The following is a 57671-nucleotide window of genomic DNA, read 5'->3' as shown; positions in this document are numbered from 1 at the left end:
GGAGAAAGGCTTGAACAAGCGCTGGATGGGCGCTTTGTTCGCGGTCTTGATCACCCTGTCGTTCGGTCTCGTCTTCAACGCCGTACAGTCCAACACGATTTCCATCGCTTTCAATAACTCGTTCGGCACCGACCGGTTAACGTTAGGGATTGTCATCACGGTCGTCTTCGCAGCGATTATTTTCGGAGGCGTAAAGCGCATTGCCAAAATGTCCGAGTATATCGTGATCGTTCTGGCGATATTATACATTGGCGTCGCTTTGTTCATCGTCTTGACCAACATTACGAAGATGCCCGAGGTTCTTGCGCTTATTGTGAAAAACGCGTTCGGCCTCGAGCAGATCGCCGGCGGCACGATCGGCGCCGCACTGATGAACGGGGTAAAGCGCGGTCTGTTTTCGAACGAAGCGGGGATGGGGAGCGCCCCGAATGCGGCGGCGACCGCAACGACAAGCCATCCGGTCAAGCAGGGGCTGATTCAAGCGTTCGGGGTACTTACGGATACGTTGATCATCTGTACAAGCACGGCCTTTATCATTTTGCTGTCCGACGCCTACAAGCAGCCGGGACTTAGCGGGATTGAGCTTACCCAGGCTGCGCTGAGCTCTCATATCGGCGCATGGGCGTCGGCTTGCCTGGCCGTTATGATTTTCCTGTTTGCGTTCAGTACGCTGATCGGCAACTATTACTACGGGGAAACGAACATCGAATTTTTGCACACGAACAAAATCTGGCTGCAGCTTTACAGAGTCAGCGTGCTGGCGATGGTCATCTTCGGCTCGGTGGCGAAGGTGCAGCTCGTGTGGGATTTGGCCGATTTATTCATGGGCCTGATGGTTGTCGTGAATCTGATAGCGATCTTAATGCTGTCCAAAAAAGCTTTTGACGCATTGAAGGACTATATGAAGCAGAAAAAGGAAGGGTATGATCCGGTATTTTATAAAGACAGCATCGAAGGGGTGGCCGACGTCGAATGCTGGGAAAACCGCCCGCCGGTTTCCAGGACACCTAAAGTTCAAGCTTCGGGCATGTCTGTTAGTCATCAAACGCAGCGGTTTGAAAACCTATAACAATGCCATTGGCTCGATAAATCGAATAGACCGGATAAGAGACACGTACCGTCTGAGCACGGGGCGTGTCTTTTTTTGATTCCGGCGGCGGATCGTTGACAATTTCCAGTCAGTGGTATACTGTATATATTAATATATACAGTTATACACCTTGGGAGGAGTGGATATTGCATGATTGCTGACTTTCTGAAAGAATGGTCTTATCTTGCCGTCTTTGTTCTTGCGGCGCTGCCTTGGGTGGAATCGGCCTTTGTCGTGGTGCTCGGTATCGCCATGCTCGACTTAAACCCGGTTGCCACAACGATTATGGCCTTTCTCGGGAATTGGGTTACCGTGCTGCTCGTCATCTTCTTGTTCGACCGCTGGAACGCATGGCGTAACAAACGCAGCGGCGGGGGCGAAAGCAAACGAAGCCAGCGGGCCTACCGTCTGTTTGTCCGATACGGGCTGCCCGGCCTTGCCTTTCTCGGTCCCATTCTGATCGGGACGGAGATTGCGGCGGGCTTCGCCATGCTGTTCAAAGCGCCGCGCGGCCCCGTGTTGTTCTGGATGACGTGCTCGTTGGCATTCTGGACGATCCTTTTCGCCGCTGCCGCCGCTTACGGCGTCGATCTCTTCGGGCTGACCCGAATGAATCAATAATTTGGAGCGTGAGTGGAATTGCGTGATGCTTGCCGGATCGCATGGAATGAGTTAAAACATAGATATATTGCGCTGCTGGCCAACGTGCTGTTCTCGGCCTTGATCGGGTTCTTTCTGGCGCACGATATGGTGCGTACGTTAGCGGGCGGCAGTATGCAGCCGGGCGTTTCTTTTCCCGTGGATTTATGGTTAATTGCCGTTGTTCCTACGCTCGGCGCGCTTGCCTTTTCCAGAGAATATATCTCTTTCAGCTACTTAGTGTCGGAGGAACCGTTTTTGAAGCGGCTGCGCTTTTTCCGCATGTGGGCCATTCCGCTCAAAGTCGTAGCCTGGAGCCGGATGCTCTATATGACGATGTGTCTTGGAATATCCCTGCTCGTCTTGGTTTCCGTCTTCGTAACGGTCAGCGGCCCCGCTCTGCTTGGCGTGCTGTCCGTGGCGGAGTATGCCGCCTTTGTGTTTGTCTGGGTCGGCTATGCCTTTGCGGTCGGCAGCATCAACCCGTATCTGGAATTCGGAACGACCGGCAAAGCGATTCTTATCGGCTCCTTCCCGGCGGTGCTGTTGATCGTTGCAGGAGTCCTCATGTTCTACTTGCATTTCAAACAGCCGGTTTATTTATGGGTGTTTGAATTGGCACGGGGAAATCCGCCAGCTGCCATGATCTTGTCCGTACTTATCGCCGTGCTTGGCGTGTTGGGGTTCCACCGGGCCTTGGTGTACCGGCTTGCGCGTAAGGATCTTCCCTAGGGCTGGTCCGCCCGCACAGTGGCCGCGTGATCACCGGACTTCTCAGAAAGGAGGCGGCAGCGATCCAGCTACCGATACACATCTCGGAACACAGCCGGGAGCCGATCTATCATCAAATTGAACAGCAGCTGATATCGTTCATCGTGAGCGGCCAGCTCAAACCGGGCACGCCGCTTCCTTCGATCCGGTCGCTCGCCAGCGACCTGGCCTGCAGCGTCATTACGGTGAACCGGGCATATCAAAATCTGGAGCAGCGGAAATTTATTCAAACCGTGCAAGGAAAAGGAACGTTCGTAGCGGAGGTGCAGGAGGGCGAGAAGAAGCAAGTCGCGGACGCCAGTCTGCACCATGCGTTCCGTGCGGCAATTGAAATGAGCTTCCGGCTCCGGCACGATCCGGAGCAAACGCGGCAAACGTTCGAGCAGATTTTGGCCGAAATGTTGAAGGAAAGGAGGCGAGACGGATGACTTCCCCAAGTGCTCTCCGGCTGGAGCGCTTCACGAAACAACGCGACGACTTTCGGCTGGGACCGATCGATGTCGCTCTGGAGCATGGCCTGACGTATGCGTTAGTGGGCCCGAACGGCTCGGGCAAAACGACGCTGCTCAAGTGCCTCATGAATCTGATGAAGCCGACCTCCGGTACGCTGGAAATTTTCGGCCAAACGTATTCGCAGGAGGAGCAGGCCATCAAGACGCAGGTCGCTTTTGTCCCCGATCCGCTGGACGGCTGCGAGCCCTTTACGCTGCGGCAGATGGGGGATTTTATCAGCAGCTGGTACGCAACGTGGGACGATGACGATTTCGCCAGGCGCGCGGCGGCTTTTCGTATTCCGCTCGATAAGAGGTACGGCAAGATGTCGCAGGGGGACCGGAAGAAGGCGGCGCTAACGCTCGCGCTGAGTACGCATGCGCCTCTGCTGCTCCTCGATGAGCCGACGAACGGGCTGGATATCGCCAGCCGCAATCGTCTGAAGGAGATGCTCGTCGAGGATGCGGAGATTATGGATCGGACCGTCGTACTGTCCACCCATTCGGTCGAAGATATCCGGCAGTTCGCGGATTGTATTCTTTTGCTGAGAAACGGCGCTTTGGAAGGCCCTTACGAAAAAGATGCCTTGATCGCATCGTGGCGTCGGCTTTGGTTATCCGGAGAACCGCTGCCCCGTCTGGCGGATATCCCTGGCGCGGTCGATTGGAGCGAAAGCCCGTTTCCGCAGCTGGTTACCTGCGACCGTACGGCAACCTTGACTTTCCTGTCCGATAACGGAATCCAAGTTACGAAGGAGCAGCCGCTCCCGCTGGACGAATTGCTGGACCGGCTGCTGGAGAAGGGCGCGCGTTAGGTGAATCATACGCGAATCCCGTTTTTTCTATTGACATTCCCGGGGTTCGGGGGTATGATTTCGATTAAAGCATAGTAATTTTATGGGAATAGTTAAAAAATCTACCGGACTACCGGAGACACGTACCGCCCGCTGGGTGGAAAGTGTCTTTTTTTATTTACGGACGTCCGGCGAAGGGGGCGCACCGGTTGGTTCAGAAGGACGAATGGCTGCAGGCGGAAGGAGACTGCTTTCCGGGCAAAACGTATGCCGAGGTCGTGCTTGAGCCCGCCTATGAGCAGGCCAAGGCGGAACTGCTGGAGCCGATGCTTGAGGTCAATAAGGCGCATCTGCTGATGCTTCGGGAGCAGGGGCTGATCCGCCAGGAGGAAGCGGAGCGCATCGCCGCCGCGCTCGAAGCCGTCGACCTGACGAAGCTTCGGGGAGGCGCATATACGGGGCAGTTCGAGGATTTGTTTTTTCAAGTGGAGCATGAGCTGCTGCAGCACGCAGGCGAGGCGGCGGGCAATCTGCATCTGGCCCGCAGCCGCAACGACATGGGCATCGCGATCTACCGGCTGACGCTGCGAAAGAAGCTGCTCGAAGCGATCGCGTCGGCGCTGCGGCTCCACGACCGGCTGCTGCGCTTCGCGGCCGAGCATACGGACACGGTGATGATCGGCTACACGCATACGCAGCAGGCGCAGCCGACGACCATGGCCCACTACGCGGCCGCCGTCTCGGATTCGCTCGGCCGGGATATCCGCCGCCTGCAAGCGGCTTACGCCAACTGCAACCGCAGCAGCATGGGCGCCGCAGCGCTGACGACGTCCGGCTTCCCGATCAGCCGGGAACGGATGGCCGAGCTGCTCGCCTTCGACGGCCTGATTGAGAATGCTTACGATGCGGTCAGCGGCGCCGATTATATCGGCGAAATCGCGACCGCCGTGCAGCTCGCCGCGCTCAATCTGGGGCGCTTCGTGCAGGAGCTGCTGCTCTGGAGCACGCAGGAATTCGCGGTGCTCCGCGTGGCCGCGCCTTACGTGCAGATCAGCTCGATCATGCCGCAGAAGCGCAACCCCGTCTCGATCGAGCATATACGCTCGCTCTTGTCCGGCTGCGCGGGCAGCGCGCAGACCGTGCTGACGATGATGCATAATACGCCGTTCGGCGATATCGTCGATACGGAGGACGACATGCAGCCGTATGCCTGGAAAAGCTTGCATACGCTGGAATCGGTGTACCGGCTGCTCGGCTGCGTGATCGCGACGCTCCGGATCAACAAGGAAGGGCTGCGCGCCCGGGCCGAGGGCAGCTTCGCGACCGTGACCGAGCTGGCCGATACGCTCGTGCGGACGGAGCGGCTTTCGTTCCGTACGGCGCACGACATCGTCAGCCGCGTGGTGAAGGAAGCGGTCCGCCTTGGCCGGTCCGCCGGCCAGCTCACGCTGGAGCTGCTGAACGATGCGGCCCGCGGGACGATCGGCCGCCCGCTTGCGCTCACGGAGGAAGAGCTGCGCCGCGCCCTTAGCCCGCAGCACTTCGTGAATATCCGCAAGCTGCCCGGAGGTCCGAGCCCGGACGAAGTGTGGCGGGCGCTGGCGGGGCAAAGGCAGCGTCAGGAGCGGGACGAAGCGTGGCTGCTGGAGAAGCGGGACGCGATCGAACGCGCGCGGCGTCAGGTAAATCATACGGTGGCCGAGTGGGCGGAGCGGCGCACCTCCCGCCCGAACCTGCCTATCCATTGACCGGACCGCCGGAGATGAAGCCTTTTTGCTTTCCGAAGCAGCAGGCGTTCATCTCCTTTTTTTTGTATCGCTTGCTAACCTAAAGACAGAAGGTGGAACCTCGATGTTATTCAAGGAAGGCTTTCAAGTATTCGACATTCATGCCCATTTGCCTTATCCGCTGCCGTTTATGTCCGGCAATCCGGCAATCCGAAGCCAGAATGCGCTGCGCTCCGAGCGGATGCGCCTGACGTGGGATTTCCCGGAGCCTCCGGCGGAAGAGGATCAGGATGCCGCCCGGCCGCTCATCGACCGTTGGGCGGCCGAATTGGACCGCTATGGCATCGGCGGAATCAATTTCCTGACCGCCTGGAGCAACGATGATCTGGCCGAGCAGATCGGCAAATACCCCGGCCGGTTTACCGGCTTCGCGCACCATTCCATCGAGGAGCCGAATGCGGCGGAAGAGCTGCAAAGAGCCGTGGACACGCTCGGCCTGAAAGGCTACAAGCTGTTCGGCCCGCTCGTGGAAATTCCGTTTCACGATCCGAAGCTGACGCCGGTGTGGCGGTTTCTCGCCGAGCGGAAGCTGCCGGTGCTCATTCATTTCGGGCTGCTTGGCCATACCGGCGGCATCGCCTCGCACCTCAACATCAATCCGCTGGCGATCTTTAACGTGGCCCGGGAATACCCGGATATTCCGTTCATCATCCCGCATTTCGGCGCGGGTTACTTTCAAGAGCTGCTGCACTTGTGCTGGAGCTGCCCGAATATATTCATCGATACGTCCGGGTCGAACCAATGGATGCGCTGGACGCCCTACGAGCTGAACCTCGATATGCTGTTCCGCAAATGCTACGAGCTGATCGGTCCCGAGCGGATTATTTTCGGCACGGATTCCAGCAGCTTCCCGCGTGGGTTCGTCTACCGCTACTTGCAGGACCAGGTGCGCTCCTGCCGCGAGCTGCGGATGAACGAGACGGAGCTCGAGAACATTTTCGGCAATAACGCAAGAAGACTGTTGAACTTAATATAGACCAAAGGGGACTGGAAAATCATGAAGAGCACTCATCGTCGGCGTTATCGTTATACGCCTTGGAGCGCTGCCGCGCTTGCGCTTGGCTTAACCGTGGGGCTGTCCGCCTGCGGCGGCTCCGGGGGAGCCAAGACGCCGGCAGAAGACGGGCAATCGGGGCAGGGCGCTCAGAAGACGGCGGAATCCGGCCAAGAGGAGAAAGTCACCATCGAGTACTGGCAGTACCAGTACCCGGCGAAGGTCGAGCTGATCGCCGCGCTCATCGACGAGTTCCAGAAGAAGCATCCGAACATTACCGTCAAGCAGACGAACTTCCCGTACGACCAGTACAACGAGAAAGTGGCGGCCCTCGTGCCCGCGGGGAAGGGGCCGGATATGATTAACCTGTACTACGGCTGGCTGCCGAAATACGTCTCGTCGGGCTATTTGCAGCCGCTGCCGGAGAGCGCCTTCTCCGAGGAGCAGATCAAGAAGGAGTTTTTCCCGTTCGTCGATACGGCCAAGCTGAACGGCAAATATTACGCGATTCCGACCGCCGTGCGCACGCTCGCCTTGTTTTACAACAAGGACTTGTTCACCAAAGCAGGGCTCGATCCGGGCAAGCCGCCGGCCACTTGGACCGAGCTGGTCGACACCGCGAGGAAGCTGACGCAGCAGGACAAGAACGGGCAGTACGTCGTCGAAGGGCTGGCCTGGCAGCCGAACGCGCAGCTTCATCATTGGTACCGCGACGCGCTCGTGTATCAGGCAGGGGGCAAAGATATCAGCGACGACCGGCGTAAAATTTTGTGGGCGGATTCTCCGGCCGGGCTGGAGGCGTTCAAGTATTTAATCGACCTGTCGCTGGTACATAAGGTCGGCACCAAGGATTTCTATAACGACGACATTACCGCCTTCAAGAAGGGCGTGGCCGCGATGAATATCGACGGATCGTTCCAGCTCGGCGGAATCAAGAAGGATGCGCCCGACCTCAAGTATGCGATTGCGCCGCTTCCTTCGTACAAGGACAAAGCGACGCAGGTATCCTTCTGGGCCAACTCCATTACGAAGGGCGTGAAAGGCAAAAAGCTGGAGGCGGCGACCGAGTTCCTGAAGTTTCTGACCAGTAAGGAAGTGCAGGAGCAGTGGGTGGAGAAGGTCGGGGAGCTTCCGGCGAAGAAGGAGGTCGCGTTGCAGGACAAATACGCGAAGGACGAGAAGCTCGGTCCGTTCATCCAGCAGCTGCCCTATGCGCATGCGCACTTCTTCGTGGACGAGAAGCTGGAGCGCGACTACTTCGTGGAGGCGGTCGATCAAGTGACGCTGAAGCAGGTGCCGGTCGAGAAGGCGTACGACGAGCTCGTGAAGAAGACGCAGAAGCTGTTCGACGATTATTGGGCGAAGCAGGATAAAAAATAAGGCGGCGTGCGCGCTGCGAGAAAGACGAGGAGGGAACAACCTATGGAGCGTGCCGAAGCGCTGCCGGCCGCCAGGAGCCGGGCTCCTCAGAAACGGGGGCTCGGCGTGAAAAAGCAGCGGTATGTGTTCGTGTACACCTGCCTGCTGCTGCCGCTGCTTTTTTTCGTCTGTATCCGCATTTTGCCGATCCTGTATTCGTTTAACGTCGGCTTCCGGGAATGGGATATGCTGTCCGAGGAGAAGCCGTTTGTCGGGCTCGGCAATTACGCCGCCTTGTTTCAGGATGATGTGTTCCTGCAGGCGCTGAAAAATACGCTGATCTACGTGCTGGCCGGCGTGCCGGGGCAGATCGCCGCCGGACTGGCTGTAGCGCTGCTGCTGCAGCGCATCGGCCGGCTGCGCGGCCTGTTCCGCACGATTTATTTTATCCCGTACGTCACCAGCGTGGTGGCAGTCAGCTGGGTGTTCCGCTGGATGCTGATGAAGAACGGCGTCGTCAACGGCATCCTGCTCTCGCTCGGGCTCGATCCGCAGCTGTTCCTGGGCTCGCCGTCCCAGGCGATCTATCTGGTCACCGCCGCCATGATCTGGCAGGGCGTCGGGTTTCAGATGCTGATCTTCCTGACGGGGCTGGAGGGCATCCCGCGGCTGTACTACGATGCGGCCGCCATCGACGGCGCGGGAGCGTGGCGGCGGTTCACGCATATCACGCTGCCGCTGCTCAACCCGGTGATCGTATTTTCCGTTGTCATCGGCAGCATCGATTATTTGCAATCGTTCACGCAGGTGCTCAATATGACGTCCGGCGGACCGCTCAACTCGACCGTTTCGCTCGTGCTGTACATTTACAATCTCGCGTTCAAGCACTTCAACATGGGGCAGGCGGCGGCCGCTACCGTCGTGCTCTTCGCGCTGATCCTGGTCCTGTCGCTGCTGCAGCTTAAGGTGCTGAGCAAGAAGATCGAATATTAAGGGGGAACGGCCGATGAGCCAAGCCAACCAAAGCCGGCCGCTGTCCGGACCGGCGTTCCGTCCTTCCCGGCTTCCGCAGCTTGGAAGCTATGCGCTGCTTACCGCGGGCACGCTCGCGATGGTATTTCCATTTTTATGGATGATTGCCACCTCCCTCAAGACGCCGCAGCACGTCTTCTCGCTCAGCCTTGTGCCGGATCGCGCGACGCTGGCCAATTATGCGGAATTGTTCGCCACGACGCCGTTTACGGACTGGGTGTACAACAGCTTCATGATCGCGGTGATTATGACGGCAAGCGTATGCTTGTTCGATACGGTCGCGGGGTACGTGCTGGCGAAATTTACGTTTGCCGGGAAACGGCTTATTTTTATTGCCATTCTCAGCACGCTGATGGTGCCTACGGAGATGCTGATCATTCCGTGGTATCTGCTGTCCGCCAAGCTCGGCTGGGTCGATACGTACGTCGGCGTCTTATTTCCGGGGCTCGTCAGCGCCTTCGGCATTTTCCTGATGAAGCAGTTCATGGAGTCGGTGCCCTCGGACCTGCTCGACGCGGCGCGGATTGACGGCATGAACGAATGGGGCATCATGCTGCGCATCGCTGTGCCTCTGGTGAGCCCCGCGCTTGCGACGCTGGCGATCTTGTCGTTTCTCGGCAGCTGGAACGCGTTCATCTGGCCGCTCATCGTGACGCAGACGGAGACGCATTTCACGATTCCGGTCGGCGTGGCGTTCTTCTCCAGCGAGCTGAAGGACACGAGCGGCTGGGTGCTGATCATGACGGGAGCGACCGTCTCCGTGCTGCCGCTGATTCTGCTGTTTATGATCTTTCAGAAGCAGATCGTCCGCGGCATCGCGCTTACCGGGCTCAAATAGGCGGCAGTTCACAGAAACTTCCGCATCGAAGCCGACAGCTCGCTGACGACTCGGCCGATCTCCTCGGGAGACAAATGAAATTCCTGCAGCGTCCACTCGATCAGCATCATGTGCAGGAGGGCCGAGAACGATTTTTGCCCGTACAGGCGGTAAATTTCGGACGGTGTATCGCCCCCGCGGCGGCTTCCGCCGATAAACAGGTCATCGTGGCAATCGCAGATGCTGCGGAAAATAAGCTGCCGGATTTTGCGGTCCCGGCCCTTGATGTTCAGGATCAGCGACGGGGGAATGCTGTCCCTCCAGGTGCGGAACAGCAGCACGAACATCGCTTCCGTGTACGGCTGCCCGCCGTCGGTATGTTTCCATACGCCGCTCATCAGCCGGGTCAAGTAATTCAATAAAATTTCGTCTTTGTCCTGAAAGTTCCGGTACACGGTTTGACGCGCAAGTCCTGCTTTATCTGCAATCTCCGTGATGGAGATGAGAGAGTAGGGCTTTTTTTCCATTAACTGAAACAGCGCGGTCTGAATCCATTCCTGCGACCGTAAGGAGAGCTTGCCTGCAGCCTCGCCCAAGTGTGACACTTCCTTTCATCTGTCCATTTTCGCCCCCAGGGAGCGTCAAGGTTATTGCATAACCGGACAATATCGTTTAATGTTACAAGTGTAACATAAGTGACAATTGTAACGCTTGTTGGTTTATCGGCTTGGTCCCGGCGAACGGGAGCTTTTTTAGAATCTTAATTGATAATAATAATCATTATCAAATTAACAGCTTGTTGATTGCGGAAAGGGGAAGTTATCGTTGTTGTTCAAGGGATTTGGGGGATTCAGGTTGAAAAAGATTTCCGTGCTAGCCATTGTCTTGGTTCTCTCTTTGGTCGCTGCGGCTTGCGGCGGCGGAGGGAGCGGAAAGCCGGAGGCGGGGCAGCAGCCTGCGCAGGAACCGGCGTCCCGGACGATTAAGCATGCCATGGGGGAGACGAAAATCACAGGCACCCCGCAGCGGGTCGTCGTTCTGACGAATCAGGGCACCGAATCGCTGCTGGCGCTCGGCATTAAGCCGGTAGCCGCTGTGAAATCCTGGATCGGCGACCCGTGGTTCGAGCATATTAAGGAGCAGATGGCCGACGTGAAGATGATCGGCGACGAGACGCAGCCGAATGTCGAGGTCATTGCGACGCTGAAGCCGGATTTGATTCTCGGGACGAAGGTGCGCCAGGAGAAAATTTACCAGCAGCTGTCCGCTATCGCCCCTACGGTTTTTACGGAAAATTTGGGCGACAGCATGATCGACAACTTCAAGCTGTATGCCGCGGCGCTGAATAAAGAAGCCGAAGGCAAGGCCGTGCTGGACGATTACAACAAAGCGGTCGAGCAGACCAAAGCGCACTTGGGCGACAAGACGAACATGCGCGTATCACTTGCCCGCTTCCAGCCCGGCAAGGTGCGCGTCTATTACAAGAATAACTTCGCCGGAATCATTTTGAGCCAGCTCGGCTTTGCCCGTCCAGACGCCCAGAACAAGGACGATTTCTCCGCGGACATTACGCAGGAGCAAATGACCGTGCTCGACGGAGACGTGATGTTCTATTTCGTCTCGGACCGTCAGGGGGACACCGGGGCCAAGAAAACGGCCGAGGAATGGCTGGGCAGCCCGCTCGCTCAAAACATGACCGTCGTCAAAACGAAGCGGGCCTTCGTCGTCAACGAGCCGATCTGGAACACGTCCGGCGGCATTATCGCGGCCAAGCTGCTGCTGGAAGACATTCGCCAAAGGTTCGACAGCCTGTAGAAGATTAAAAACTACATGCTTTATCGTACTAAAGCCAAACTTGCCAAAAATCAGGCATCCGTTATTTTCCTGTTCATTAGCTCGGCGTTCGTGCCGACCGAATTAATGCCGTCGGGAATTCGCGCCTTTGCCGAAAATCAGCCGGTGGGGAGAGGGAATCCATCCGCTGATAAGTTGCTTTTTTTGGTAGGGTTCGATCCCCCTCGGCTCCATAAATGCAAAAAGTCGACCTTTAGGTCGGCTTTTTTGTCTTATGTGGCAACTAATGAGTACTTAAGTTGGCAAAGAAGGGAATGATGGTTATCGGTTGTCGCAAAACTGTTGGCCATCGCCTCGTTGAACATTTGGCTGTACTGGACAGTACTGGCATTTTTTTTGGATCCCGATATTTTTTTGAGTTAATTTCTGTTAACATTGAAATCCAAGGATAAATAACTTCCTTCTGAAATTATACCAATCCGGGAGGTAATTATGGTATATACTGCTCTACTCCGCGGGATCAATGTCGGAGGAAACAACAAAGTGGATATGAAGATACTAAAAAAATCATTCGAGCAAGCCGGAATGAAAAACGTCGTAACTTATATCAATTCGGGCAATATCATTTTTACAACCGCCGGCCACTCCAAAGATGAGCTGGCGCATATTCTCGAAGAAGCTATTTTGGATACCTTCGGATTGCATATCAAGGTGCTGGTGCTTAGTTTAGAGGACATGAAAAAAGTAATGTCCTCGCTTCCCGAATCATGGACAAACGATGATAAAATGAGGAGCGACGTTCTTTTTTTATGGGAAGATATCAATGACGAGTCCGTTCTCGATAAGCTGACCTTCAAACCGGAGATCGAAACGGTGAAGTATGCTCCAGGTGCGATTCTATGGGCGATTGACAAAATAAACGTGACTAAAGGCAGCATGACAAAGTTGGTTGGTACCAAATTGTATCAACAGATGACGATAAGGAATGTAAATACGACACGTAAAATATATGAGCTTATGCTGGCAGCAGAAAAACAATGGATTGGATGAATGCGGACATTATCATATGAAAGAGAAATCCCTTTTTGGCAGCGATGAGATCAAGGGCGGCGCAGCGGCAATCCAGGACGTAATTTTCCAGTCCAAGGCTGCCGCTGCATGCCTGTAGTGCTGAGATTCCTGTTCCTTCATCACTTTTTCAACACGGTTCCTCGCTTCTTTTTCCTCCACCCCCAAGATGGTTAACCGAAATAATTGATTTATAAAATTGTATTGAAAGGCAATCTATTTTGCTTTTAAAAAAATATGATAACCGGTTGACATATAATATGACAACCGGTTATCATAAGGGTGAATAGGATTTGAATACGCATTCAAAAACGATAAGTAAGGGGGATAAGATTTTGAAAATGACGAAGAGCATCACATTGGGAATTTGTTCTGCTTTATTGCTTTCTTCATTGGCGGCCTGCTCCAAAAACGATGCTTCCAGCCCTTCGGCGGAAACGACCAAACAGACCAAAGACGTAAAGATCACTTTCTTTAACACTTCAGCCGAAGTAAACAATGTATTTGAGGACTTGTTTAAATCTTATCATGAGCTGAATCCCAATGTGACCATAGAATTGATTCCAACGCCAATCGGCGGAGGGCAGCTGGAAAAATTTCAATCCTTAATAGCTTCCGGCAAGCCGGCCACGATCGCAAATCTTGACCCGGCAACCGTTTTACAATTTAAAGACAATTTTCTGGACCTAGCGTCGGAGAAAGCGAAATACGAAAAGCTAACGAAGCAAGGGGCGGTTGATGGAGCTCTGTTGGACGGAAAATTCCTTGGCATTCCATGGACAGCTCAAGGATACGGCTTGCTATATAACAAAAGAGTTGTAGAGGAGGCGATCGGGGGAACCTTTGATCCGGCCTCTGTGAAAACCCGCAATGACTTGGAAGCGTTGTTTAAGAAAATTGAAGCCTCCGGCAAGGCTCCGGTGATGATTCACGGAGCGGATTGGTCTCTGGGCGCTCACTATCTGGGATTGGTCTATTCATTGCAATCGAAAAACGTGGATGAGAACCGCAAATTCGTAGAGAGTCTGAAAAAGGGCGATATTCAATTGGCGAATAATCCTCAATTTAGCGGTTTGATGGATACCTTCGACTTGTTGAAAAAATATAATGCGAGAAAAAATGACCCGCTTGTTGCAGACTATATGAAAGACAGCGGGGATTTCGCAAAAGGCAACACGGCGTTCTACTTTATGGGAGATTGGACCTGGGCTGTCATCGGAACGCTTGAAGGACGAGACAAAGAGTTTGGAATGATTCCGGTGCCGATTAGCAATAATCCGACTGACTACGGCAATACGCAAGTAGCTTACAGCGAACCGAAGTTATTGGCCATTGATAAATCAGGGTCCACTTCCGAGCAGCAAAATGCCGCCAAAGCGTTCATCGAATGGATGGTGACAAGCGAGCAGGGGCAATCGGCGATCGTTAATAAAATGGGTCTCTCCATGCCTTACAAGGAGGTAAAGGCAAAAGGCACGAATGTGATATCCGATGCCGTAACCAAATATGTAGATCAAGGACAAGTTATTAATATCGGAGTGATCAATTATCTTCCGACAGACTGGTGGTCCAAGACGGGGGCGTCTATGCAAAAATACTTGGTAGGAAAGGTCGATCGCAAGGGACTCTCGGATGAAGTTCAAATGTATTGGAAATCATATTCCGGTAAATAGGGACTTGACTCGCTGAGATGTAAAAGATGGGTGAATAGGCTCCGCCTTTACCCATCTTTTACTTAAAGGCAGTTAAAATACTGGTTGTAAAGGGTGCAGCATCATGAAGAAAAACATATTTATAAGGAATGCAGGAATGTTTTTGCTTTTCGGGGCTCCTTCAATTTTTGCGTTTGGTGCTGTTGTCTTGATCCCGTTTCTGGTTGGATTATATTTGACGTTTACGAATTGGGACGTACGAATGACCAGCAGTACATTCATTGGTCTGGCTAATTACTCAAAGGTGTTTCATGACAACGTATTTCTCACCCAATTGTGGTTTACCGTCAAATATGCATTATGTACCGTATTGATCTCCAACATCGCGGCTTTCTTCATCGCGCTGGCGCTAACTAGAGGAGTGAAAGGAGAGAAATGGCTTCGAACGGGATTTTTTACACCCAATTTAATTGGCGGAATCGTACTGGGTTATTTATGGCAGACTCTATTCTCACAAGTATTGCCGTATCTGGGCAATAAATACGGATGGGCCTTGTTTCAATCATCTTGGTTGACCGATACGGATACCGCCTTTTGGGCGCTTGTCATTGCAACGGCTTGGCAATTGGTTGGTTATCTGATGCTCATTTATATAGCCGGATTCTCGGGTGTTCCTAATGACGTATTGGAAGCCGCCAGTATGGATGGGGCGAACAACTCTACGATACTTCGGAGAATCATTTTGCCGCTTTCGATTCCGGCAATCGTCATAAGCGTATTCATTTCCATTTCGCGCTCATTTTTAGCTTATGATATAAATCTGGCTTTAACTAAAGGCGGACCGTTCCATTCGACCGAGATGGCCTCGTATCATATCGTTCAAAAGGCATTTCTATCTAATCAATTTGGAACGGGTCAGGCCGAAGCGGTTGTCTTATTTGCTGTGATAGCCTTGCTTGCGCTTACTCAATCTTACCTGCTGAAGAAACTGGAGGTCGAATCATGATCCATACTCGACAATCAACCTCACAAATCAAATCAGCGTTGCTGTATATCCTTTTATTTGTATTTTTAACTCCCTTTTTATTGGTCGTCATGAATTCTTTCAAAAAAACGCAGCAGTTTGTGGAAAATCCTTTGTCTCCCCCTAAAGCCCTGCTTTTCGGAAACTATATCAGCGCGTATAAAAACATGGACTTTATGCAAGGATTTTTGAATTCTTTCGTTATTACGGCGGTTGCCGTTTTCATCATTCTTATTTTCTCGTCGATGACAGGGTATTTGTTCGTTCGTTTCAAATGGAAGCTAAACGCAATACTATTCTTTATCATGCTGGCATCCATGGCGCTTCCGTTCCAGGTCATCATGATCCCGCTGGTCATGCTATACGGAAAGCTGGACCTGTTGAATATGAAAGCAACTTTGCTGTTTATGTATCTGGGGTTTGGCGTGCCGTTCGGCGTATTTACGTTCCATGGGTTCATCAAAGGGATTCCTTACGAATTGGAAGAGTCGGCTTTTATAGAGGGGAGCTCGAGGCTGCGAACGTTTTTCCAGATTATCTTGCCGCTGCTGAGACCGGTTTTCGTAACGCTTGTAGTTCTGGATGTGCTCTGGATCTGGAATGATTACTTGTTGCCCAGCTTGGTTTTGCTGTCGCCGGAACAGAGAACGCTGCCTCTCTCCACGTTTTCTTTTTTCTCGTCTTACTCTGTTGATTACGGTCCTTTGATGGCAGGATTGGTTATGACGATTATACCGGTGCTGATTTTATATCTTTTTCTTCAAAAACAGATCGTCAAAGGAATTACGGAAGGGGCCCTGAAATAAAAATCCCATACATCTTCGAGGCTGAAAATATGTTCAAAAAAGTGTATAATTTCCTTAAAAAAAAGTAAGGTGTGCATTTATGCCTAAAATCGAAGATGTAGCAGCAAAAGCAGGGGTTTCGGTAACCACGGTCTCCCGCGTGCTCAATAACCGGGGATATATCAGTCAAGCGACACGGGATAAGGTAAGTCAGGCAATGAAGGAGCTGAATTATCAACCAAATGAAATGGCTCGTTCCTTGTTTAGAAAAAAATCGAATATGATCGGTCTGATTATTCCTACAGTATCTCATCCTTTTTTTAGCGAGCTGGTTTATCATCTTGAGTATTATGCTGATCAAAACGGGTATAAGGTGCTGCTATGCAACTCCAATCGCGATATTTCGAAAGAACGGAAGTATATCGACATGTTGAAAAAGAATCAAGTGGACGCGATTGTTATGGGCAGCAATGTGCTGGATGTCAAACACTATCTTAATTTAAATTTGCCGATCATATCGTTTGATCGTACAGTCGCCAATAATATTCCGATTGTTACTTCGGATAATTATATGGGAGGCAAACTCGCATCTCGGTTGTTGATCGACAAAGGCTGTCGCAAGCTGGCGTATATTTATGGGGGAATAGGCGGGCCGCATCACGCCGCATTGCTGGCAAGCAAGAGATTTCAAGGCTTTATGGACGAACTTCAAGATACCGGGATCGAACAAGTTAGCTTGGAGCTGGAGTTAACCGATTTAGGCGATAAGCGGAATGTGGATGAGCTAGTACGATTTTTTCAAGAGCATCCGGATGCGGACGGAGTATTTGCCACCAGCGACGCCATAGCTGCCTTGGTCATTCAAGCTTGTCATCAATTAAAGAAAACGATCCCGCAAGCAATGAAAATTGTCGGATATGACGACGTGGGAATTGCAACCTTGGTATCGCCCCGCCTGACAACCATAAGGCAACCTATTCGGGAAATGAGCGAATGCGCCATCGAATTGATTGTAAAGCAGCTCGAAGGGGAAAAGGTTTCGATGATAAATTCGTTTCCAGTGACACTTATGCAGCGGGATACGACGTGAACTTTTGAATAGGGACTTAATGACGGATGAACAAAATAACGGGCGCATGGCTGCAGAACAAGAGCCGGCATCCGATTGCACTCTTGATGTCAACCGGTTGACACAAAATTTGGTGTCATGCTGTCCCAAAATTTTAACATCGAGGATCGAAATGGGGGAGTGAACCATGCTCCGGGAATCGATTGGAAATGAACCTACAATCCGGCTTATAACCAGGGCAGATGATTGCGGCAGCTCTCATTCGGCCAATGTAGGCATCGCAGAAGCTTTAAAAGCCGGATTTTTAAAAAATGTTTCTTTAATGGCTCCTTGCCGGTTTATAGAAGAAGCCGCAGAAATGCTGATCGGACATGAAGATGTTTGCTTTGGCTTACATGCGACTTTGAACGCGGAATGGGATCAAGTAAAGTGGGGACCTGTTCTGCCGACTTCCCAAGTCTCTACCTTAGTCGACGGGAACGGAATGTTTACGCCTTCTCCGCAAGTATTTGAGGTGCAAAAGCCTGATTTGGACGAGATCATGCTTGAGATTCAGGCGCAACTGGACAAGCTTAGACGGTTGGGGTTCCGAATCACTTATGTCGATACCCACATGTTTCCAGAGTACCATGTGCCCGGTATGGAGGAGCGGATGGCGGAATGGGCGGATAAAGAAGGATTGTTATACTGGAGTCGTTTTTGCTCTTCTTTACGGAGGGCAGAAGAAACGGATCATCTAATTGATGATATCGTTTCGCGCCTTAGAGCCGCTGATAAGGGACAATATTTATATGTTGGTCATCCGGCGATCGATACCTGTGAAATGAGAATGCTGGGAAACAAACATATTTCCGGAGGGGAGCTTGCCGCCAGCAGGGTGTTGGAGGCGAGGCTTTTCACCGATCCGCAAATCCTGCAGCTATGCAAGGAGAAAGGAATCGTGCCCATTCGATACGATGAAGCATCCGTAGTAACGGAGAAGCTGCCCCCGCTTGATGAATGGTTTTTCTAGTGGGCTAGCACAGAACCAAAACAGCGACTGTCGGATACAAGGAGGAACTTTGATGGTCGTAACGATAAAAGATATCGCGGAAAAAGTAGGGGTTTCGGTTACGACAATTTCCCGGGTGTTAAACAACCGGGGATATTTAAGCGACGACCTGAAGAAAAAAGTATACGAAGCCATGGAAGAGATGAACTACCAGCCTAACGAGTTGGCACGTTCATTGTCGCGCAAGAAATCGAATGTGATAGGTCTCATAATTCCAGACATCTCCCATCCATTTTTTGGTCAAATGACAAAGCATATCGAATTTTACGCTTACAAGCACGGCTATAAGCTGATGCTCTGCAACTCTTTGCTTAATAAAAAAAAGGAGAAAGAGTATATCGACTTACTAAGAGCCAGCCAAGTGGATGGAATCATTATGGGCAGCCATACGATGAGTGTGAAAGAATATATGTCGATCAAGCTTCCTTTAGTGACCCTGGATCGTCAAATATCCAAATCCATTCCATGTATTTCGTCAGACAATTATAGCGGAGGAATACTGGCCACCAAACTCCTTCTTCGCAAAAAATGCAGAAAAATCGCTTATCTAAGCGGAAACTTGCGGCTAAACCTCTTGGCCAAACAGCGGCATGACGCATTCATTGAACAAGTGAGCGGCGAAGACATCGGGTTTGTGGTCAAGCAAACGGATTTGAACGGTTTTAAGTATAAGGAATACGAAAATTTGGTTCGGCAATTATTTGAAGAACATCCCGATATTGACGGCGTATTTGCGAGCAGCGATATTCTGGCGTTGCAGGTCATCAAGGAATGTCGGAGACTCGGCAAGGCGGTACCCGATCAAGTTAAAGTCGTAGGCTATGACGGGATTCAAATTGGCGGTACGGATGATTTGTCGACAGTAGAGCAGCCGATCAAGAAGATGGGGGAATTGGCGGTCAAATACCTGCTTCGGCAAATTGCGGGCGAAGAGATACCTCTTGAAACGATTCTTCCGGTTAAATTGTTGGAAAAGGGAACAACATGAGTTCTTTTCTAAAGAAGTCGACGGTGTTGCCCGCAATTAAATTAACGTAGCCGCAGGAGGAAGTTATCGTGTTTGAATTTAAGCAGGTCTTGGATTTTGAAGATAGACAGAATGATGTATTGATGGTTGGGGAACTTCTAATCGATCTGATTTCCGCAGATTACGAAGATGCTTTTGAAGGGGCTGCGTACCATAAGTTTTTTGGCGGATCGCCCGCGAACATCGCGATGAACGTCAAAAAATTAGGGGGCCGTTCGCAGGTCGCAGCAGCCGTAGGAGAAGATAGATTAGGCAGGTTTCTGATCAATCAATTACGCATAGCGGGGATTGAGCCGGAATTCGTTGAAACCGTTGAAAATTCAACTAGTCTGGTCCTTCTTAATCAGAGCAGGTCAACTCCGGATCCGGTCTTTTATCGAAGTGCGGACTATCAAATTTCTTATACTTCAAAGCTTGAAGAAGCTTTGCTCCGGTCAAAGATCTTGCATTTTTCTTGCTGGCCTATTTCCATGCTTCCGGCGCGCGATACGATCGAAAAAATGCTTGACCTTGCCGCGAAGCAAAAAGTACTCATCGGTTTTGACCCTAACTATCATCCGGTATTATGGCAAAAGGGCGAAGATGGCGCAGCCTATGTAAAATCCGTCATCGGTAAGGTCGACATCATTAAGCCGTCAGGCGACGATGCGGAAAGATTATTCGGCAAGGATACGCCCTATAATCACATTAAGAAGTTTTTGAGTCTTGGCGCCAAGCTGGTGATCCTGACCTTGGGAAAGTACGGCGCTATGGTATCTAACGGAAGAGAGACCGTTACCTTCAAGACCTTGGCCACGGAGGTAGCGGATACGACAGGAGCGGGAGATGCGTTCTGGTCCGGATTTTATGCGGCGCTGGTGAAAGGATATCCCATTCATGAAGCCCTCTCTCTCGGGTTTGCCGTTAGCGCTTATAAATTGAAATATACCGGCGCGGTGGTGGAGTTGCCTGAACTCGAGATGATAAAAGACTTATACGGACTGTAGGAGGTTCCATATGAGCGTCAAAAATTAAGTGCAGCCGATTGCGTATGAGAAAAAGGATGAACCGATCATTTTGCAGTGTGATTACGCTTGGGGAAATTTCATCATAATGGAGGTATAAACATTGGACTTCATAAGCAGAGTGGCTCCGGAATTAAAGCATGGGGTAGAGCTTTTACCGCCTCTTCATTTGCCCGATGATCTGGCTATGGAGCGGCAGCGCCCTTTGCCTTCTACAAAAAGCTCGAAATCCGTTCAAATAACAGAACGTTATATATCCGGCGGAGATTCAAAGGAAATGCTGGTTAAGATTTACGAACCGATCCGGAGAGAGGATCAAAAGCTGCCTGCTTTTCTTTGGATCCATGGCGGGGGATATGTGTTGGGTCACCCAAGTTCCGATGACGTTCTCTGCGAATGTTTTGTAAAAGCGGCTAACTGCGTCGTTATTTCGCCCGATTATCGCCTTGCCCCCGAGCATCCGTTTCCGGCGGCAATTGAAGACTGCTACGCCGCATTGGTATGGATAACAAGCAGCGCGGAGGAAATGAATATCGATTTGTCGCGCATTGCGATTGGCGGGGCAAGTGCGGGAGGGGGATTGACGGCGGCATTGGCACTAATGGCTCGTGATAAAGGCGGACCGGCCATTTGTTTTCAAATGCCGTTATACCCGATGATTGACGATCGTAACGTTACGCCCTCAAGCCACGAAATTACGCATCAGACGGTTTGGAACAGGGCCAATAACCTGGCGGCCTGGAAGATGTATCTTGGCGAGCATGCCCATGAAGATATTTCTCCGTATGCGGCGCCAAGCCGTGCGAAGAGTCTGGCTAGCCTGCCTCCGGTCTATACTTGTGTAGGGCAGCTTGATCCGTTCCGCGATGAGACGATCGACTATGTTGCGCGTCTTGCACAGGCTGGCATTGATGTCGAATTTCAGCTTTATCCCGGATGCTATCACGGCTTCGAACACGTTGTTCCGGATGCGGAGATCAGTCAACGCGCCAGAAACGGATATTTGGATGCTCTGGCAAGGGCTTTTAAGCGTTGATTCTTAGGGAGAGCGGCAGCGCTATTTTGGGCTTATTTTAACGAGAGAAGGGATTAGAAATGAAGGTTCAACAAGTGATTGATGCCATTTTGACGGATTCTTGCGGTGATTTTCGATTGTCCAAAACCGGGGACAGGATTATGAGCGGCAGTCCTGACATGGAGGTCACCGGAATTGTAACGACGTTTATGGCAACGGCTGATGTCATTAAACAGGCTATTTCTTGCGGGGCCAATATGATTATTACCCATGAGCCTACCTACTATACGGGAGAGGATGAAACGGACTGGCTTCAGGACGACCCTGTATATGCAGCTAAGAAAAAATTAATAGATGAGCATCAGATCGTGATCTGGCGGTTTCATGATTATATGCATATGGGGAAAACAGACAGAATCTATGACGGCCTTTTAAAAGAAATTGGCTGGGAAAACAATATGCTTGACGGAAATCCTCACACCTACCAAATTGAGGAGGTCAGTTTGGCGGAACTGGCGGGCTTTTTTAAGCGCAAGCTGTCTATGGATGTGATCCAAATCATCGGCAAACCCGAAATGAAATGTTCAAGAGTCGGCATTTTAGTGGGCGGGGGCAGCTTGGGCCTGGGAAGGGAACAAATGCCGATGGAATTGATGCGAAATATGAATTTGGATGTTATGGTTTGCGGCGAAATTATGGAATGGACGCTCTGCGCCTACATTAACGACGCCCAGATGCTTGGACTCAACAAAGCCATGATCGTTGTAGGCCATGAGCGAAGCGAAGAATGGGGCATGAAATTTATGGCGGAATGGCTGCAGCCTCTGGTCGACGGGATTCCGGTCACCTTTATTGATGCAAGAGAGCCGTTTACTTATTTATAAGGGGGAAAAGACTTTGAAAATCAAAGAGCAAATCAAGCTGGGAGTTTGTACGGCTTTGCTGCTTTCCACGCTGGCTGCCTGTTCCAATGAGGATGCATCGTCGGGAGGGGCCCAATCGGAGAAGGGTGTCAAGATTACTTTTTACACGGTTGATCAAAATAACGCTTTTACCGAAATGGTGAAGGCGTACCAGCAAGTACGCCCGGAAGTAAAAATTGAATTATTGAATGCACAGGCAGGAACCGATTATATACAAAAGTATGAAGCGCTTCAGGCTTCAAGCAATCCGCCTACGGCGGCCATGCTGGAACAGCAAACGGTATTAAAGTTCAAAGACGCATTACTGGATTTAGAGCCGGAGAAAGCAAAATACGAAGCGTTGACGCTGCCGGGCACGATTGAGCGAAATTTATTTGAAGGTAAATTTTTGGGCGTGCCGTGGACTACGCAGGGTTACGGCTTATTGTACAACAAACGGGTAGTGGAGGAAGCGATCGGAGGGACTTTTGATCCGGCTTCGGTGAAAACCCGCAATGATTTGGAAGCTCTGTTCAAGAAAGTGGAAGCTGCCGGCAAGGCGCCGGTGATGATTCATGGATCGGACTGGTCTTTAGGCTCCCATTACTTGTCGTTAGCCTACGGCCTGCAATCCAAAAAAGTTGAAGACAATCGTATTTTTTTAGAGGGCTTGAAAAAAGGAAGTGCGGATTTATCCGGCAACCCCCAAATCAATGGCTTGTTGGATACCTTCGACTTGCTTAAAAAGTATAATCTTCGAAAGAATGATCCGATTGTTGCCGATTTTAATAAAGATACGATAGATTTTGCCAAAGGAAACGCGGCATTCTACTTTATGGGAGATTGGGCTTGGTCTGTAATGGATCCTGTCGAAGGCCGGGACAAAGAATTTGGAATCATGCCGGTTCCAATCGACAACAACCCGGATGACTATGGGAACCAAGAGATCCCGGTATTAGAACCGTTTCTGTACACCATCGATAAAACAAGATCAACTCCGGAGCAGCAGCAAGCGGCTAAACAATTTTTCGAGTGGATGGTCACAAGCGAGCAGGGACAAAGCGCCATTATTTCTAAAATGGGATTAATCATGCCTTATAAAGATTTAAAGGTAAAGGGGGCCAATGCAATTTCTCCTTCAATAAGTAATTATGTTAAAGAAGGCAAGGTTATTAATCTCGGAATGTTCAAATTCCTTCCCGGGGATCATTACGCTAAGCTGGGCGCCTCCATGCAGAAATATTTAATTAACAAAATTGATCGTAAAGGCTTCATTAAAGAGATGGAGAGCTATTGGAAGTCGCAGGCCAGTAATTAAAGTTGCGGGCTGAAAAATAGAATCATGGGCGGCCGAGATTGTATCCATGATCGTGAGTATGCTGCTGTATCCAAGGATGTAGAAATTACTGGCCGGCATGCATCAGAGCGATCGTTATATTATTCCATTTGTCTGTTCGGTCGAATCGCGGCGAAATTGCAGACGCGCCAGATTCAGGTTCTGGTAGTGTAACAGCCATGGAAGTTCGAGTCCTTCTCAACCGCACCATATTATAAAAAATCAGCTCATCAATTGCCTTGTGCGATTTATGAGCTTTTTTCTATAATCAGGATATTGCTCATGTAGTTTCAAGCGTGGGGAATACCTAGAGGCTCCGAAAAATAAATCATTTAGCCTCTTAAACCGGGAAAAAACTGGACATACTGTTTTTCGTAGGAACCCGGTGGAGATAAAAAATATAATCGAAAATTTTTTTGGTCAGAAGGACTTGGCTTCTCGCCGTCCGACACCTTTACGCCGATCCCGTAAGGATCTGATTGGCATTAAAAGATTAGCTGCATGCCGTTCCGCTTACCGAAAACCGTCTGCGCTGCGGCATGCGGATTTTTGCTTTTCGCGCCTCAGCCGTCTTGTATTGCCGATTGATCGTGGTATATAGTAGAACATGCAATACAGTTGGGAACGAAGGAGCAAGCCATGGCAACCATACACGATGTCGCAAAGAAAGCCGGCGTATCAGTTACGACAGTTTCCCGCGTACTGAATAACCGGGGATATATCAGTGAAGAGACGCGGCGCAAAGTCTACCGTTGCATGGAGGAATTGAATTACCAACCGAACGACATCGCTCGCTCTCTACTGCGCAAGCAATCTAATTTGATCGGACTGATCATCCCGAACGTTTCGCATCCTTTTTTTGCCGAGCTGGCGAATCATATCGAATACCACGCATACCAGAGAGGAAGCAAAATCCTGCTGTGCAACTCACAGCTCGATCCGGTCAAGGAGCAGGACTATATCGACATGCTCAAGCGGAACCGGGTGGACGGGATTATCATGGGCAGCCATACGCTGGAAGTCGACGTCTACCGAAATCTGGGCGGAAAAATCGTCACCTTCGACCGCCAGATCGACGTGAGCATTCCCTACATTTCTTCCGATAATTACATGGGTGGACAGCTTGCGACCCGCCTGCTCATCCGCAAGGGCTGCCGGAAAATAGCACATATTTGCGGCAACCTGAAGCTGAATATGCTGTCGAACAGACGCACGTCCGCCTTTATCGACGAAGTGCAGCAGCACAATATCGAGCATATAATCGTGCAAACGGACATGAACGTATTCGACCAGAAGCAATATGAGCGGATCATTAGGCGACTGTTCGAGGAGCATCCGGACATAGACGGCATTTTCGCAACGAGCGACATTATCGCCACTTTTGCTGTGAAAATCTGTCACAAGCTCAAGCGAAGAGTTCCCGAGGATGTCCGCATCGTTGGATACGACGATGTCAATGCGGCGAGCTGGCTCGTCCCAGCGCTCACCACCGTGCGGCAACCGCTGGAAGAGATGGCCCGATCGGCGGTAGATATGATCTGCAGGCAGGAAGAAGAACGAAACCGTGAGCAAGCATGTGTCTTACCGGTGGAGTTGGTGGAGAGGGAAACGACGTAATAACCTCTGTGGAGCACACCTCGAACTATCGCTCCTTCTTTGGTTCATTGGAAGATTAATGTCCGAAAATAATAAATTATTAGACCTCCATGCCGCGTTAGCGCGGTATGGATGCCTAATGATTTTTCTGCTAGCTTATCAACCATTATCGACATTATATATCAAAGGTTTGACATGACAATCCTTTGACATATATAATGTCGAGGAAAGCGATCTTATCTGTCTGAGCAGAGAATTCACTCATGAGGAAACAACTGGTATCCACTGCACTTTCTCTTTCGGTATTGCTCACGGCCAGCTTGTAGCAACAACAGCACGTACGACGAAACAACACATGCAACGCAGAAGTCCGCAGAAAGCACTTCCGTGAGCAAAGATGTGAAGATAATACTACTCAACACCAAAGGCGAAATTCAGACACGGCTCAAGGAAGCGGCCAAGACGTTCCATCAAGACCATCCGGACATTTCAGCTGAAATCTTGGAAAACGGTACCAGGTATCTGTTTGAGAGGGCTTCAGCAGATGTTTTTCAAGTTCATATTGCCGGTTTCGATGCCGACAACGGTGACCATCTCCATCTTGAACGTGCTATGTATTTGGAATGATTTTCTTCTGCCGTTCCTCGTTCGGACTAAGAAGACGTCGCGGACACTTCCGCTGTCCACGTGTTAGTTCTTCGGGACTTTCACGGTGAATTACGTTCCGCTGATGGCGAGTCTGCTTTTGAATGTTCTACCGATCGCCATAGTCTTTTTAATTGCACAGAAATACATGATTCAAGGTATCATGCAGGATCGGTAAAATGACGAAGGAGGTAATTCTAATGGCCCATTTTGGGTTGGACGAACGCATAATGCTGCCGAACCGGCGAAACGATATTTTGACGGTCGGGGAGCTTCTGGTCGACATGATCTCCACGGATTACGACGCGGATCATGAAAGTTTCCAATACCAAAAATTTTTCGGAGGGTCGCCCTCCAATATCGCGTTGAACGCGAGAAAACTGGGTGTTCGTACGCTTGTTGCAGCCTCGGTGGGCGAAGATGGATTCGGGAAGTTTCTGATCGATCGATTGCGGAATGCCGGTATTGGCACCGATTGTGTGCAAGCGGTTGACGTCTCTACAAGTCTTGTGGTCGTCAACAAGAGCCAATCGACGCCGATCCCCATTTTCTATCGCGGAGCGGATTACCATCTGGGGTATAACGCACAGCTGGAGGAAGCCTTGTTCAACTCCAACATCGTTCACTTCTCGTGCTGGCCCATCTCCAGATTACCAGCCCGCCATACGATCGAACGCGTGGTGGAATCGGCAAAAAAGCATGGGGCAATAATCGGCTTCGACCCCAACTACCATCCGATGATCTGGCAGCGGGGAGAAGATGGCGTTGCGTATGTCAAGGCTATGATCGCCAAGGCGGATATCGTCAAGCCTTCCGAAGACGACGCGGAAAGATTGTTCGGCCAAGACACCCCTGCCCGTCAAATCGAGAAATTTCTCAAGCTCGGTGCCAAGCTGGTCATTTTAACCTTGGGCAAGGACGGCGCAATCGTATCGAACGGGAAAGAAACGATTTCTTTTGGAACGCGGGCAACCGAAGTCGTGGATACAACGGGGGCGGGAGACGCGTTCTGGTCCGGTTTTTATGCCGCTGTGGTTAAAGGGTATACGATTAGGGAATCGCTGTCCCTCGGCTTCGCGGTCAGCGCCTATAAACTAAGATTTACCGGCGCGATCGTTGATTTGCCGGAACTTGAAGCAATCAAGGACATGTATGGTGTACAGGAGGAATGGATATGACCGTTAAAAACCAAGTACAGTTGATCACGTATCCCGATTCCATGGGAGGAGACTTAAAGGCGCTTCGGCATGTGCTTTATACGTACTTTCGCGACGTTTTCAAAGGAGGGGTTCACATCCTTCCGCCGTTTCCTTCATCAGGCGATCGGGGATTCGCCCCGTTGACCTATTTGGAAATCGAGCCGAGTTTCGGTACCTGGGACGATATCCGGGCAATCGGAGAAGAGTTCGACGTCTTGGTCGATTTGATGGTGAACCACATCTCCAAGCAGTCCGTCTACTTCCAGGATTTCCTGCGTAAAGGAAGGCGCTCCGAATACGCGGATCTGTTTATTACGCTGGATAAGCTTTGGGAAAACGGGAAACCGGTTCAAGCGGATATCGACAAAATGTTCCTAAGGCGTCCCTTGCCCTATTCTACATTTACAATCGATGAAACCGGCGGGGAAGAAAAGATATGGACGACGTTCGGCAAGACGGACCCTTCCGAGCAGATCGATCTGGATATTCGCTCGGAGATGACGAAGAGGCTACTAGCCGAATTCTTCATGAATTTCAAGAAGAATAATGTCAAGATCGTCAGGCTGGACGCGGTCGGTTACGTGATCAAGAAGCTGGGAACTAGCTGTTTCTTCGTTGAGCCGGACATTTATAAGTTTCTGGACTGGGTCATGGAGCTTGCCAAAGCTTGCGAAATCGAGCTGCTTCCCGAAGTGCATTCGCATTACTCGATTCAATATAAGCTGGCCGAATACGGCTGTTGGATCTACGATTTTATTTTACCTTACCGGATTTTGGATACGCTTATAAACAAGAACAGCGAGGCGTTGATCGATTATCTGAAGACCCGTCCGCACAAGCAGTTCACGATGCTGGACTGCCACGACGGAATCCCCGTAAAACCGGATTTGGACGATTTGATCAATACGAAAGAAGCCAGGAGATTGGTGGATGTTTGTGTCGAGCGAGGCTCGAATCTCAGCCTCATCCTCTCGGACGAGCATAAAGCCCCGGACGGCTTCGATGTGCATCAGATTCGATGCTCCTATTACTCGGTCCTCGGTTGCGACGACGACGCTTACTTGGCGGCCAGGGCCATTCAATTTTTTGCACCCGGCGTTCCTCAGGTTTACTACGTGGGCTTGTTGGCCGGAGAGAACGATTACGAGAGGGTCAAGCAAACGGGAGAAGGCCGCGAGATCAACCGTCACAACTATACTCTGGACGAGATTGAGCAGTCGCTTCGCAAAGATGTCGTCCAACGACTGCTGAAGCTGATTCGCTTCCGGAACGATTATGATGCGTTTAACGGCGAATTCAGTGTGGAAGATAGTGTGCAGAGCGAAATTCGCTTATGCTGGCGAAAAGGGGATCGAAGCTGCCATTTGCACGTCGATATGAAGACGAATAAGTCCGTCATCGAATATGTCGATGACGACGGGAAGCTCGCTCAATATTGGGTATAGTGGGTAGATTGCCCACATTGGTGCCGCATCAGGGACATGAGTGACTTAAAGGGTATACGGTTTCCAATCAAACATAATGAGGTTGCCATGGGCAGCCTCATTATGTTTTTGGGCGCTAAGCTCTGTTTGGGATATCTATGAGTCGTTCAATCGATGAACTGATGGCTCGGCTCAGAGCGCTAGGACGGCGAAGTTTTACCCCCCTGCTGGAAGAGATATGCCGGATAGGCGAACTGGAACTACATCGCACAAGCCATCTTGTCGTCTGCGGTGAACAGCAGGTGCAACTATCGCCCAAGGAGTTCCAACCCTGGATTTGTTGCTTTGCGAAAAAATGACTGTTGAAATGAACACAGGAGGACTTTCATGATTTACCTTGCATTTTTCATATTTATTGTTACGTTGGTTCTCGTGATCTGGCAGCCGAAGGGATTAAAGATCGGTTGGTCGGCTATGGGTGGATCAATACTTTCCCTTATTTTTGGTATCGTAAGCATTGAAGATGTAAGAGACGTCACACTAATCGTATGGAATGCGACATTGACATTCGTTGCGATTATTCTGATCTCACTTATTTTAGATGAAATTGGTTTTTTTGAATGGGCTGCGCTACATGTAGCGCGAATCGCTCGAGGCAATGGCACATTGATGTTCGTTTACGTCATCCTGCTTGGAGCTGCCGTGGCTGCATTTTTTGCGAACGATGGTGCAGCACTGATTCTAACCCCGATTGTTTTAGCGATGGTCCGCGCTTTAAAGTTCGATGAACGTATGGTCCTGCCATTTATCATGGCAAGCGGTTTTATCGCAGATACCACATCCCTTCCTCTTGTGGTTAGTAATTTGGTGAATATTGTTTCTGCTGACTATTTTGATATCGGGTTTGTCGAGTACGCAAGTCGAATGATTATACCCAATTTCTTTGCATTAGGAGCCAGTATCTTCGTCCTTTATTTGTTTTTTCACAAAAGCATACCGAAGCAATATGACGTGATGCAATTAAAACAACCTCACCAAGTAATCAAGGATAGTAAGCTGTTCAGATTATCCTGGGGGGTTCTCACTGTACTGTTTATTGCATATTTGCTTAGCGAGTTTATTCAGGTCCCCGTCTCAATTGTTGCAGGAGTTGTGGCAATAATTTTGATTTTAGCCGCAAGACGTAGTTCAGCTATTCAAACAAAACGGATCATAAAAGAAGCTCCGTGGACAATCGTCGTGTTTTCCATCGGAATGTATGTCGTCGTTTACGGATTAAGAAATGTTGGATTAACGGATGCTCTAAGTAAGGTCACTCAAGCCGTCGCAGACAGTGGTTTATTTGCAGCAACTGTGGGGACCGGTTTTATTGCGGCTATTTTATCGTCCATTATGAATAACATGCCGACCGTCATGATTAACGCTCTAGCCATAAAAGGGACGGAAACAGAAGGAATCATACGTGAGGCGCTGATCTATGCCAATGTCGTCGGTTCCGATTTGGGGCCAAAGATCACGCCAATTGGCTCCTTGGCAACCTTGCTTTGGCTTCATGTGTTATCTACCAAAAACGTCAAGATCAGTTGGGGCAATTATTTAAAAATCGGCATAATCCTGACTGTGCCAACGCTGTTCATCGCCCTTACAGGTCTTTATTTCTGGTTGTATGTTATTCAGACTCTCCACATAAATGTATGGTTATGCATCATAGCATTTATCTTTCTGCTTACAGTAGTCGCAATGATCGTAAAAACTGTATTCTGGACGAAGTTTCCATGGATGAAGTTGCGAGGTTAAATTGTGAAAAATGAAGGCATTGAAGTGGTTATGGCACAAAACTCACCCCTCCCTAAATCCTTGTAACAACAAGGATTGATATTTGCCACTTGAATCCCTTCACCGCAGCCACGATCCCGAGGTACAGAAGCAGCTGGCCGATACTTTTAGCAGCGCGGATGGTTGGGAACCAAGCGGCAGCTTCAGGCGAGGAAGGCGACCGAAGATAGATCTGCCAAATTCATATGCCTGCTGGTCCAAAGGCCGTGTTAGCCGGCCACGATGGACCTGTTTTTCCCCGATTTCTTAGCCTGATACAGCGCATGATCGGCCCGCTGAAACAGGATTTCTGCAGATTCGGCATGTGTTGGGTAATGGGCGATCCCCGAAGAGACCGTTATCGGGATTCCAAGGGGATTCTCCACGGTTTCAATGGCTGTGCGCACCCGCTCCGCCGTACTCCAAGCGTCCGATACGGTAGTGAGCGGAAGAAGCGCGACGAATTCTTCCCCGCCATAACGGCAGCATATGTCGTTGGAGCGTACGGATGAAGTGAGGACCCGGGCCAAATGCTTCAATACCTCGTCACCGGCCTGATGACCGTAGGTATCGTTGATGGACTTGAATCGGTCGATATCTATCACGATCAGGGCGAAGGGCTGCCGCATTTCCGTCCATTGTCTCATGATGGACCCAAACGTTCTGCGGTTCGTTAACCCCGTTAAAGAATCGGTCATGGCGGCATGAGTCAGTTGCTCAGTTTGCTTTTGCAAATCACTTAGTGCTATGGAAATCGTCCGGGTCAGCAAATCCGCTTCCCAATTCCAGTGACGCTTGATGTCCGGAAGAACGATTTTATCGCTCCCGCCGAGTCTGCCGACCAGATTAGCCAAAGCTACGAACGGACCGGCTAAGCGACGGGCAACCCATATGGCCGTGATCATCAATACGACAAATGGAGCCAGAGTATAAACAAGAATTGTACGAATATTGCGGTTCAATTGCCCGTACACCACACTGACGGGAGACTGAACGACAACTCCCCAGCCGTTTTCCTGGACGAGGGCATAGCCGGCAAGAAAGGCGGCTCCTTGCGCGTTGACAACCTGATCATACCCGCTTTGGCCTTGAAGAACTTTCTGGACGGCCTGATTGGCGGTGCTATCGGTGCCGATTCGGGATTTGTCCGGATGGAACAATACATGACCGTTGGAGCTCACGATGTAAAAGTACGAGCCGTCGCTATTGCGGTTATGCATGCCGAACATCATATTCAAAACGTTATCTTCCTGCAGATAAAGACTGCCGCCGATAAAACCGCGATAATCTCCGTCCTTGTCGAAAAGCGGTTCACTCATAAAAATGATAAGACGTCCGGTAGCCGAGGTGTAGGGCTTGGATATATAAGGCTTTCTTGATGCCAACGCTTCTTTAGTCGCTTCCATAGCGATGTACGTTCCGGCCGTGCCGACGGAGGGCGGATCCACACTGCGGACGAGGCCCGTTTCGTCCACGACGGCGATGGAGTTGAAAAAGTGGCTGCCGAGACGCAGCGATTCAAGCTGCTTCTGCATTTCTTGTACGTCCGATAGATCGCCAGCCGCGATACGGGCGCCTGTATAGGCCAGGCCAGACCGCATCGATTTGAATAAGGAATCGATGGAACGGCTCATTTTGGTCGCGGCCGAATAATTCAACGCAAAGGTCGTTTCGAATAACGACTGCTTGTTGGATTGATAAGACGCGAGAAGCAGAATCGTTAAGGTAAGCGCCACGGAAAGGGAGACCAACCCGGTCAAAAGGGTGGCAAGATTGATTTTTTTCTTTTTGGTGAAACGGCTCCCGAGCAGTCCGGACATGGTATTCCCCTCCTTTATCTCAACGGATGATTCCCCTTAATTTTCGACATCGTTCAGATTATTCCTTTTCCAAGGATCGATTCTTGGGATTGCTTTTTTATTTTGTCTATTTCGATTAGACCTCGTGTTAAAAATATCGCCATAGGAAACTCGTGTGAGGAGATTTGTCAAAAGCGAAGCCATGCAAATTTCGCCCTGACAACGGCCATTGGCGCCGAAATCAAAGTATATCCGTTTCATGGAGACTATTTTCGCATGGGGCTTGGCGCGAGTACGTTTTTGTTCTTCCTGCTGCTTATGCGCGACTTGCCTTACCTCTAGATCGGAAGAAACGGTCTTCGTTGTTTCTGATACAGGATGCGGTATTCGGGAAGCACACCGCAGCAAATTATTTTTCAACCGGGATTTACGACAAAATATAACGACGAAAACGGGGGAACCGCAGCCGGGAGCGGACTATCGCACGTGCGCGAGATCGTCCATTCGCTGGATGGAGAGATCGCAATCGGCTCTTCCGAAGAAGGCATCGGCACGACCTTTATCGTGCGGCTTCGACCTGCAAAATAAGAAGTGTTTCCACGGTCGTGTAGATTTTTATATTTTTTAGTAGTCGAGATGTTATTTTCAAAGTGTGCTTGGTTTATTGGAAACTATTGGATACCTGCCGTTTCCGGCCGAAGGAGTGAAAGCGTTATCGAGGCAAACGAATCCATCGTGACCGGAAGGGGAGATCGCTCGCCGATTGAAAAACGTTTAATTAACGCGTGACGGGGTTGGTTAATATGGATATGACGAGCGTATGCGATAGAACTACGGAGTTGAATGATTGGGTGGAGCGGTATCGGTCTTATGCCGCCCTCGGGAGCTGTGCCGATTACATTCCCGCTTTGCGGAAGGCTGATCCGTCCCAATTAGGCATTTGCATGATTGGGGCAGACGGCACGATCGTAAAAGCAGGAGAGACCGAGTCGCCCTTTACGATCCAAAGCATTTCCAAAGTCATCGGATTTATGGCTGCTTGCTTGAGCTACGGCATCGAGGCCGTGCTGGAATATGTAGACGTCGAGCCTACCGGAGACGCTTTCAACTCGATGATTCGATTGGAGCTTCACAAGCCGGGCAGGCCTTTTAATCCCATGATTAATGCCGGAGCCATTACCATAGCCTCCATGCTGCCGGGATCGACCGCAGAATCCAAGCTTGAGGTGATAACGGCTTTGCTGGAAGCTTTAACGGGAAAAAGCCTGACTTGCAACCAAGAGGTGTTTCAGTCCGAATGGCAAACGGCGCATCGCAATCGAGCGCTGGCGTATTGCCTCAAGGAAATGAATTGTCTGCAATCCGACGTGGAAGTAGCGCTGGAGGTTTATTTGAAACAATGCTCAGTTGAAGTAACCGTGGAAGATTTGGCCAGAATCGGGATGATCCTCGGGTGCGACGGTTACGATCCTTTGCGGAAGGAGCAATTGGTAGCGAAGGATATCGTTCGCATCACGAAAGCTTTGATGCTGACATGCGGAATGTACAACGCTTCGGGGAAATTTGCGGCTTTTGTCGGGGTACCGGCCAAAAGCGGCGTTTCCGGAGGAATGATGGCAGCGGTCCCGCCTCGCGCGAAATCGAGAGAGCTCCCTTTTCCCGACGGATGCGGGATCGGCATCTATGGCCCCGCCATCGATAAGTATGGCAACAGTACGGCGGGTCATATGCTTTTAAAGCATATCGCCCAAGCGTGGGATTTAAGCGTCTGTTAACCGACCATAGGAGGCTGTGCCTTCGTGAGCGACACTGACATTGGAGAGGCGAAGTCATGAGGTTTTTCATTGTAGACGATGACCCTGCGGTGCGTCTCATGCTGGCGCAAATGATTGAAGATGAGGGTCTCGGGCAAGTCGTGGGCGAAGCGGAAGACGGAGCAACGATCGATGCGCAATCGATCATCATGAATCAAGTGGATATTCTTTTTGTCGATTTCCTCATGCCGAACCGGGACGGAATCGAGACGGTTCGCGCCATGTTGCCCGTGTTTTTGGGAAAGATCATTATGCTTTCCGAGGTTGGCTCGAAAGAAATCGTCAGCCGTACTTACTCGTTAGGCATCGAATATTACGTCCTGAAGCCGATAAACCGGCTTGAGCTTGTAGCGATCGTTAAAAAAGTAATGGAAAGCATGCTGCTTGAAGCGTCGATTCAAACGATCCGACAATGGATAGATGATCTTTCTCCGTATCATATAAGCGAAAATGAGACTCAGCAGTCAGGGGAGACATCTATCCTTACTTGCGGCCATTATCTGTTATCGGAACTGGGCATTATGGGGGAAAGTGGAACCCGAGACTTGTTGGATATGCTGGAGTATTTATTCGAATGGGAATCCGATCGCATGTTAAAGGATGAATTTCCGGCTTTAAAGGACGTCTTTTGGCAAATCGCGTTGAAAAAACTCGGGGACCGATCCGTTCACTCCGCGCTCATTCAAAAAGAAATCAATGCGGCTGAACAGCGTGTGCGGAGAGCGATATCTCATGCGTTAAGTCATCTCGCATCCTTAGGCATCGCGGATTATACCAATCCCAAGTTTGAAAATTATGCCATGAAATTTTTCGATTTTATAGAAGTCCGAAAAAGAATGATCGAACTTGAAGAAGATCGAAGGTCCAACGTAACCTATAAAATCAATACGAAAAAATTCGTTCAAGTCTTGTATTTGGAAGCGAAGCAAATGATGGCGACATTGAACTGACTCCCAAAGAATACCCGATGTCGACAAGACCGTTCTGAACGAGCAGGTGATCAAGCCCTTAATGCGGGAACGGGGGCTTTACCATGATCCCATATAAGCTTGGACCGATCTGGACGATATTTCCGGCTCCGGCTATATTGAACAGCTCATCGAGGATTATAAGTACTCTCCGTTTCCGCAGATGCAAAACACAGAACGTCCCGATCGGGTAGCGGGCGCTTTATTGCAGGGCCGTATCGCCTTGTTGGTAGACGGGACTCCCTTTGCCTTGAAAGAGTTGCTAAACCGGAAGGTCTCCGACAGAGAGATCTTTTTTGTGTGCGGAATGGTAAGTGAAATCAGTTTCGGTGTATATTGATCGGTACGGAGGAGACACTGGCGAACGATTGTTGACTTCATGGTCAAGAATTGATATCATGGCGCTATGAGCAGACCAAGAGAATTTGATGTCGATCGTGCACTGCACCAGTCTATGGAAGTGTTCTGGACAAAAGGCTTTAAGTCGACTTCCTTTGAGGATTTGACCCGTACGACGCGGGTTAAGAAGCAAAGCTTGTATTGCGTATTTGAGGATAAGCGGGACTTGTTTTTAAAGGCGTTGGCGCTGTATCGCGAACAGAGTATATCCGTGCTGGAAGAACTGGCCTCTCGGGAGGAAGTGTCCCCCTTGAAAAAGCTGGAGGCCATACGCCATGCTAAGCTGTGTCAAGGCAACGAAACCATTCGTAGAGGATGTCTCATCGTAAATTCCGCGCTGGAATTCGGAACCGACGACGAGGAAGTAACCCGCGAAATAGAGATGATGTTTGCCCAAGTCGAACAAATACTTGAGAAGATTATCCGCAGCGGTCAGGAGCAGCGGCTCATTACGACCCGCCATACCAGTAAAGAGCTTGCCGCTTATCTGAATAACGCTCTTCTCGGCGCGAAAATTATGGAGAGATCAGGTGCTTCCCGGACGCAGATCGATGCGGTCTTGCGTACGTCCTTTGCGATGCTCGAACCTTGATCTTTTTTTTACGAAGTTATTGACTGCGTAGTCAATAAAGGATTTGGTTGGTAAGGAATGGATGATATAAGGGAGATTGGGAGAGATTAAAGGAGGTGGTTATCCGGGATTATCCAAGTAAATGAATGAAAATCCGAATTCAAGCTGTTGACTATAACTCTTTAAACGCTAATGACAACATGTGGGATTATTTACATAAGTCAATCCAATCTAATTAAATTTGGAGGTTATTATGAGTTATTCTCAATCTGTTCAGGCCTTGTTCGAACCGTTCACAAGCGGAACTATGAGTCTGCCTAATCGTATCGTGATGGCGCCGATGACCCGGCAGTTTTCCCCGGACGGCGTGCCGGGTTCGGATGTGGCCGCTTATTACCGCCGCAGAGCCGAAAACGGTGTCGGACTTATCGTGACGGAAGGTACATTGGTCCATCATCCGGATGCGTCCAATCAACCCAACGTACCGCATTTCTATGGCGAAGCCGCATTAAACGGTTGGGCAAACGTAGTGACTGAGGTCCACGAGGCGGGCGGACGGATCATACCGCAGATTTGGCATATGGGAGCACGAGGCCATGTAGGCGATTATTCGGAATCGGACATCGCCGCAATCGTCCAAGCCTTCGCACAGGCGGCATCCGAAGCCAAGCGGCTTGGCTTCGACGGCATCGAGCTCCACGGTGCGCATGGATATTTGATCGACCAATTCTTCTGGGAGAAAACCAATACGCGAACCGACAGCTATGGCGGCGACATGCTTGCGCGTACCCGCTTTGCAGTGGAGGTTATCGAAGCCTGCCGCCGTGCCGTCGGACCGGAATTCCCGATCGTGCTGCGTTTCTCGCAATGGAAAGCGAGTGACTATACAGCGAAATTGGCTGAGACGCCGGCGCTGCTGGAACAGTTCTTGGCGCCCTTAGTCGATGCGGGCGTTGATATTTTCCACTGCTCCACGCGCCGCTTCTGGGAGCCGGAGTTCGAAGGCTCTGATCTGAATCTGGCCGGTTGGACCAAAAAATTGACAGGGAAACCGACGATTACGGTCGGATCGGTTGGTCTGGATGTCGATTTTATGACTCTCTTTACCGAAGGCAAGGGAGCGAATCATTCGAACATCGACGGGTTAATCGAGAGGCTGGAGCGTCAAGAATTTGATCTGGTAGCCATAGGCCGGGCATTATTGGTGGACCCTGCTTGGGCAAACAAGATCCGCGACGGCCGGACAGCCGAATTGGTCCCCTTTACGTCCGAGGCAGTGAAAACACTTTATTAATAGCACAGCAAAAACGGCAATCCGAAGGAGGCGCTGCTTCCCGGATTGCCGTTTTTCAGGCTTGCTACGGATCAAGAAGGATAAAGGATGATGTTATGGTACATCGTCTTTTGATCCGTTTTATTCGTATAGATATGGCTTTGGTCCGCCGTAAACCGAAGCGCGTCCCCCACCTTCAGCGTATAGGTCTTCTGCTGGATCGTGATGTCCAGCTCCCCCTGCATCATCAAAATGTACTCTTCGATCCCCTCGTTATGCGGCTCCGAAATATGGGTGCAGTTCGCTTCCATTTCGACCGTATAAATTTCAAAGCGCTTTTGCTGGTCGAACGGAACGAGCGGGAATGCCCGGTACCGGCCCTCTTCCTCCACAAAAGGCTCCAAATTCTCAAAGCGGAAATGCGTCACCTTGGCCGGCTCTTCTTCAATCAGCGACGTAAACGAGATGCGCAGCCCGTTCACGATTTTCCACAGGATCGAGATCGTCGGGTTCGAATCGCCGCGTTCGATTTGTCCGAGCATCGCTTTGCTGACCCCCGTCAGCTCCGCGACTTGGTCGAGGCTCAGCGAGCGGGCTTTGCGGATGGCCTGAAGGCTTTTGCCGATTTTCTTATGAATTTGTTCGTGCTCCATGATATCCTCCCATGCTGCTTTACTACTCTCCATTATAAACGAACGGCGGTCTCGCACAACGTTTCTGCAGGGACTTGCCGGCGGGAAGAAAAAATTTTTTCTAGGTGCCGCTTCAACCTATGTACAATATCACGTACATATGTATAATATAATGTAAGTACATCATAGCGCACAATGGTTTATTATATTATACAACATCCGGCGGAGGGATGCACGATGGGAACAACGATGATAGGGCTTGTCAAGGAAAAGCGGGCGTTCGGCGCGGTACTGAAGGAGGTTCCCGTTCCGGTGTGCGGTCCCGATGAAGTGCTGGTCCGGGTGAAAGCGACTTCAATCTGTGGTACGGATTTACATATTTACCAATGGGACGCCTGGGCAGAACAGACCGTCGTTACGCCCAACGTATTCGGCCATGAATTCGCGGGCGTCGTAGAAGCCGTAGGCAGCCGCGTCACGAACGTGAAGCTCGGGGACCGCATCTCGGCGGAAGGGCATATCGTCTGCGGGGTCTGCAAGGCCTGCCGGACCGGCAATGCGCACGTCTGCCCGAACACGAGAAGCTTCGGCATTACGGCACCGGGCTGCTTTGCGGACTACGCCGTCGTCAAAGCGACCAACGTGATTCACAACGATCCGCAGCTGCCCTTCGAGCTGGCTTGCTTGCAGGACCCGCTGGGCAACGCCGTACAGACGGTGCTTTCCGGCGATATCGTCGGCAAGTCGGTGGCTGTCATCGGCACCGGACCGATCGGCTTGATGGCGGTAGCGGTAGCCAAGGCGTGCGGAGCGGGCACGGTGATGGCGGTGGACGTAAACGCTTACCGCTTGGGACTGGCCCGCACGATGGGAGCGGACGTGACGATCAACAGCAAGGAGACGTCCATGGTGGAGGCGATTATGCGGCATACCGGCGGGGAAGGAGCGGAGGTGGTGCTGGAAATGTCCGGCCACCCGGACGCGATCCGCGGAGGCTTCGAAGCGGCGGCACCGGCAGCCCGCGTCTCGCTGCTGGGCATTCCGACCCGGGAGGTTTCGCTGGACCTGTCGCGGCATATTATTTTCAAGGGGCTTCGCATCGAAGGCATCACCGGCCGGCGCATGTACCAGACCTGGTACCAGCTCAAGGGCTTGCTCGACCGGGCGCGGATCGATCTGAAGCCGCTCGTCTCGCACACGTTTACGCTGGATCAGTACGAGGAAGCTTTTGCGCTCGCGGCTTCCGGCCAATGCGGCAAAATCGTATTTCATCACGACACGGATACACAATCAACCAATAAGGGGGAGCTAGTTCATGGCCAATTGGAACTCACTGCGGGATGAATTGGAGCAAGCGAAGCGGGAAGGACGGTATCGTCCGATTACGGTCTGGGAGAGCCGCTCGGGCACTTGGATGACCTTGAACGGCCGTCGGCTGCTGCAGATGTCTTCGAACAATTATCTGGGGCTGACCGATCACCCGGACTTGAAGGAAGCGGCCATTCGGGCCATCGAGCAGTACGGCGTCGGCAGCGGCTCGGTGCGCACTATTACGGGCACGCTCGACATTCACGACCGGCTGGAGCAGGAGCTGGCCCGGTTTAAAGGGACGGAAGCGGCGCTCGTGTTTCAATCCGGATTTACGACAAATCAAGGCGTGCTTTCGTCCATCCTCGGTCCCGACGATGTCGTCATCAGCGACGAGCTGAACCATGCCAGCATCATCGACGGCATCCGGCTGACGAAGGCGCACCGGAAAATTTTCGCTCATAAAGATATGGACCAGCTGGAAGCCGTGCTCAAGGAAAGCGCAGGGTTCAAAAAGCGTGTTGTCGTGACGGACGGCGTCTTCAGCATGGACGGCGATATTGCCCCGCTGCCGCACATTGTGGAATTGGCGGAGAAATACGACGCCTTCGTCTACGTCGACGACGCCCATGCGAGCGGTGTGCTCGGCAAGAACGGCAAAGGCTCGACCGACCATTTCGGGCTGCACGGGCGGGTACACATTCAAGTGGGCACGCTGTCCAAGGCCGTCGGCGCGGTCGGAGGCTACGTCGCGTGCGAGCAGGTATTGAAGGATTATCTGATTCATAAAGCGCGTCCGTTTCTGTTCAGCACGTCGCAGACGCCTGCGGTGGCGGCTACCTGCCTCGCCGCGATTGAAGTGCTCAAGCAAAGCGACGAGCTGATCACGAAGCTGTGGGCGAACGCCTCGTACTTCCGCTCGAAGGTGCAGGCGCTCGGATTCGATACGGGCGGGAGCGAGACGCCGATCGTCCCGGTCATCGTGGGCGATCCGGCGAAGACAATGCGCTTCTCCGACCTGCTGCTGGAGGAAGGCATCTTCGCGCAAGGTATCGTCTATCCGACTGTTGCGATGGACAAAGGCCGGGTGCGCTTTATCGTGACCGCCGGACATACGCAGGAGGATCTCGATTTTGCGTTGAACGCGCTGGAGCGTGCGGGCAAGCAATTGGGATTGCTGGGATAAAAGGGAACAAGCAAGCGGCCGCCTCTCGTGAAGAGAAGCGGCCGCTTGTTGTTGCTATATAAGTTGAACCAAAGATTGGGAAACTATGGTAAGGAAAAACGTACCTGCTTGTCGAATAAGTAATGAAACATGAACAGACGGGCAGGGAATGAAGATGGGAAACACATCAAGACTTGAAGAAGTAAAGCAAGTCTGCCCTTTGGGGCAAAATCCATTTGAATTCGCAAGACTTAAGTCACTTATGATTATACGTAAGACAATCCTATCGAAACCACGATCCCTACAATCGCAATCCAAAATAGATACGACCGAAATAAACTCCTCGCTTTACGATCCTGCCCTTTAAATTCTGCTTGTTTTCTTGCCAAATGCCGATCAGTAAAACCTCCTGAAAAATCATTCAAATCCTCCTTATGCCAATTAGAAGGACTAAACCCGATACCGTTCACCAACAAAGAAACAATCAGCAAAGCTAAAAAAAACATAAACAATTTATCCTCGAACGTCACCATTACATCTTTATCCCCCACTATAAATTAATGTTTTTTTCATTTACTCCCGTTTTCTTACGACAATGACCATCTTAAAGAGTTGGAGAAATCATTGGCATAACATATTTTTCTGAGAGGGGTGGTGACTGAATATTATGTGCAATTTTTTTCATTATTATGGATACACTCATTGTACAAGGGCTTTGGAAATGGCTGAAATCCGGAAATCCGATTTAGATGAAGATCATTGATCGGCTCTGCGTTCGGATGGAATTAGGAAGTTTAGTAAATCATTAGTTCAATTTATATAGATGGGATGGACGGGAACATTGCTGCATTTGATTAAGGCATATTGTACTCCAAATTGGTACTATAAGATTCCATAAGCCACTCATCGCGTTTTTTTAGCTTGAGGGTATCATAGAAAGTCTCTTCCTTTTCATTTCTTATCGTTGTGACCCTAACCAATGCCTTTTTACGGCTTGTCCCCATACTTAACAAATATAAGATTTGATATCGTTTAACCTCGCCATACCAATGTCTTTCATTCATTACGGACTGGGGATTTCCATCTTCCATCATTTTGCTAATTGCAGCGTAGTCCTTTTTTATAAATGCTTGATAAAATTGGTCCAAAGCCCTCGCTGCATCTCGATTGTGAATTGAACTTGGATACAAAAAGTACAATAGAGCACAACATATTGACGCTGTTATTGCTGTAAATATCCATATTAATTTAGTGCTTTTTTTATTATAAGCTTTCATTATCCTTTCTCCTCCAAACTCATGTAGGGGATGGAGAGCAGGGGAACCTATATTTATAACGTTTATTTAATGTAAAATGTTTCTTGTTTTAAAATATTTTACTTTTTTTGAATCCTCTCTATTTCAACCCTGCCGACACGGCTTCCCAGAATCGTTGATCTTCCATACCCATAGCGTATACCGATACGCCGGCAAGCCAGTAGGTTTTGGTATATTGCGTCTTTTGCTTGATCGATGCCTCGTCCTCATACCAAACGACATGCTTCGATCCGTCCGTAGCCGTGTAGTGGAAATACATCGATCCCGTAACGGCATCCCGTATCGGGGTTGCTTGGGTGGAAGCAATCAGCTTGGGCATATCCTTCCATTCGATGAGTCGATTGCTTTTGTTCGCCGGATCGGACAAGTTCCAGTCGTTGCCGTACGCCGGAAGCCCCATAAGCACCTTCTCCGACGGAACATACGTGATCGCGAAGTGGAGAGAGGCTTCAATCCACGGATTGCTCGCAACCGACCCCGGATCGCTCCACACGCCATGCTCGTCGTAGGTCATCACCTGGATGACGTCGGCCGCTTTGCCCAGCTCCTCGTAATCAAAAGCGCCCGTCCACGAATCCGACGGATCGTCCTCCGACTTGGCGGGAACCGAGACCATGGTCAGGAACCCGTTCGCCTTCATTTTATAGTTTATAGCTTTAAAACGACATGCTAGAGCATCAATCGATTGAATCCTCCGGTCATTCCTTATATTTTGCACATCGAGCCTCTTGCTGAGTCGCTATTGTTGGAAATCCATGTATGCTAAAATTTATATTGAGAATGTGGCTTCACTTGCGGATATTGAGGGGGAGGGAGATAGGAGGGCGCTTTTCCATGGAACTAATGTGGATTTCCTTGTGATTGCAGGCCCCGAGGCAGAAGGTGATCAAGCCTTGGGGCCTTTCAATACGGCAAGCCTGGATTCGGTAATCCGGGAAACGAAATTGCACGTTTATATTTCAGCGATATGGAATGATTTTACGCGGCACAGGAAGGAAATCGAAAGTGCTTATGCTGTTGCCGCACCGGAGGTGACTCTGGTCATTTATTCTGCATGGGACTAACCGGGGGCGGATTATTCCGCGAAAAACCGTTCCGGAAGCTTCGCTTCCCACGCTGCGGGAGCTTCAATGCCGAGCGCCCGGACGACGACGGCCGCCGTGTCGGTAATCGTCATCGTGCCGGGAAACGAAGCGCCGCGCCCGATGCCCGGACCGACGCAGCCCCAAAAGATCGTCTTGTCCAGCGGATGATCGCTGCCGTGATCCCGCGGGTCCGCTCCGCCGCCGCCATGGTCGGATACGAGGATCAGCAAGCTGTCATCCAGAAGTCCCGTCTGTTCGAGCGCATCGAGGATAAATCCCGTATGCTCATCCGCTTCTTCGATCGCCCGCAGCTGTCCGGGCGTATTGTAGCCGTGCCGGTGACCGGCCGCGTCCGGCAAATCCAGTTGAACGTACATCAGCTTCAGTTCGGGGTGCTCCCGGATGTAAGCGGCCGCGGCCAGCGACAGGTCGCGGTCCTTCATCGATACTTTATGGACGCCGATGGACGATTCGATAATGCCGTCGTTGATCGGGGACCATGCGCTGAATGCGGCCAATACGGTGTCGGGATGCGCTTCGCGCACGGCCCGAAAGATCGACGGATACGGCGAATCGTCCGGGTACGTATGGCTGCTTGCGATTTCGTTGGTCAACCCGTGCTTGTCCGGCGCGACCCCATGCAGAAGCGATCCCCAGCATTGCGCGCTGATCGTCGGCGAAGCCGTCTGGGCCTGGAAGTCGAACGTTCCCATCCGGACGAGCCGGTCCAAATTCGGCGTATTCGCGGACGTTACGAAATTGCCTGCTCCGTCCCAGCCGATAATAATGACACGAGCGATAGGTTTCATGGATGAGCCCTCCCCTTTCGTTACGATTATCATAATCCCCGTCAGGGGAAAAAGTCAAACGAATTACAACAAAACACAACAAAATACACATTTCTATAGAAAAGAGGAACTCCAATGAGCAACAACGCTTCTATAGCCGCAGCATGGACTTCATTCGTGAGTGCCATGAATCAAAAAGCCGGTCGTTTCAACTGTTATTTAAACGGCCCGGCCTTGCCGGAGGAGATCGCTGACATCGAGCGCCAAATGGGGATGGAGCTGCCTTCGGAGCTGAAAGAGCTGTACCGGCTGAATAATGGACAGAATCACCAGTACGGTGTCATTTTCGGTTTGGATTTTTTGTCGGTGGAGGACATGTTCCGCAGATGGAGCGAGTGGAAGGAGCTGATCGAGTCGGAAGGGGACGAAGGCTTGCGGGAGCTCGGAGAGTTTTGCCAATCGCATCCGGCCGGAGTCATTCGGCCCGTCTATGCGGACACCGGATGGATTCCCGTATTTTATGACGGGGCGGGTAATGCTATCGGCTTCGACATGAACCCCGGCCCGGACGGAACGCCCGGACAGCTCATCAATTTCGGACGCGACGAGGATGACAAGTATGTGCTTGCGTCCAGCCTCGGCGAGTTTATTGACAGGCTCACCGGCCAGGTTGACAACCTTGAAGTGGAAATCGAGGAGGAAGATGAGGACGATGTATTCTTTTCACTCGACAGTCATGCCATCGACGTGTTTAAAAAAGAGGCCCGCAAGAAGCTGTAAATAAATGGATCATTATATTTCCATAGAAGGAATTTATAGGAATAACGTCGAAGAATGTTTGTCGAAGAATGTTTAAAGAAGAGAAAAGAAACGCGATATTGCAGAATGAAAGGAGGAATTCCTCTGAACGACAGCGCCGCTCGGCGAGGGGAATCCCCCCGCAGGCAGGGGGGATCTAGCCTTACATCCTAATCGACGGTCAATAGCTGTTCCATGAAACCGCCGATTTCGAGCTTCCGGTCGACGAAATGGATCTCCAAGATCCAATCGCGTGGATGGCCGTTCTGATCCGGGGCTCTCATGGGAACGTGATTGTCGGGATGAATGTAGTTCTCGACTTCTTCGCCTTGGATTTGCTCATGCGGGAATTCGCCGATGAGATGTCCAGCGTGCGGGCCTCCGAATTCCCAGCCGTATTTTGCCGCAAGCCCGCTTACAAAAGCAAACAGCTCGCTGCCGGTAATCTGGGGCTGGGATTGGAAGAAGGCTTTCCCTTCCGCCCATGCCAGAGCGATGTCGCTCTGCAGCTTAAGTTTGTTCGGATCGTCGCCCAGAACGTAGGTCCGGCCGAAATCGGCTTCCCAGTCTTCGAAGATCGGGCCAAAGTCGAGAAACACAATATCTTCGTCGGAGACGGTTAAGTCCGGGGGATTTTCCCGGTAAGGGTACAGCGTGTTTCTTCCGGCCCGTACGATGCGCTTGTGCCAATATTTTTTGATACCGAACATTTGGAACGCCAGCTCGTAAATTTCACGGTTGATTTGCTTTTCGGTTACGCCGCTGCGCAGCAGGCCTTTGTCTTCGATCGCTCTGAACAGCTCGGCCGCTTTCGTCTCGGCCTCCCGCAGGGATAGGTGTCGTTGTGTCAAATAAGAATTCATGCGCTAAGCTCCTTCAGCTTGAATATAATGTTTTGTTCGACCCGGTCATCCACTGGAATTTGCTCTTTGGCGATATGAAGCAGAGGCGCGAAATCCCCGATGACGATGGAATGGAGGGCCTTTTCGAACAGCGGGAGATCGTTCATATCGTTGCCCAGACAAATAAACGGCTCCAGTCCAAGACCTGTTTGCTCCAGGCCCCTCATTTTGTTGACGTTGTTCGAAGTAATATCTAAGATGCCTTCGGCCGAATGATAATGAATCGTTACATCCAACCGGGAAAACATTTCGGCTAATTCTTTAAACCTGCCGCACGAAAGCACGACAATTTTAACGAAAGCTTCGATTCGGCTCACGTCTACGCGTTCCGCAAGCTTGTTTTGGTCCAGACTCGTGAGCAGAGGATGATGCCGATGCGACTTTAAAGCGTAGTTCAGCTTGTCGTCAATGAGATATTCGGCCTGATACTCATCCAGGATAGCTACGATTTCGCGGGCAAGTTCGGCAGGAATGGCATTGAAGTAGAGAGGCTTTCCCCGGTAATGAGCCATCGCCCCGTTCGCTCCGATGAGGAGGTGATCGTGAAACCGCTCGTCCAGTACAGGCAGCATATCGCGGAAAGGCCGCGCGGAAGCGAAGCCGATAAAATGGCCGGCTTCCTGCAATTCCAGTAAACAATCCAGAATGTTTTTCGAAATGGGCCGCCCTTTAAAGCAGATCGTCCCGTCCATGTCGAAAATAAAGTTCATCTGTCAATTCACCTCGCTAGCAGTCATACTACCAATCATAATGCTTTCGGATGATGGCGAAAGGGACAGAATGAATAAATTCAATGGGACAAGTCGCAAGCCGGTTCAAACGGGGCCGAACCAAGCCTCGGTCAACCGCCGGATGCCGGCACGAATCTCATCGCGGCTCAAGGCTCCATAACCAAGCAGTATGGTAGGATACTCGCTTGCAGGACGAAGCCAGTATCTGGATGTCCCGTAAACCTTGACGCCTTTTTCCAACGCCGACGCAAGGAGCTCCGATTCGGATTTCGTTGTTTTCACGGTCAGGAGAGCGTGCAGCCCGGTATCTTTTCCCTCGACCTCCACAAAGTACGACCCGTACCGGGATATGGCTTCGAATAGAGCTTCCCGTTTCTCTTCATAGTGCTTCCGCATCTTGAGCAAATGCTTATGCCAATAACCGCCGGCTATATAGCGGGCCAAGGCCAGCTGATCGAGCCGCGAAACAGGCTGGTCGTATTCCCTTACTTTCAAGCGAAATAAAGGCAGCATCGCCTTGGGAAGCACCAGATAGCTTAGATTGGCGACCGGCAGCAAAGTTTTGGAAATGCTTCCGATGTACACGATTTTCTCGGGGGCCAGACTTTGAATGGACGGCAAATAACGATCGTCATACCTGAACTCCCATTCGTAGTCATCCTCGATGATGTATTTAACCGAATCCGCACCTGCGTGCGACCGGACCCACTGAATCAGCTGCTGCCGTTTGTCTTGAGACATCGCCAGCTTGTTTCGGAATTGCTGGGAAGGACTCACATACACCACATTCGCCCTGCTCTTTTCAAGCTCTTCGATCGAAATACCGTCTTCGGCCAGCGGAATCGCACGGACTTGAAAGCCATGGTTGATCAACGTATTTCTTGCCCCGTCGTAGCCGGGGTTTTCGACGCCGATGATATTCCGGTTCTTGTCCAGAAGCTGACTTAACAGGGATAAGAGCTGCTGAGGCGTGGAGCCGATAATAATCTGCCCGGGCCCGGACACCACGCCTCTGGATTCATACAACAGCCGGGACAGCTCGTTCCTTAACAGGTATTCGCCTTGGGAATGTCCTTCCACTTCATACTTGCTTTGATAATGCGCGATCAGCGTGTTGCGCGCTTTGTTCCATGGATGGAACGGAAAAGCGGACAGCTCGATATTCCCGTATCGAAAATCGATTTGGACATCTTTGTTCAAGGCGTCGCTTGAAGCCGATCCCGGATCATGTACGAGCGTTTCGGCTTGGTGAACAACCTGATAGCCTTTTTTGGGAATGGTGCGGAGGTAGCCTTCCGAGACGAGAAGCTGATACGCGGTTTCAACCGTATTTTTGCTGACCTTCAGCGTGCGGGCGCAGCTTCGAATGGAAGGGAGAAATGAGCCGTACGGCAACTGCCCCAACCGGATTCCATCTTTGAAATAACCGTAAATTTGAAAAAACAAAGGCGATTGAGTCGGCAAAAGTTCTAAGGAAAGCTCACGCATCTTACACCCTCAACTTCGACAAATTCGTATGGATTAATGATGTTTAGTTATAAATAGATATAAATAAATATAATTATACGCAGGTTGAATCCGGGATGTAAACCAGCCTGCGAAGCGGATGTTATAAATAGCAGGTCCTGCATATAAATGATGAATAGAGCAGGTCCTGTGAAACGAAAGGGAGAGAGACAATGAAGCTGGATCATTTGTTTGAGCCGATACGCTTGGGACGGTTGGAGCTTCCCAACCGTGTCCTTATGGGCTCGATGCATACCGGGTTGGAGGGGGAAGAGTCGGGCAGTCAAGCCTTGATCGATTTCTATAAGGAAAGAGCCGGGCAGGACGGTCCGGGCCTGATCGTGACAGGCGGCATTTCCGTCTCGCCCGAAGGGGACGGCGGCCATAATTTCCTGGGATTTTACCGGGATGAGCATTGCAAGCATATGGAAAGCTTGACGGCCCAAGTGCATGCAGCCGGAGGGCGGATCGCCGCCCAATTGTTTCACGCGGGACGGTACGCCTATTCGGATCTGACGGGCATCCCCGCCGTAGCTCCTTCCGCGATTCGTTCGCCGATCCATCGTCACACGCCAAGGGAGCTTAGCGCCGAAGAAATTGACGAGCTTATCGCCCGCTTTGCGGCCAGCGCGAAGAAGGCGGCGGACCTCGGATTCGATGCCGTCGAGATTATGGGGTCGGAAGGGTATCTGATCAATCAATTTTTATCCCCGGCGACCAATAAGCGCACCGATGCATGGGGCGGCTCGTTCGAGCATCGGACAAGATTCGCGCTGCGCATCATTCAGGCCGTCCGCGAAGCGGTCGGACCCGGTTACCCGGTTATTTTCCGGCTTTCCGGCGCCGATCTGGTCCCGGACAGCACGACGGAGGAAGAAACGCTGCAGTTCGCCCGCATGGTGGCCGACGCTGGAGCGGATGCGATTAACGTCGGAATCGGCTGGCACGAATCCCAGGTGCCGACCATCTCCATGATGGTGCCCCGGGCCGGATACATTCACATCGCCGAAATGATCAAACGGGCGGTGAACGTTCCGGTGATCGGCAGCAACCGGATTAACGATCCCCGGCTGGCCGATGAGCTGCTGCAGCGCGGAGCGTGCGACTTGGTGTCGATGGCGCGGCCGTTTCTGGCGGACCCCGACCTGCTGCGCAAAGCCCGCGACGGGCAATTCGACCGGATCAACACCTGTATCGCGTGTAATCAGGCGTGCCTCGATCAAGTGTTCGATGGCCGGCCGGCCTCGTGTCTGGTCAATCCGAGGGCGGGCCGGGAATCGAGATGGAAGCCTTTCAGGGTGCGCCGTCCCCGCCGCATCGCGGTGATCGGAGGCGGAGCCGCCGGGATGGAGGCGGCACGGGCATTGGCCGAAATTGGCGAGCAAGTTGTGCTGTACGAAAAGGAAGACCGGCTCGGCGGGCAGTTGAATCTGGCGAAGCGGATTCCCGGCAAACGGGAGTTTGGCGAAACGCTGCGCTATTATCAGCATGAATTAAGCCGCTTAGGCGTAGATATTCGCTTAAACCATAGTCCGTCGCCCGAGGAAATCGTTGCTCTTGCCCCGGAGCTGGTCGTGCTGGCCAGCGGCATCAAACCGCGAATTCCCGAGCTGCCGGGTACCTCGCTCCCTCATGTAGTGACCTATCAGCAAGTGCTCCGTGGAGAGACAGAGGTTGGGAAGCGGGTCGTTATTATCGGCGCGGGAGGGATCGGCTGCGATCTGGCGCATTACTTATCCGAGCAGGCGGAGCGTGAGATTTATCTGCTTCGCAGGAAAGGCAAACCCGGCGAAACGCTCGGCAAAACGACCCGTTGGGCGCTTCTGGCGCATCTGCGGCAGAAGAAGGTTCAATTTCTGACCGATTTAAGCTACGAGCGCATCGATGAAGACGGCGTTGTCATACAGCTGCAGACGGAGCGCGGGCCGGAAACGAAAAAAATTCCCGCCGACACCGTCATCCTCGCCGCCGGACAATTGTCCGAAACGTGGGACGAGACGCTCGTGCAGCGGGCAGGGATTCCTGTCGTCAAGATCGGCGGGGCCCGCTTCCCCGGAGAGCTGGATGCCAAGCGAGCCATCTATGAGGGCGCATGCATTGCTTATGAGGAAGGCAGGCTTGCGATGACCGAATAACGATATGGAGGGGTAAGCATGGAAAAAGCATGGTACAAGGTGTGGCCCAAAGATGTTCCGCGGCATTTCATCTTTGAAGACAAGGTCCTGGAAAACTATGTTGAGGAACATGCACGAACGAATCCCGACGATACGGCGGTTTACTTCTATGGCAAGATCATGACGTATGGCGAGCTGGCGGACATGTATTTGCGGCTCGCCTCCCAGCTGCATGCAAGAGGTGTCGGCAAGGGCGATACCGTCGCCCTCTATATGGAGAACAGCCCGCAGTTTATCATGGCCTTTCTGGCCGTGCAGCGTCTGGGCGCGATCGCGGTGCCCATGAATCCGATGTTCAAGCGGGCGGAGCTGAGCCATCTGCTGGGCGACGCCGAGCCCAAGGCCATTTTCGTTCAGGAAAACTTGCTGGAGCATTTGTGTCCGGTTTTGCCGGAGTTTCCCGGGCTGCGGATCATCTCGACGGCGCTGACGGATTTTGCCCCCGATCATCCGGAGTTTCCGATGTCGTTCGCTCCAATGGAGAGAACGATAAGCAGGCTTCCGGGAGAGGAGCGCATTCTGGAGCTGATCCATTTCGACGATCCGATCCCCCCGGCCAATGCCTGCTTGGACGATACCGCCGTGCTGCAATACACCTCAGGAACGACGGGCATGCCCAAAGGCGCGGAGCTGACGCACCGCAATATTGTAGCCAACGCGTTTTCGTTCAGGGACGGGGTGGGAACGAAGCCGCGCGACCGCCATCTGGCGGCGATGCCTTTGTTTCATGTTATCGGGCTGATCAACTGCATGGGGTCGCCGCTTTGCAATGGGGGAGCGATCATGCTGTTCCACCGTTTTGTGCCGGACGTCGTTCTGGAAGCGATTCACAAGCTGAAAATCCAGCATTGGGTCAGCACGGCTACGATGAATATCGCGGTCATTAACCACCCGAACGCGGGGAATTACGATCTGTCTTCCCTGTCGGGATGCCTGTCGGGGGGCGCTCCGGTGCCGAAGCCAATTTTTGAACGCTTCTACGAAGTCACCCGCACCCGGCTGCTGGAAGGCTACGGGCTGAGCGAGACAACGGCCCAGATTACGATGAATTTTATGGAAAACGCGAGGATTGGCTCAGCCGGCATCCCGCTGATGGATGCGGATGTTCGCGTCGTTGCCATGGACGATCCGACCGTGGAGGTTCCGCCCGGACAGCAGGGAGAGCTTGCTTTCAAAGGACCGATGGTCATGAAGGGCTATTGGAAAAACCCGCAGGCTACGGCGGACGCGTTTGTCGACGGATGGTTTTTGACCGGGGATTTGGGATACGTGGACGAGGACGGCTATGTCCATATTTCCGGCCGGAAAAAAGAGCTGATCAAATCGTCGGGCTTTTCCGTCTTCCCTAACGAAGTGGAGAGCATCATGCACAAGCATCCGGCGATTAAAGAGGTGTGCGTCGTTGGCGTAGCCCACGATTACCGGGGCGAGGAAGTGAAGGCGTATGTCGTGCTCAAGGAAGAAGCCGTCGGGAAAGTGACGGAGCAGGACGTCGTCGAGTGGGCCAAAGAGCACATGGCCGTATACAAATATCCGCGCAAAGTCGAGTTTTTGAACGAGCTGCCCAAGACCGGATCGGGCAAATTGCTTCGCAGATTGCTTTACGAACGGGCGAATCAGATTCAAGAGGCGTAGGCGGACATAGAGCCGTTTTATGCGCGCTGAAGAGGTTTTCTCATTGACGAGATCGTGCCGGAGCCGGCTGCCATAGAGATCTCTGCGACAGTCTTAACTTTATAAAAAATTGACCTAAGGCTAATTGACAGCCATGGTAGATTACAGTATTCTAAAAAAAAAGGAAAGCGGTTCCAAAACGACGAACGTGTGCAGACACCCGGTGGTGAGCCCGTTTTCGCTATGGTGAACGCTTTCCTTTTTTTGTTGTTTTCCGATACGGACATCTGGTTGTACTCGCATAGAGGTTTCAGTCTGACATAAAACCTTGTAAGGAGGGATGAGTACTCGTAGATTGACCGGTTGCAGGCTGCAAGTGAAATTGAATGATGGGAGATGAGGTTATTATGAAAAAAGTATTTACCGTCATAGCCCTGGGGGCCATGATGACGACGGCTGCGCTGCCTGCGGGGGCCGCATCGAACGTGCCGAACGCCTCCGAGGGCGGGCTTGTGCCAATGGCGGCACCGCGATTTATCGGGGAAACGTGGGTTGCCCCGCAAGGCATGTCGAACGAAGAAAAGGTCTGGGGCTATTTGGAATCGAGGAAAAGCGTTCTCGGACTGGCAGGGGATACGAAGCAAAGCATCCGAATCACACAGCAGGTGACCGATGCCGAGACCGGAACACACCATGTCCGCTTGAAGCAGTATATCCAGGGAATTCCCGTATTCGGCGCGGATCAGACGCTGCACTTTGACAAGCAGGGCAATGTTACGTCGTACATCGGAAGCACCGTCCCCGATTCGGGACAGCAGTCCTTGGTCCCTCTGACGCCCAAAATTAGCGCGGAGAAGGCGATTGCGATCGCCAATCAAGACACCGAGAAGCGGATCGGCAAGCTGGGCAGCCAGCAGAGGGAGCAGACCGCGGAGCTGAATATTTATCCGTCCAACGGGGAAAACCTTCTCGTTTACATGACCGAAGTCAACGTGCTTGAGCCTTCTCCGCAGCGAGTGCGTTACTTCATCAACGCGGACAACGGAAATATCGTCAACAAGTACAGCATGCTCGATCATGCTACCGGTACGGGCGTAGGCGTGCTTGGGGATACGAAAACCTTTACGACTACCGCAAGCGGGTCGCAGTATGTGCTTCAGGACAGCACGCGCGGAAGAGGCATTTATACGTACTCTGCGAATTATAGCCAGTCGCTGCCGGGCACGCTGTTGACGGATTCGGACAATGTATGGACCGACCCGGCCGCGGTTGACGCGCATGCTTACGCCGAAGTCGTCTACGACTATTACAAGAACAACTTTGGTCGGGATAGTCTGGATGGCAAAGGTCTCGCGATCAAATCCAGCGTTCACTATGGCCGGAACTATAACAACGCGTTCTGGAACGGCGTACAGATCGCCTATGGCGATGGGGACGGCAACTTATTCCGCACCTTCTCGGGGGATCTTGATGTTATCGGTCACGAATTGACGCATGGCGTGACCGAGCATTCGGCGGGATTGATATACCAAGGCGAATCCGGCGCGCTTAACGAGTCGATATCGGATATTTTCGGCAACGCGATTCAAGGGAAAAACTGGTTGATCGGCGACGACATTTACACGCCGAACAGGCCGGGCGACGCTTTGCGGTCGATGGAAAATCCGGAGCTGTACAACCAGCCGGACCATTACAGCAAGCTGTATCGGGGCTCTGACGATAACGGAGGTGTGCATATTAACAGCGGGATTAACAACAAAGCGTTTTATTTGCTGGCAGAAGGCGGCACGCATTACGGGGTGACGGTCAAGGGAATCGGTCGCAGCGATGCGGCAAAGATTATGTATAAAACGCTTACATTATACCTGACGCCAACCTCCAATTTTGCGGCCATTCGCGCTGCGGCGATTCAAGCGGCTACCGATCTGTTCGGGGCGAACTCCACGCAGGTCAACTCCGTGAAAGCCGCCTACGGCGCCGTAGGCGTAGGAAGTCCTCCGGCGCAAGACACGCAGCCGCCGACCGCGCCGACCGGCCTGACATCGATAGGCAAAACGCAATCGAGCGTAACCCTGTCATGGAACGCCTCCACGGACAACGTAGGGGTGACGGGCTACGATGTGTATAACGGCTCCGCCTTGGCCGTATCCGTTACAGGAACGACGGCTACCGTGAGCGGATTGGCGGCCGGAACGGCCTACACCTTCACGGTCAAAGCGAAGGATGCGGCAGGCAACGTATCGGCGGCAAGCAGCCCGATCACGGTAACGACGTCCACGTCCTCCGACCCGGATACGCAGCCGCCGACCGCGCCGACCGGGCTGCTTTCGACCGGCAAAACCTCGACGAGCGTATCCTTGTCATGGAATGCTTCCACGGATAATGTCGGCGTGACGGGGTACGACGTGTACAATGGCTCTGTTTTGGCCGCATCGGTTACAGGCACAACGGCCACGGTGAGCGGATTGACCGCCGAAACCGCCTATACCTTCACGGTCAAAGCGAAGGATGCCGCCGGCAACGTATCGGCCGCAAGTAACCCGGTAACGGTGACGACAGATACGGCATCGACGGTGCAGCCATGGGCGCCGTACGTAGCGTATAAGATCAATGACCTCGTAACTTATGGCGGCAAAACGTATAAAGCGCTTCAAGCCCATACCTCGCTTCCAGGATGGGAGCCGGCGCTTGTGCCGGCTCTGTGGAGCTTGGTGGATTAAGCGTTGGAAGGAATAAGAGGCCGTACCTGTTAGCAGGTGCGGTCTTTTTTTGGTTGTAGGGCAGAGTAAATCGCATTTATTTATAAAATCACCAAATTTTGATGTTGTACGTGTACTACAGTTGAGGCTTTCCAAGAATCAAGAACGCACGTAAGCAGGGCTATTGACTATATTGTTTTCTTACCTTCATGGCAAGTGTAGTAGTCATATTGCCATTGTTTTTTGAGCAGGATAGATCGTAAGTATTGGTTTATGTATTTCTAAAAAGATGTTTATAGAAGGAAAGACCTAATATACAATATCTTTTTTATTTGGTAAAATAATACTCACGGTTTACAGCCAATCTCCTCCTAGTAATTTCAAGGATTTTACTCTGGACTGTGCTGGTTGTGAGAAGGTAGTGATTGCAGCATAGGTTTCTGCGGTAGAGAGTGGAAGATTTTTCAAAAAAGGGTTTATACTTTCTCGCGCATCAATGATTTTTAATTTATGAACGGCTTGATGTAACTGCGGAGTTAATTGAATCATCATGTCTGGTCCCCTTATCTGCCATGTTTAATTAAAAAATAGTATATCAAGAAAATTGTGAAAAGTAAGCATGCGGGAGAGTTTTATGGGGAAAAAAATAATACTGTTGCTTTTTGTGTCGATCTTCATTGGACTACAGATTTGGTGCTCTTCTATTACATTTAATTCTCCATTTTTAGGTATTTATCTTGGATTGAATCAACAAAACGAATGGGTTGTTACTGAATTGGCTGAGGAAGGTGCTAGTAGTAATCTTGACATTCAACTTGGGGATGTTATAAAAAAAGTTGACGGAATACTTCCTGATCAAAATTTAATAATTACCTATTGGAGCGCTGTAGAACAAGTACATAGCATTGTACTATCAAGAGACGGATTGGAACACGAGGTTGTTGTTAGTGATAAAGATCTCTTCACCTATACTATTCTTCCGTTATTAGAGGAAGGATTATGCTTATTTATGGCGGGATTGCTTTTCTTGAAAATGCGTCGTTCGCCATCAGCTAAGCTGCTTGCGGTTGTCTTTCTAACTTGCGGAATTATATATATGAGTCAAGGGGCGTCTGTTAGAGGAGACACTATAGGCAAGATCCTAATGGGTAATTTTATGGTGCTGCTTCCAGTGGTTTTTTATCATTTTCTAGTTGTATTTTTTGAAGAAAAAGGGAGTGTTAAATTACCTGGTTGGATTTTAAAATATTTATATTCAATCGTAGGGATTGGATTTTTGATAAAACTTCTATATTTTTATCCTCCCATGGTATCAAAGATTTATGCGTGTGATGGTTCTGTTGTCATGAGTTTTTTTATCGCAGGATTTTTAACTAATATTGTAATTTTAACTTTCCTGTATCTTAGAGTTCGCAAGGAAAAATCATATTTGTTAAGCATTGTAAGAAATGTATGGCTCTCTTTGCTTATTTCGTTTTTACCGGCCATATCTTTGTCGTTTCTTCCTTATTTGCTCGTCGGTACTCAATATATCAATGGCTTATATACAAGCTCGTTCATCTTATTCTTCCCGATCTCGTTCGCATACTTGATTGCCTCGAACCAACTATACGATATCGGTCTGGTGCTTCGGCGCTTTGGTTTTGCCAGTCTGCTTGCCCTTGTACCGGCGGGGTTATTTACCGCAATCTTCGCATTCCTATTTCAGAACTTCGCTGACGAGAAGCAGATTTTGTTTATTTTTGCAGGCTCCGTCGCCATGATTTCCTTCGTCCTGTATTCGGTTGAATATTTTACAACGAGACTTGAAGCGTTTTTATTTCCGAGAAAGTTCAGGTTGCGTACCGCTTTGAAGAAAATTTCCAAGAACCTTGGGGTCATCTCAAGCTTTCGCGAGTTGAAGGACATTGTGCTCGTGGACATTGTTCAGACGCTCGAAGTGATGGGCGGGGCCATTGTATTCCAGTACGAGCACGATACCGAGATCATCGCCGAAGGGGACATCGATGCGGCCGAGATTAAGCTGCTGCTTCAAACGTCGGCTTTGTCCGAGCACCCGCTGTACACCTGTATTGAGATTCACCGGCATGAAGAATATACAAGCTATTTGGTTATCACACGAAATAAAGCCAACACCTTGCTGGGCAAAGAAGAAATCCAATGGCTGCACTTGATTACCTCGTACCTGGAAGTCAGCTTGGAGAATGTACACCTGATCCGCAAGCTGACTGCGAAAATGCAGCTTCTTGCTTCGCAGCTTCCGAACGAGCAGTCGGCGCAGGACATTCAGTGGTTCCGCAAAGTCATGTTCGAATTGCAGGAAGAGGAGCGGCTGCGGATTGCGGCTGATCTGCACGACACGACGATGCAGGACTTGTTTTTTCTCAAACGGAGATTCATTTCTTTGCTGGACAAGTACGCGATGAATAAAGAAGATAAAGAGCATCTGAACAACATCGTCAATTTCGTAGAGATGATCAACAACAGTCTGCGCCAGAGCTGCTTCGAGTTGAATCCGTTTCTGCTGAAGGAAATCGGGCTAATCGAAACGGTAAGGTCGTATCTCGACAAGGAAGCGTACCACGCGCCGTTCGTGCTCAAGTTCAAGGAGGAGAGGGCGTCCGCCATCGAAGCGAAGGACTTGACGACGAAGAAGCATATTTTCCGCATCATTCAGGAGCTGCTTAACAATGCGAAAAAGCATTCGCACGCTTCCCATGTCACCTTCACCATGACGGTTGCGGACCATGCTTTTGTATTAACTTATGAGGATGACGGCGTCGGGTTCAATCGTATGGAACCGCGGCGCATGGAGATTGGATCTTCCGGGATGGGCGTGGAGCAGATGAAAGGCCGCGTCCTGCATTTGAACGGGCGGCTGGAGCTCGATTCGCGAGAGGGCGAGGGGACGAAGCTTGTCGTTACGATCCCGATCCGCGAGACAATGTCCGTGTGAATGGAAAGATAAACGAATACAATTGTCCTTTAAAAAGAGGGGTGCAAGCCCCTCTTTGCTATTTTCGCCGAGAGCTAAATCGCGAATAATAGATTTCAACTCGTCTTTCCCAAACGTCTTTTGTTCGTATATAATTTACATGAAATACAATGCGAAATTTTCCCATTTTATAAGGAGCTGCTCCAACATGAGATATAACCATATTCTTGAAATCATAAGAAAGAATCCTTCCAAGCATCAATTTGAATCATTATCCGAGGCTGAAGTACAAAGAGAAATCGTCGAAGGTATTCCTCAAGACTATATTGATTTTCTTAGGGAAGTTGGCTATGGCACTGTCAACGGGACGTGTTTTAATTTTTACGGCGGTTTAGTTGAAGTGGACGAAATATTAGGTCATCTATACGATGAGGACTCGCATCCCGAGCTAAAGGATGTTTTATTGTTCGGCGATAATTTTAGCGGAGATGCGGTGGGGTTTTTAACTACGGATCACTGGGCGATTGTTGAAATATGGCATGATGATGATTTATCTATTAATCCAACAGAGGAAAAGACCTTCGAAGAATTTGTTGTCAACATGTTTGAGCAATTTAAATAAATGTTAAGCCTAAAAACGTCTCATTCGGGAGGTAGGCTATGAGTGGATGGCTATGGGGCCTGATCGCGGTCGTCGTGGTCGTGGTTTTTATTGTCTTGGTTGTGGGGGCGTACGCGAATATGGTCGCAGACAAGGATATCGACTTCAAGCGGGATGCGGATGGTAAAATCACCTTGCTGGATACGCCGCGCATGCGTGACGGCGCCGCCTTTGCCTACGACCAGACGATTGAGATGGAAAAACGAGGCCACAAAATGTCCAATGGGATGAGTTGGAATGAACGTTGGCTTGGCACGATCCGGTCGATAAGAGGGAACACCGAGAATCCCGAATGGTATGTCCAATACATCATCGAGCAGCGGCGGAAGGCGGGGCTTCCGGAACTAGAGGGG

The 57671-nt window shown here is 50.9% G+C and carries 53 protein-coding genes and 3 pseudogenes (1 of these 56 running past the window's edge); 45 read left to right on the top strand and 11 right to left on the bottom strand.

All coding sequences use genetic code 11. The features are described from left to right. The 10 genes from PEH01S_RS05430 to PEH01S_RS05385 all read left to right on the top strand — a co-directional run. On the top strand, positions 1-1069 hold the 3' portion of the coding sequence (locus PEH01S_RS05430) for an alanine/glycine:cation symporter family protein (protein ID WP_025850161.1). Its footprint begins 407 nt before the window's first position; only the last 1069 of its 1476 coding nucleotides appear in the window; the start codon falls outside the window, past its left edge; it ends in the stop codon at positions 1067-1069. Between the two features lie 171 nt (positions 1070-1240). After that, positions 1241-1711: a small multi-drug export protein gene (locus PEH01S_RS05425; protein WP_127484209.1), complete on the top strand. Its 471-nt coding sequence runs from the start codon at positions 1241-1243 to the stop codon at positions 1709-1711. 12 nt (positions 1712-1723) lie between these two features. Beyond that, complete coding sequence (locus PEH01S_RS05420; RefSeq protein WP_127484208.1) at positions 1724-2461, top strand: hypothetical protein; 738 nt, start codon at positions 1724-1726, stop codon at positions 2459-2461. A 26-nt stretch (positions 2462-2487) separates the two neighbouring features. Then, entirely contained in the window at positions 2488-2928 is a 441-nt protein-coding gene (locus PEH01S_RS05415; protein ID WP_307720071.1) for a GntR family transcriptional regulator, read from the top strand. Further along, positions 2925-3806, top strand: coding sequence for an ATP-binding cassette domain-containing protein (locus tag PEH01S_RS05410; protein WP_025850165.1), 882 nt, complete (start codon positions 2925-2927; stop codon positions 3804-3806). Before PEH01S_RS05415 ends, PEH01S_RS05410 begins: the two co-directional genes overlap by 4 nt. Positions 3807-3994: 188 nt before the next feature. Continuing rightward, positions 3995-5533: an argininosuccinate lyase gene (argH, locus tag PEH01S_RS05405; protein WP_127484207.1), complete on the top strand. Its 1539-nt coding sequence runs from the start codon at positions 3995-3997 to the stop codon at positions 5531-5533. A gap of 103 nt (positions 5534-5636) precedes the next feature. Beyond that, positions 5637-6548: an amidohydrolase family protein gene (locus tag PEH01S_RS05400; RefSeq protein WP_025850167.1), complete on the top strand. Its 912-nt coding sequence runs from the start codon at positions 5637-5639 to the stop codon at positions 6546-6548. Positions 6549-6569: 21 nt separating this feature from the next. Further along, positions 6570-7946, top strand: coding sequence for an extracellular solute-binding protein (locus PEH01S_RS05395; RefSeq protein WP_025850168.1), 1377 nt, complete (start codon positions 6570-6572; stop codon positions 7944-7946). A 42-nt stretch (positions 7947-7988) separates the two neighbouring features. Beyond that, positions 7989-8918, top strand: coding sequence for a carbohydrate ABC transporter permease (locus PEH01S_RS05390; protein ID WP_025850169.1), 930 nt, complete (start codon positions 7989-7991; stop codon positions 8916-8918). Between the two features lie 13 nt (positions 8919-8931). Further along, positions 8932-9795 carry a carbohydrate ABC transporter permease gene (locus tag PEH01S_RS05385; RefSeq protein ID WP_025850170.1) on the top strand — a complete coding sequence of 288 codons (864 nt, stop codon included), beginning with the start codon at positions 8932-8934 and terminating at the stop codon, positions 9793-9795. 8 nt (positions 9796-9803) lie between these two features. On the opposite strand, the gene PEH01S_RS05380 is transcribed toward PEH01S_RS05385, so the two are convergent. Next, positions 9804-10379 carry a TetR/AcrR family transcriptional regulator gene (locus PEH01S_RS05380; RefSeq protein ID WP_246062799.1) on the bottom strand — a complete coding sequence of 192 codons (576 nt, stop codon included), beginning with the start codon at positions 10377-10379 and terminating at the stop codon, positions 9804-9806. 250 nt (positions 10380-10629) lie between these two features. Here PEH01S_RS05380 and PEH01S_RS05375 point away from each other — a divergent pair, with 250 nt between their 5' ends. The 19 genes and pseudogenes from PEH01S_RS05375 (at position 10630) to PEH01S_RS05290 (ending at position 30162) form a co-directional block, all read left to right on the top strand. Further along, positions 10630-11589: an ABC transporter substrate-binding protein gene (locus tag PEH01S_RS05375; RefSeq protein WP_164827684.1), complete on the top strand. Its 960-nt coding sequence runs from the start codon at positions 10630-10632 to the stop codon at positions 11587-11589. Between the two features lie 60 nt (positions 11590-11649). Next, positions 11650-11736, top strand: a pseudogene (locus PEH01S_RS35340) (ABC transporter permease); the annotation flags it as partial. A gap of 324 nt (positions 11737-12060) precedes the next feature. Further along, positions 12061-12618: a DUF1697 domain-containing protein gene (locus PEH01S_RS05365; RefSeq protein ID WP_127484203.1), complete on the top strand. Its 558-nt coding sequence runs from the start codon at positions 12061-12063 to the stop codon at positions 12616-12618. Positions 12619-12977: 359 nt separating this feature from the next. Further along, positions 12978-14309 carry an ABC transporter substrate-binding protein gene (locus PEH01S_RS05360; RefSeq protein ID WP_246062804.1) on the top strand — a complete coding sequence of 444 codons (1332 nt, stop codon included), beginning with the start codon at positions 12978-12980 and terminating at the stop codon, positions 14307-14309. Between the two features lie 103 nt (positions 14310-14412). After that, entirely contained in the window at positions 14413-15294 is an 882-nt protein-coding gene (locus tag PEH01S_RS05355; protein WP_051570425.1) for a carbohydrate ABC transporter permease, read from the top strand. Further along, positions 15291-16118, top strand: coding sequence for a carbohydrate ABC transporter permease (locus PEH01S_RS05350; protein WP_127484201.1), 828 nt, complete (start codon positions 15291-15293; stop codon positions 16116-16118). The genes PEH01S_RS05355 and PEH01S_RS05350 overlap by 4 nt, the downstream gene beginning before the upstream one ends. A gap of 79 nt (positions 16119-16197) precedes the next feature. Continuing rightward, on the top strand, positions 16198-17187 hold the full coding sequence (locus PEH01S_RS05345; RefSeq protein ID WP_025849793.1) for a LacI family DNA-binding transcriptional regulator: 990 nt from the start codon (positions 16198-16200) through the stop codon (positions 17185-17187). A 166-nt stretch (positions 17188-17353) separates the two neighbouring features. After that, on the top strand, positions 17354-18178 hold the full coding sequence (locus tag PEH01S_RS05340) for a ChbG/HpnK family deacetylase (RefSeq protein ID WP_127484200.1): 825 nt from the start codon (positions 17354-17356) through the stop codon (positions 18176-18178). 52 nt (positions 18179-18230) lie between these two features. Then, entirely contained in the window at positions 18231-19205 is a 975-nt protein-coding gene (locus PEH01S_RS05335; RefSeq protein ID WP_025849795.1) for a LacI family DNA-binding transcriptional regulator, read from the top strand. A 68-nt stretch (positions 19206-19273) separates the two neighbouring features. Beyond that, positions 19274-20230, top strand: coding sequence for a carbohydrate kinase family protein (locus PEH01S_RS05330; RefSeq protein WP_174807100.1), 957 nt, complete (start codon positions 19274-19276; stop codon positions 20228-20230). Between the two features lie 121 nt (positions 20231-20351). Continuing rightward, positions 20352-21284 carry an alpha/beta hydrolase gene (locus PEH01S_RS05325; protein ID WP_025849797.1) on the top strand — a complete coding sequence of 311 codons (933 nt, stop codon included), beginning with the start codon at positions 20352-20354 and terminating at the stop codon, positions 21282-21284. Between the two features lie 59 nt (positions 21285-21343). Continuing rightward, complete coding sequence (locus PEH01S_RS05320; protein WP_025849798.1) at positions 21344-22147, top strand: Nif3-like dinuclear metal center hexameric protein; 804 nt, start codon at positions 21344-21346, stop codon at positions 22145-22147. Between the two features lie 13 nt (positions 22148-22160). Then, positions 22161-23483: an ABC transporter substrate-binding protein gene (locus PEH01S_RS05315; protein ID WP_127484199.1), complete on the top strand. Its 1323-nt coding sequence runs from the start codon at positions 22161-22163 to the stop codon at positions 23481-23483. A gap of 657 nt (positions 23484-24140) precedes the next feature. Next, complete coding sequence (locus PEH01S_RS05310) at positions 24141-25118, top strand: LacI family DNA-binding transcriptional regulator (protein ID WP_025849800.1); 978 nt, start codon at positions 24141-24143, stop codon at positions 25116-25118. Between the two features lie 366 nt (positions 25119-25484). Then, positions 25485-25724, top strand: coding sequence for a hypothetical protein (locus tag PEH01S_RS05305; RefSeq protein WP_025849801.1), 240 nt, complete (start codon positions 25485-25487; stop codon positions 25722-25724). After that, positions 25639-25920: pseudogene (locus PEH01S_RS35335) on the top strand (carbohydrate ABC transporter permease); the annotation flags it as partial. The gene PEH01S_RS05305 and the pseudogene PEH01S_RS35335, both read left to right, overlap by 86 nt. 22 nt (positions 25921-25942) lie before the next feature. Further along, a complete protein-coding gene (locus PEH01S_RS05300) occupies positions 25943-26920 on the top strand; it encodes a carbohydrate kinase family protein (RefSeq protein WP_025849802.1) in 978 nt (325 codons plus the stop codon). Next, a complete protein-coding gene (gtfA, locus tag PEH01S_RS05295; protein ID WP_127484198.1) occupies positions 26917-28386 on the top strand; it encodes a sucrose phosphorylase in 1470 nt (489 codons plus the stop codon). Before PEH01S_RS05300 ends, gtfA begins: the two co-directional genes overlap by 4 nt. A 366-nt stretch (positions 28387-28752) precedes the next feature. Next, positions 28753-30162, top strand: coding sequence for an arsenic transporter (locus PEH01S_RS05290; RefSeq protein WP_127484197.1), 1410 nt, complete (start codon positions 28753-28755; stop codon positions 30160-30162). A 248-nt stretch (positions 30163-30410) separates the two neighbouring features. Here the strand turns inward: PEH01S_RS05290 and PEH01S_RS05285 are convergent, their stop codons facing one another. Further along, positions 30411-32000, bottom strand: coding sequence for a sensor domain-containing diguanylate cyclase (locus tag PEH01S_RS05285; RefSeq protein ID WP_127484196.1), 1590 nt, complete (start codon positions 31998-32000; stop codon positions 30411-30413). A 357-nt stretch (positions 32001-32357) separates the two neighbouring features. On the opposite strand from PEH01S_RS05285, the gene PEH01S_RS05280 reads away from it, so the two are divergent. From PEH01S_RS05280 to PEH01S_RS05255, 6 genes and pseudogenes are all read left to right on the top strand, one after another. Continuing rightward, a complete protein-coding gene (locus PEH01S_RS05280) occupies positions 32358-32567 on the top strand; it encodes an ATP-binding protein (protein WP_127484195.1) in 210 nt (69 codons plus the stop codon). Between the two features lie 215 nt (positions 32568-32782). Beyond that, complete coding sequence (locus tag PEH01S_RS05275; protein WP_127484194.1) at positions 32783-33754, top strand: glutaminase; 972 nt, start codon at positions 32783-32785, stop codon at positions 33752-33754. Positions 33755-33810: 56 nt separating this feature from the next. Continuing rightward, positions 33811-34743 carry a response regulator gene (locus PEH01S_RS05270; RefSeq protein ID WP_025849808.1) on the top strand — a complete coding sequence of 311 codons (933 nt, stop codon included), beginning with the start codon at positions 33811-33813 and terminating at the stop codon, positions 34741-34743. Positions 34744-34849: 106 nt separating this feature from the next. After that, positions 34850-35014: pseudogene (locus tag PEH01S_RS05265) on the top strand (spore germination protein); the annotation flags it as partial. Positions 35015-35167: 153 nt separating this feature from the next. After that, positions 35168-35752 (top strand): TetR/AcrR family transcriptional regulator, encoded by a 585-nt coding sequence (locus tag PEH01S_RS05260; RefSeq protein ID WP_127484193.1) that lies wholly within the window; start codon positions 35168-35170, stop codon positions 35750-35752. 232 nt (positions 35753-35984) lie between these two features. Next, complete coding sequence (locus tag PEH01S_RS05255) at positions 35985-37025, top strand: NADH:flavin oxidoreductase (protein ID WP_174807099.1); 1041 nt, start codon at positions 35985-35987, stop codon at positions 37023-37025. Positions 37026-37096: 71 nt separating this feature from the next. Here PEH01S_RS05255 and PEH01S_RS05250 read toward each other — a convergent pair whose 3' ends face one another. Beyond that, a complete protein-coding gene (locus PEH01S_RS05250; protein WP_025849811.1) occupies positions 37097-37657 on the bottom strand; it encodes a helix-turn-helix domain-containing protein in 561 nt (186 codons plus the stop codon). Between the two features lie 216 nt (positions 37658-37873). Between PEH01S_RS05250 and tdh the strand changes: the two genes are divergently transcribed. Together tdh and PEH01S_RS05240 are read left to right on the top strand one after the other, a co-directional pair. Continuing rightward, on the top strand, positions 37874-38980 hold the full coding sequence (gene tdh, locus PEH01S_RS05245) for an L-threonine 3-dehydrogenase (RefSeq protein WP_127484192.1): 1107 nt from the start codon (positions 37874-37876) through the stop codon (positions 38978-38980). After that, complete coding sequence (locus PEH01S_RS05240; protein ID WP_127484191.1) at positions 38952-40130, top strand: glycine C-acetyltransferase; 1179 nt, start codon at positions 38952-38954, stop codon at positions 40128-40130. The genes tdh and PEH01S_RS05240 overlap by 29 nt, the downstream gene beginning before the upstream one ends. A gap of 245 nt (positions 40131-40375) precedes the next feature. Here PEH01S_RS05240 and PEH01S_RS05235 read toward each other — a convergent pair whose 3' ends face one another. From PEH01S_RS05235 to PEH01S_RS05225, 3 genes are all read right to left on the bottom strand, one after another. Beyond that, positions 40376-40642: a hypothetical protein gene (locus tag PEH01S_RS05235; RefSeq protein WP_127484190.1), complete on the bottom strand. Its 267-nt coding sequence runs from the start codon at positions 40640-40642 to the stop codon at positions 40376-40378. Between the two features lie 321 nt (positions 40643-40963). Continuing rightward, positions 40964-41386: a hypothetical protein gene (locus tag PEH01S_RS05230; protein WP_025849814.1), complete on the bottom strand. Its 423-nt coding sequence runs from the start codon at positions 41384-41386 to the stop codon at positions 40964-40966. Between the two features lie 118 nt (positions 41387-41504). Then, entirely contained in the window at positions 41505-42065 is a 561-nt protein-coding gene (locus PEH01S_RS05225) for a glycosyl hydrolase family 18 protein (RefSeq protein ID WP_127484189.1), read from the bottom strand. 115 nt (positions 42066-42180) lie between these two features. Between PEH01S_RS05225 and PEH01S_RS05220 the strand changes: the two genes are divergently transcribed. After that, positions 42181-42489: a hypothetical protein gene (locus tag PEH01S_RS05220; RefSeq protein ID WP_127484188.1), complete on the top strand. Its 309-nt coding sequence runs from the start codon at positions 42181-42183 to the stop codon at positions 42487-42489. A gap of 11 nt (positions 42490-42500) precedes the next feature. On the opposite strand, the gene PEH01S_RS05215 is transcribed toward PEH01S_RS05220, so the two are convergent. Continuing rightward, complete coding sequence (locus tag PEH01S_RS05215) at positions 42501-43319, bottom strand: alkaline phosphatase family protein (protein WP_127484187.1); 819 nt, start codon at positions 43317-43319, stop codon at positions 42501-42503. Positions 43320-43433: 114 nt separating this feature from the next. Between PEH01S_RS05215 and PEH01S_RS05210 the strand changes: the two genes are divergently transcribed. Then, complete coding sequence (locus PEH01S_RS05210; RefSeq protein WP_127484186.1) at positions 43434-44078, top strand: SMI1/KNR4 family protein; 645 nt, start codon at positions 43434-43436, stop codon at positions 44076-44078. 188 nt (positions 44079-44266) lie between these two features. Here PEH01S_RS05210 and PEH01S_RS05205 read toward each other — a convergent pair whose 3' ends face one another. The 3 genes from PEH01S_RS05205 to pdxR form a co-directional block, all read right to left on the bottom strand. Further along, a complete protein-coding gene (locus tag PEH01S_RS05205) occupies positions 44267-44959 on the bottom strand; it encodes a M24 family metallopeptidase (protein ID WP_127484185.1) in 693 nt (230 codons plus the stop codon). Further along, positions 44956-45708, bottom strand: a complete 753-nt coding sequence (locus PEH01S_RS05200; RefSeq protein ID WP_127484184.1) for an HAD-IIB family hydrolase — start codon at positions 45706-45708, stop codon at positions 44956-44958. The genes PEH01S_RS05205 and PEH01S_RS05200 overlap by 4 nt, the downstream gene beginning before the upstream one ends. A 105-nt stretch (positions 45709-45813) precedes the next feature. Continuing rightward, the gene (gene pdxR / locus PEH01S_RS05195; RefSeq protein ID WP_127484183.1) at positions 45814-47217 is read right to left on the bottom strand and encodes a MocR-like pyridoxine biosynthesis transcription factor PdxR; all 1404 of its coding nucleotides are present in this window, start codon (positions 47215-47217) and stop codon (positions 45814-45816) included. 191 nt (positions 47218-47408) lie between these two features. On the opposite strand from pdxR, the gene PEH01S_RS05190 reads away from it, so the two are divergent. From PEH01S_RS05190 to PEH01S_RS05180, 3 genes are all read left to right on the top strand, one after another. Then, positions 47409-49370, top strand: a complete 1962-nt coding sequence (locus PEH01S_RS05190; RefSeq protein ID WP_127484182.1) for an NADPH-dependent 2,4-dienoyl-CoA reductase — start codon at positions 47409-47411, stop codon at positions 49368-49370. A gap of 18 nt (positions 49371-49388) precedes the next feature. Continuing rightward, on the top strand, positions 49389-51044 hold the full coding sequence (locus PEH01S_RS05185) for an AMP-binding protein (protein WP_127484181.1): 1656 nt from the start codon (positions 49389-49391) through the stop codon (positions 51042-51044). 386 nt (positions 51045-51430) lie between these two features. Next, complete coding sequence (locus tag PEH01S_RS05180; RefSeq protein ID WP_127484180.1) at positions 51431-53743, top strand: M4 family metallopeptidase; 2313 nt, start codon at positions 51431-51433, stop codon at positions 53741-53743. 333 nt (positions 53744-54076) lie between these two features. Here PEH01S_RS05180 and PEH01S_RS05175 read toward each other — a convergent pair whose 3' ends face one another. Beyond that, positions 54077-54274 (bottom strand): hypothetical protein, encoded by a 198-nt coding sequence (locus tag PEH01S_RS05175; protein ID WP_127484179.1) that lies wholly within the window; start codon positions 54272-54274, stop codon positions 54077-54079. A gap of 877 nt (positions 54275-55151) precedes the next feature. Here PEH01S_RS05175 and PEH01S_RS05170 point away from each other — a divergent pair. The 3 genes from PEH01S_RS05170 to PEH01S_RS05160 form a co-directional block, all read left to right on the top strand. After that, complete coding sequence (locus PEH01S_RS05170; RefSeq protein ID WP_164827682.1) at positions 55152-56678, top strand: sensor histidine kinase; 1527 nt, start codon at positions 55152-55154, stop codon at positions 56676-56678. Positions 56679-56865: 187 nt separating this feature from the next. Then, complete coding sequence (locus PEH01S_RS05165; protein WP_127484177.1) at positions 56866-57279, top strand: SMI1/KNR4 family protein; 414 nt, start codon at positions 56866-56868, stop codon at positions 57277-57279. 38 nt (positions 57280-57317) lie between these two features. Beyond that, positions 57318-57671, top strand: a 354-nt coding sequence (locus PEH01S_RS05160; protein WP_127484176.1) for a hypothetical protein, incomplete at its 3' end; no start/stop codon positions are given.

Source organism: Paenibacillus ehimensis NBRC 15659 (assembly GCF_004000785.1).
Taxonomy (GTDB): Bacteria; Bacillota; Bacilli; order Paenibacillales; family NBRC-103111; genus Paenibacillus_G; species Paenibacillus_G ehimensis.
The sequence above is the reverse complement of the archived record's forward strand: the minus strand, read 5'-3'. Positions and strand labels throughout refer to the sequence as shown.

Excerpts from the sequence above, each read along its gene's own strand:
- PEH01S_RS05335 (WP_025849795.1), top strand. The coding sequence starts at position 18,231 with ATGGTCGTAACGATAAAAGATATCGCGGAAAAAGTAGGGGTTTCGGTT.
- PEH01S_RS05230 (WP_025849814.1), bottom strand. The coding sequence starts at position 41,386 with ATGAAAGCTTATAATAAAAAAAGCACTAAATTAATATGGATATTTACA.
- PEH01S_RS05250 (WP_025849811.1), bottom strand. The coding sequence starts at position 37,657 with ATGGAGCACGAACAAATTCATAAGAAAATCGGCAAAAGCCTTCAGGCC.
- PEH01S_RS05235 (WP_127484190.1), bottom strand. The coding sequence starts at position 40,642 with ATGGTGACGTTCGAGGATAAATTGTTTATGTTTTTTTTAGCTTTGCTG.
- PEH01S_RS05410 (WP_025850165.1), top strand. The coding sequence starts at position 2,925 with ATGACTTCCCCAAGTGCTCTCCGGCTGGAGCGCTTCACGAAACAACGC.
- PEH01S_RS05300 (WP_025849802.1), top strand. The coding sequence starts at position 25,943 with ATGGCCCATTTTGGGTTGGACGAACGCATAATGCTGCCGAACCGGCGA.
- PEH01S_RS05225 (WP_127484189.1), bottom strand. The coding sequence starts at position 42,065 with ATGAAGGCGAACGGGTTCCTGACCATGGTCTCGGTTCCCGCCAAGTCG.
- PEH01S_RS05270 (WP_025849808.1), top strand. The coding sequence starts at position 33,811 with ATGAGGTTTTTCATTGTAGACGATGACCCTGCGGTGCGTCTCATGCTG.
- PEH01S_RS05200 (WP_127484184.1), bottom strand. The coding sequence starts at position 45,708 with ATGAACTTTATTTTCGACATGGACGGGACGATCTGCTTTAAAGGGCGG.
- PEH01S_RS05180 (WP_127484180.1), top strand. The coding sequence starts at position 51,431 with ATGAAAAAAGTATTTACCGTCATAGCCCTGGGGGCCATGATGACGACG.
- PEH01S_RS05255 (WP_174807099.1), top strand. The coding sequence starts at position 35,985 with ATGAGTTATTCTCAATCTGTTCAGGCCTTGTTCGAACCGTTCACAAGC.
- pdxR (WP_127484183.1), bottom strand. The coding sequence starts at position 47,217 with ATGCGTGAGCTTTCCTTAGAACTTTTGCCGACTCAATCGCCTTTGTTT.
- PEH01S_RS05395 (WP_025850168.1), top strand. The coding sequence starts at position 6,570 with ATGAAGAGCACTCATCGTCGGCGTTATCGTTATACGCCTTGGAGCGCT.
- tdh (WP_127484192.1), top strand. The coding sequence starts at position 37,874 with ATGGGAACAACGATGATAGGGCTTGTCAAGGAAAAGCGGGCGTTCGGC.
- PEH01S_RS05320 (WP_025849798.1), top strand. The coding sequence starts at position 21,344 with ATGAAGGTTCAACAAGTGATTGATGCCATTTTGACGGATTCTTGCGGT.
- PEH01S_RS05220 (WP_127484188.1), top strand. The coding sequence starts at position 42,181 with ATGTATGCTAAAATTTATATTGAGAATGTGGCTTCACTTGCGGATATT.
- PEH01S_RS05400 (WP_025850167.1), top strand. The coding sequence starts at position 5,637 with ATGTTATTCAAGGAAGGCTTTCAAGTATTCGACATTCATGCCCATTTG.
- gtfA (WP_127484198.1), top strand. The coding sequence starts at position 26,917 with ATGACCGTTAAAAACCAAGTACAGTTGATCACGTATCCCGATTCCATG.
- PEH01S_RS05215 (WP_127484187.1), bottom strand. The coding sequence starts at position 43,319 with ATGAAACCTATCGCTCGTGTCATTATTATCGGCTGGGACGGAGCAGGC.
- PEH01S_RS05185 (WP_127484181.1), top strand. The coding sequence starts at position 49,389 with ATGGAAAAAGCATGGTACAAGGTGTGGCCCAAAGATGTTCCGCGGCAT.
- PEH01S_RS05340 (WP_127484200.1), top strand. The coding sequence starts at position 17,354 with ATGCTCCGGGAATCGATTGGAAATGAACCTACAATCCGGCTTATAACC.
- PEH01S_RS05355 (WP_051570425.1), top strand. The coding sequence starts at position 14,413 with ATGAAGAAAAACATATTTATAAGGAATGCAGGAATGTTTTTGCTTTTC.
- PEH01S_RS05240 (WP_127484191.1), top strand. The coding sequence starts at position 38,952 with ATGGCCAATTGGAACTCACTGCGGGATGAATTGGAGCAAGCGAAGCGG.
- PEH01S_RS05310 (WP_025849800.1), top strand. The coding sequence starts at position 24,141 with ATGGCAACCATACACGATGTCGCAAAGAAAGCCGGCGTATCAGTTACG.
- PEH01S_RS05385 (WP_025850170.1), top strand. The coding sequence starts at position 8,932 with ATGAGCCAAGCCAACCAAAGCCGGCCGCTGTCCGGACCGGCGTTCCGT.
- PEH01S_RS05345 (WP_025849793.1), top strand. The coding sequence starts at position 16,198 with ATGCCTAAAATCGAAGATGTAGCAGCAAAAGCAGGGGTTTCGGTAACC.
- PEH01S_RS05350 (WP_127484201.1), top strand. The coding sequence starts at position 15,291 with ATGATCCATACTCGACAATCAACCTCACAAATCAAATCAGCGTTGCTG.
- PEH01S_RS05425 (WP_127484209.1), top strand. The coding sequence starts at position 1,241 with ATGATTGCTGACTTTCTGAAAGAATGGTCTTATCTTGCCGTCTTTGTT.
- PEH01S_RS05190 (WP_127484182.1), top strand. The coding sequence starts at position 47,409 with ATGAAGCTGGATCATTTGTTTGAGCCGATACGCTTGGGACGGTTGGAG.
- PEH01S_RS05175 (WP_127484179.1), bottom strand. The coding sequence starts at position 54,274 with ATGATGATTCAATTAACTCCGCAGTTACATCAAGCCGTTCATAAATTA.
- PEH01S_RS05360 (WP_246062804.1), top strand. The coding sequence starts at position 12,978 with ATGACGAAGAGCATCACATTGGGAATTTGTTCTGCTTTATTGCTTTCT.
- PEH01S_RS05280 (WP_127484195.1), top strand. The coding sequence starts at position 32,358 with ATGCGGTATTCGGGAAGCACACCGCAGCAAATTATTTTTCAACCGGGA.
- PEH01S_RS05290 (WP_127484197.1), top strand. The coding sequence starts at position 28,753 with ATGATTTACCTTGCATTTTTCATATTTATTGTTACGTTGGTTCTCGTG.
- PEH01S_RS05275 (WP_127484194.1), top strand. The coding sequence starts at position 32,783 with ATGGATATGACGAGCGTATGCGATAGAACTACGGAGTTGAATGATTGG.
- PEH01S_RS05165 (WP_127484177.1), top strand. The coding sequence starts at position 56,866 with ATGAGATATAACCATATTCTTGAAATCATAAGAAAGAATCCTTCCAAG.
- PEH01S_RS05205 (WP_127484185.1), bottom strand. The coding sequence starts at position 44,959 with ATGAATTCTTATTTGACACAACGACACCTATCCCTGCGGGAGGCCGAG.
- PEH01S_RS05390 (WP_025850169.1), top strand. The coding sequence starts at position 7,989 with ATGGAGCGTGCCGAAGCGCTGCCGGCCGCCAGGAGCCGGGCTCCTCAG.
- PEH01S_RS05285 (WP_127484196.1), bottom strand. The coding sequence starts at position 32,000 with ATGTCCGGACTGCTCGGGAGCCGTTTCACCAAAAAGAAAAAAATCAAT.
- PEH01S_RS05260 (WP_127484193.1), top strand. The coding sequence starts at position 35,168 with ATGAGCAGACCAAGAGAATTTGATGTCGATCGTGCACTGCACCAGTCT.
- PEH01S_RS05365 (WP_127484203.1), top strand. The coding sequence starts at position 12,061 with ATGGTATATACTGCTCTACTCCGCGGGATCAATGTCGGAGGAAACAAC.
- PEH01S_RS05210 (WP_127484186.1), top strand. The coding sequence starts at position 43,434 with ATGAGCAACAACGCTTCTATAGCCGCAGCATGGACTTCATTCGTGAGT.